This is a genomic window from Stutzerimonas azotifigens, from assembly GCF_013522725.1.
GTDB classification, from domain to species: Bacteria; Pseudomonadota; Gammaproteobacteria; order Pseudomonadales; family Pseudomonadaceae; genus Stutzerimonas; species Stutzerimonas azotifigens_A.
On sequence record NZ_JAAMRF010000012.1, the window covers coordinates 112,128 to 169,343 of the forward strand.

The 57,216-nt window shown below is 59.2% G+C and carries 53 protein-coding genes and 2 pseudogenes (1 of these 55 cut by a window edge); 35 read left to right on the plus strand and 20 right to left on the minus strand.

Annotated elements, in window-relative coordinates; translation table 11 throughout:
• Window positions 1-294 precede the first annotated feature (294 nt).
• A complete protein-coding gene (locus tag G7026_RS20590; RefSeq protein ID WP_181072951.1) occupies window positions 295-1,296 on the plus strand; it encodes an LLM class flavin-dependent oxidoreductase in 1,002 nt (333 codons plus the stop codon).
• On the opposite strand, the gene G7026_RS20595 is transcribed toward G7026_RS20590, so the two are convergent.
• The 3 genes from G7026_RS20595 to G7026_RS20605 form a co-directional block, all read right to left on the minus strand.
• A complete protein-coding gene (locus tag G7026_RS20595) occupies window positions 1,297-2,676 on the minus strand; it encodes a cation:proton antiporter (RefSeq protein WP_181072952.1) in 1,380 nt (459 codons plus the stop codon). It abuts the gene before it with no gap.
• 115 nt (window positions 2,677-2,791) lie between these two features.
• Complete coding sequence (locus G7026_RS20600; RefSeq protein WP_181072953.1) at window positions 2,792-3,199, minus strand: PA0061/PA0062 family lipoprotein; 408 nt, start codon at window positions 3,197-3,199, stop codon at window positions 2,792-2,794.
• 23 nt (window positions 3,200-3,222) lie between these two features.
• The gene (locus G7026_RS20605) at window positions 3,223-3,648 is read right to left on the minus strand and encodes a PA0061/PA0062 family lipoprotein (RefSeq protein WP_181072954.1); all 426 of its coding nucleotides are present in this window, start codon (window positions 3,646-3,648) and stop codon (window positions 3,223-3,225) included.
• A gap of 65 nt (window positions 3,649-3,713) precedes the next feature.
• On the opposite strand from G7026_RS20605, the gene G7026_RS20610 reads away from it, so the two are divergent.
• From G7026_RS20610 to G7026_RS20620, 3 genes are all read left to right on the plus strand, one after another.
• A complete protein-coding gene (locus tag G7026_RS20610) occupies window positions 3,714-4,772 on the plus strand; it encodes an aminopeptidase (RefSeq protein ID WP_181072955.1) in 1,059 nt (352 codons plus the stop codon).
• A gap of 231 nt (window positions 4,773-5,003) precedes the next feature.
• Window positions 5,004-6,173, plus strand: a complete 1,170-nt coding sequence (locus tag G7026_RS20615; protein WP_181072956.1) for a hypothetical protein — start codon at window positions 5,004-5,006, stop codon at window positions 6,171-6,173.
• An 11-nt stretch (window positions 6,174-6,184) separates the two neighbouring features.
• Window positions 6,185-6,907 (plus strand): DUF892 family protein, encoded by a 723-nt coding sequence (locus G7026_RS20620; protein WP_181072957.1) that lies wholly within the window; start codon window positions 6,185-6,187, stop codon window positions 6,905-6,907.
• 133 nt (window positions 6,908-7,040) lie between these two features.
• On the opposite strand, the gene G7026_RS20625 is transcribed toward G7026_RS20620, so the two are convergent.
• Window positions 7,041-7,685: an HAD family hydrolase gene (locus tag G7026_RS20625; RefSeq protein ID WP_181072958.1), complete on the minus strand. Its 645-nt coding sequence runs from the start codon at window positions 7,683-7,685 to the stop codon at window positions 7,041-7,043.
• A gap of 69 nt (window positions 7,686-7,754) precedes the next feature.
• A complete protein-coding gene (locus tag G7026_RS20630; RefSeq protein ID WP_181072959.1) occupies window positions 7,755-8,693 on the minus strand; it encodes a LysR family transcriptional regulator in 939 nt (312 codons plus the stop codon).
• 119 nt (window positions 8,694-8,812) lie between these two features.
• Here G7026_RS20630 and G7026_RS20635 point away from each other — a divergent pair, with 119 nt between their 5' ends.
• On the plus strand, window positions 8,813-9,571 hold the full coding sequence (locus G7026_RS20635; protein WP_181072960.1) for an SDR family NAD(P)-dependent oxidoreductase: 759 nt from the start codon (window positions 8,813-8,815) through the stop codon (window positions 9,569-9,571).
• Between the two features lie 93 nt (window positions 9,572-9,664).
• Here the strand turns inward: G7026_RS20635 and G7026_RS20640 are convergent, their stop codons facing one another.
• Together G7026_RS20640 and G7026_RS20645 are read right to left on the minus strand one after the other, a co-directional pair.
• Window positions 9,665-10,207 carry a gamma carbonic anhydrase family protein gene (locus G7026_RS20640; protein ID WP_181072961.1) on the minus strand — a complete coding sequence of 181 codons (543 nt, stop codon included), beginning with the start codon at window positions 10,205-10,207 and terminating at the stop codon, window positions 9,665-9,667.
• Window positions 10,208-10,264: 57 nt separating this feature from the next.
• Window positions 10,265-11,086, minus strand: coding sequence for an AraC family transcriptional regulator (locus G7026_RS20645; protein WP_181072962.1), 822 nt, complete (start codon window positions 11,084-11,086; stop codon window positions 10,265-10,267).
• Window positions 11,087-11,168: 82 nt separating this feature from the next.
• Between G7026_RS20645 and G7026_RS20650 the strand changes: the two genes are divergently transcribed.
• The 4 genes from G7026_RS20650 to G7026_RS20665 all read left to right on the plus strand — a co-directional run bounded on the left by G7026_RS20650 (window position 11,169) and on the right by G7026_RS20665 (window position 15,342).
• Window positions 11,169-12,161, plus strand: coding sequence for a bile acid:sodium symporter family protein (locus G7026_RS20650; protein ID WP_181072963.1), 993 nt, complete (start codon window positions 11,169-11,171; stop codon window positions 12,159-12,161).
• 78 nt (window positions 12,162-12,239) lie between these two features.
• Window positions 12,240-14,288, plus strand: a complete 2,049-nt coding sequence (prlC, locus tag G7026_RS20655; RefSeq protein WP_181072964.1) for an oligopeptidase A — start codon at window positions 12,240-12,242, stop codon at window positions 14,286-14,288.
• Entirely contained in the window at window positions 14,285-14,554 is a 270-nt protein-coding gene (locus G7026_RS20660) for a YheV family putative zinc ribbon protein (protein WP_181072965.1), read from the plus strand. The genes prlC and G7026_RS20660 overlap by 4 nt, the downstream gene beginning before the upstream one ends.
• Window positions 14,551-15,342, plus strand: coding sequence for a DUF1835 domain-containing protein (locus tag G7026_RS20665; RefSeq protein WP_181072966.1), 792 nt, complete (start codon window positions 14,551-14,553; stop codon window positions 15,340-15,342). The genes G7026_RS20660 and G7026_RS20665 overlap by 4 nt, the downstream gene beginning before the upstream one ends.
• Here the strand turns inward: G7026_RS20665 and G7026_RS20670 are convergent.
• Entirely contained in the window at window positions 15,339-15,872 is a 534-nt protein-coding gene (locus G7026_RS20670; protein ID WP_181072967.1) for a DUF4946 domain-containing protein, read from the minus strand. The two genes, G7026_RS20665 and G7026_RS20670, sit on opposite strands and share 4 nt — an antisense overlap.
• A gap of 155 nt (window positions 15,873-16,027) precedes the next feature.
• Between G7026_RS20670 and G7026_RS20675 the strand changes: the two are divergent.
• The 9 genes and pseudogenes from G7026_RS20675 to G7026_RS20715 all read left to right on the plus strand — a co-directional run.
• Window positions 16,028-16,255 (plus strand): annotated as a pseudogene (locus tag G7026_RS20675) (PA0069 family radical SAM protein); the annotation flags it as partial.
• Between the two features lie 85 nt (window positions 16,256-16,340).
• Window positions 16,341-18,695, plus strand: a complete 2,355-nt coding sequence (locus tag G7026_RS20680) for a site-specific integrase (RefSeq protein ID WP_181072969.1) — start codon at window positions 16,341-16,343, stop codon at window positions 18,693-18,695.
• The gene (locus tag G7026_RS20685) at window positions 18,692-20,794 is read left to right on the plus strand and encodes a tyrosine-type recombinase/integrase (protein WP_181072970.1); all 2,103 of its coding nucleotides are present in this window, start codon (window positions 18,692-18,694) and stop codon (window positions 20,792-20,794) included. Before G7026_RS20680 ends, G7026_RS20685 begins: the two co-directional genes overlap by 4 nt.
• Window positions 20,787-21,731, plus strand: a complete 945-nt coding sequence (locus G7026_RS20690) for a hypothetical protein (RefSeq protein WP_181072971.1) — start codon at window positions 20,787-20,789, stop codon at window positions 21,729-21,731. Before G7026_RS20685 ends, G7026_RS20690 begins: the two co-directional genes overlap by 8 nt.
• Before the next feature lie 53 nt (window positions 21,732-21,784).
• Complete coding sequence (locus G7026_RS20695) at window positions 21,785-22,114, plus strand: hypothetical protein (RefSeq protein WP_123789211.1); 330 nt, start codon at window positions 21,785-21,787, stop codon at window positions 22,112-22,114.
• Between the two features lie 29 nt (window positions 22,115-22,143).
• The gene (locus tag G7026_RS20700; protein WP_169311241.1) at window positions 22,144-23,424 is read left to right on the plus strand and encodes a tyrosine-type recombinase/integrase; all 1,281 of its coding nucleotides are present in this window, start codon (window positions 22,144-22,146) and stop codon (window positions 23,422-23,424) included.
• 227 nt (window positions 23,425-23,651) lie between these two features.
• Entirely contained in the window at window positions 23,652-25,628 is a 1,977-nt protein-coding gene (locus G7026_RS20705) for a type I restriction-modification system subunit M (protein ID WP_181072972.1), read from the plus strand.
• Window positions 25,625-26,935 carry a restriction endonuclease subunit S gene (locus tag G7026_RS20710; protein ID WP_181072973.1) on the plus strand — a complete coding sequence of 437 codons (1,311 nt, stop codon included), beginning with the start codon at window positions 25,625-25,627 and terminating at the stop codon, window positions 26,933-26,935. Before G7026_RS20705 ends, G7026_RS20710 begins: the two co-directional genes overlap by 4 nt.
• Window positions 26,935-30,123: a type I restriction endonuclease subunit R gene (locus G7026_RS20715; protein ID WP_181072974.1), complete on the plus strand. Its 3,189-nt coding sequence runs from the start codon at window positions 26,935-26,937 to the stop codon at window positions 30,121-30,123. Before G7026_RS20710 ends, G7026_RS20715 begins: the two co-directional genes overlap by 1 nt.
• An 18-nt stretch (window positions 30,124-30,141) precedes the next feature.
• Here the strand turns inward: G7026_RS20715 and G7026_RS20720 are convergent, their stop codons facing one another.
• Entirely contained in the window at window positions 30,142-30,363 is a 222-nt protein-coding gene (locus G7026_RS20720; RefSeq protein ID WP_003105872.1) for a helix-turn-helix domain-containing protein, read from the minus strand.
• A 102-nt stretch (window positions 30,364-30,465) separates the two neighbouring features.
• Here G7026_RS20720 and G7026_RS20725 point away from each other — a divergent pair, with 102 nt between their 5' ends.
• The 6 genes from G7026_RS20725 (at window position 30,466) to G7026_RS20745 (ending at window position 34,860) form a co-directional block, all read left to right on the plus strand.
• On the plus strand, window positions 30,466-31,056 hold the full coding sequence (locus tag G7026_RS20725) for a hypothetical protein (RefSeq protein ID WP_181072975.1): 591 nt from the start codon (window positions 30,466-30,468) through the stop codon (window positions 31,054-31,056).
• On the plus strand, window positions 31,053-32,453 hold the full coding sequence (locus G7026_RS20730; RefSeq protein ID WP_181072976.1) for a DEAD/DEAH box helicase: 1,401 nt from the start codon (window positions 31,053-31,055) through the stop codon (window positions 32,451-32,453). The genes G7026_RS20725 and G7026_RS20730 overlap by 4 nt, the downstream gene beginning before the upstream one ends.
• Before the next feature lie 90 nt (window positions 32,454-32,543).
• The gene (locus G7026_RS20735; RefSeq protein WP_181072977.1) at window positions 32,544-32,846 is read left to right on the plus strand and encodes a hypothetical protein; all 303 of its coding nucleotides are present in this window, start codon (window positions 32,544-32,546) and stop codon (window positions 32,844-32,846) included.
• A 120-nt stretch (window positions 32,847-32,966) separates the two neighbouring features.
• The gene (locus G7026_RS22755; RefSeq protein ID WP_143498806.1) at window positions 32,967-33,230 is read left to right on the plus strand and encodes a BPSL0761 family protein; all 264 of its coding nucleotides are present in this window, start codon (window positions 32,967-32,969) and stop codon (window positions 33,228-33,230) included.
• A 2-nt stretch (window positions 33,231-33,232) separates the two neighbouring features.
• Entirely contained in the window at window positions 33,233-33,847 is a 615-nt protein-coding gene (locus G7026_RS20740; RefSeq protein WP_308811821.1) for a DUF6088 family protein, read from the plus strand.
• Between the two features lie 515 nt (window positions 33,848-34,362).
• Complete coding sequence (locus G7026_RS20745; protein WP_021441674.1) at window positions 34,363-34,860, plus strand: hypothetical protein; 498 nt, start codon at window positions 34,363-34,365, stop codon at window positions 34,858-34,860.
• Here G7026_RS20745 and G7026_RS20750 read toward each other — a convergent pair.
• A complete protein-coding gene (locus tag G7026_RS20750; protein ID WP_021441675.1) occupies window positions 34,857-35,282 on the minus strand; it encodes a hypothetical protein in 426 nt (141 codons plus the stop codon). The genes G7026_RS20745 and G7026_RS20750 overlap by 4 nt on opposite strands.
• Before the next feature lie 81 nt (window positions 35,283-35,363).
• Between G7026_RS20750 and G7026_RS20755 the strand changes: the two genes are divergently transcribed.
• The 4 genes from G7026_RS20755 (at window position 35,364) to G7026_RS20770 (ending at window position 38,216) form a co-directional block, all read left to right on the plus strand.
• A complete protein-coding gene (locus G7026_RS20755; RefSeq protein ID WP_181072978.1) occupies window positions 35,364-35,795 on the plus strand; it encodes a LexA family protein in 432 nt (143 codons plus the stop codon).
• Window positions 35,795-37,054 carry a translesion error-prone DNA polymerase V subunit UmuC gene (umuC, locus tag G7026_RS20760; RefSeq protein WP_181072979.1) on the plus strand — a complete coding sequence of 420 codons (1,260 nt, stop codon included), beginning with the start codon at window positions 35,795-35,797 and terminating at the stop codon, window positions 37,052-37,054. The genes G7026_RS20755 and umuC overlap by 1 nt, the downstream gene beginning before the upstream one ends.
• A gap of 539 nt (window positions 37,055-37,593) precedes the next feature.
• Window positions 37,594-37,851 (plus strand): hypothetical protein, encoded by a 258-nt coding sequence (locus G7026_RS20765; protein ID WP_017678258.1) that lies wholly within the window; start codon window positions 37,594-37,596, stop codon window positions 37,849-37,851.
• A 74-nt stretch (window positions 37,852-37,925) separates the two neighbouring features.
• Window positions 37,926-38,216, plus strand: coding sequence for an AMP-binding enzyme (locus tag G7026_RS20770; protein ID WP_017678257.1), 291 nt, complete (start codon window positions 37,926-37,928; stop codon window positions 38,214-38,216).
• A gap of 109 nt (window positions 38,217-38,325) precedes the next feature.
• Here the strand turns inward: G7026_RS20770 and G7026_RS20775 are convergent, their stop codons facing one another.
• From G7026_RS20775 to G7026_RS20785, 3 genes are all read right to left on the minus strand, one after another.
• The gene (locus G7026_RS20775) at window positions 38,326-39,411 is read right to left on the minus strand and encodes a BMP family ABC transporter substrate-binding protein (RefSeq protein WP_079456520.1); all 1,086 of its coding nucleotides are present in this window, start codon (window positions 39,409-39,411) and stop codon (window positions 38,326-38,328) included.
• An 89-nt stretch (window positions 39,412-39,500) separates the two neighbouring features.
• Window positions 39,501-40,496, minus strand: coding sequence for an isopenicillin N synthase family dioxygenase (locus G7026_RS20780; RefSeq protein WP_017678255.1), 996 nt, complete (start codon window positions 40,494-40,496; stop codon window positions 39,501-39,503).
• Between the two features lie 97 nt (window positions 40,497-40,593).
• Entirely contained in the window at window positions 40,594-41,541 is a 948-nt protein-coding gene (locus tag G7026_RS20785; RefSeq protein ID WP_026088706.1) for a LysR family transcriptional regulator, read from the minus strand.
• A gap of 292 nt (window positions 41,542-41,833) precedes the next feature.
• On the opposite strand from G7026_RS20785, the gene G7026_RS20790 reads away from it, so the two are divergent.
• The 6 genes from G7026_RS20790 (at window position 41,834) to G7026_RS20815 (ending at window position 48,498) form a co-directional block, all read left to right on the plus strand.
• The gene (locus tag G7026_RS20790) at window positions 41,834-42,901 is read left to right on the plus strand and encodes an aromatic ring-hydroxylating oxygenase subunit alpha (protein WP_048328550.1); all 1,068 of its coding nucleotides are present in this window, start codon (window positions 41,834-41,836) and stop codon (window positions 42,899-42,901) included.
• A gap of 57 nt (window positions 42,902-42,958) precedes the next feature.
• Window positions 42,959-44,041 carry a TIM barrel protein gene (locus tag G7026_RS20795; protein WP_017678252.1) on the plus strand — a complete coding sequence of 361 codons (1,083 nt, stop codon included), beginning with the start codon at window positions 42,959-42,961 and terminating at the stop codon, window positions 44,039-44,041.
• A gap of 58 nt (window positions 44,042-44,099) precedes the next feature.
• Entirely contained in the window at window positions 44,100-44,945 is an 846-nt protein-coding gene (locus tag G7026_RS20800; RefSeq protein ID WP_049310852.1) for an aromatic ring-hydroxylating oxygenase subunit alpha, read from the plus strand.
• Window positions 44,946-44,968: 23 nt separating this feature from the next.
• Complete coding sequence (locus tag G7026_RS20805) at window positions 44,969-46,726, plus strand: Rieske 2Fe-2S domain-containing protein (RefSeq protein ID WP_048328549.1); 1,758 nt, start codon at window positions 44,969-44,971, stop codon at window positions 46,724-46,726.
• A 10-nt stretch (window positions 46,727-46,736) separates the two neighbouring features.
• Entirely contained in the window at window positions 46,737-47,375 is a 639-nt protein-coding gene (locus tag G7026_RS20810; RefSeq protein WP_017678249.1) for a glutathione S-transferase family protein, read from the plus strand.
• A 133-nt stretch (window positions 47,376-47,508) separates the two neighbouring features.
• Window positions 47,509-48,498 (plus strand): isopenicillin N synthase family dioxygenase, encoded by a 990-nt coding sequence (locus tag G7026_RS20815; RefSeq protein ID WP_048328548.1) that lies wholly within the window; start codon window positions 47,509-47,511, stop codon window positions 48,496-48,498.
• A gap of 94 nt (window positions 48,499-48,592) precedes the next feature.
• On the opposite strand, the gene G7026_RS20820 is transcribed toward G7026_RS20815, so the two are convergent.
• Together G7026_RS20820 and G7026_RS20825 are read right to left on the minus strand one after the other, a co-directional pair.
• Entirely contained in the window at window positions 48,593-49,390 is a 798-nt protein-coding gene (locus tag G7026_RS20820) for an outer membrane protein OmpK (protein WP_048330399.1), read from the minus strand.
• Between the two features lie 318 nt (window positions 49,391-49,708).
• Entirely contained in the window at window positions 49,709-51,055 is a 1,347-nt protein-coding gene (locus tag G7026_RS20825) for a nucleobase:cation symporter-2 family protein (protein WP_049310856.1), read from the minus strand.
• A gap of 387 nt (window positions 51,056-51,442) precedes the next feature.
• On the opposite strand from G7026_RS20825, the gene G7026_RS20830 reads away from it, so the two are divergent.
• Complete coding sequence (locus G7026_RS20830) at window positions 51,443-52,105, plus strand: GntR family transcriptional regulator (RefSeq protein WP_121380339.1); 663 nt, start codon at window positions 51,443-51,445, stop codon at window positions 52,103-52,105.
• Between the two features lie 44 nt (window positions 52,106-52,149).
• Here the strand turns inward: G7026_RS20830 and G7026_RS20835 are convergent.
• The 5 genes and pseudogenes from G7026_RS20835 to ptxD all read right to left on the minus strand — a co-directional run.
• Window positions 52,150-53,910, minus strand: a pseudogene (locus G7026_RS20835) (methyl-accepting chemotaxis protein); the annotation flags it as partial.
• A 188-nt stretch (window positions 53,911-54,098) separates the two neighbouring features.
• Window positions 54,099-55,529, minus strand: coding sequence for an IS1182 family transposase (locus G7026_RS20840; RefSeq protein ID WP_077566290.1), 1,431 nt, complete (start codon window positions 55,527-55,529; stop codon window positions 54,099-54,101).
• A gap of 112 nt (window positions 55,530-55,641) precedes the next feature.
• A complete protein-coding gene (locus tag G7026_RS20845; RefSeq protein ID WP_003118388.1) occupies window positions 55,642-56,262 on the minus strand; it encodes a tyrosine-type recombinase/integrase in 621 nt (206 codons plus the stop codon).
• Between the two features lie 53 nt (window positions 56,263-56,315).
• A complete protein-coding gene (locus G7026_RS20850) occupies window positions 56,316-57,170 on the minus strand; it encodes a LysR family transcriptional regulator (RefSeq protein ID WP_003118389.1) in 855 nt (284 codons plus the stop codon).
• A protein-coding gene (gene ptxD / locus G7026_RS20855; RefSeq protein WP_003152798.1) for a phosphonate dehydrogenase PtxD crosses the window boundary here: on the minus strand, window positions 57,164-57,216 show its 3' end. 958 nt of this gene lie beyond the right edge of the window; the window shows 53 of its 1,011 coding nt (coding positions 959-1,011); its start codon lies beyond the right edge, outside the window — the gene reads right to left on this strand; its stop codon occupies window positions 57,164-57,166. Before ptxD ends, G7026_RS20850 begins: the two co-directional genes overlap by 7 nt.

The following is a 57,216-nucleotide window of genomic DNA, read 5'->3' on the forward strand; positions in this document are numbered from 1 at the left end:
GTCTTGTCTGATGGGTGGTGCGGGTGGTCGTCAGGTCCTGTGGCGGTGAGTCGTGGATTTTCTCGCTCAAGACGCTTCCTGCGAACCGCGCTGCCCTGCATCGGCTGACCTGCACGCCCGGCCGCTGGCAACCATGCGTCGCGCCTCATCGTGGCTGCAGTGAGCCCATCGACGCCGTGCCAAGGTTGGCCGCAAATTCGTTAATAGTGGGTATCAGCCCTCGTAACTGGTCAGCGTCCTGGCGCTGGCCTACAGTGCCCGGCCTTTATTTCCTTCTGCTCTATGGGTGACGTCATGCCCCAGCTTTCCGACCTGCCGCTTTCCGTTCTCGACCTGTGCCCCATCACCGAGGGCGGAACCATCGCCCAGGCGCTGCGCAACACCATCGAGCTGGCGCAGCACGCCGAAGCCCTCGGCTACAATCGCTACTGGCTGGCCGAGCACCACAACATCCCCAGCGTGGCGAGTTCGGCCACCGCCGTGGTGATCGGACAGGTAGCCGCGGCTACCCAGCGCATGCGCATCGGCTCGGGCGGCGTCATGTTGCCCAACCACGCGCCACTGGTGATCGCCGAGCAGTTCGGCACGCTGGAAAGCCTGTTTCCCGGGCGTATCGATCTGGGCCTGGGCCGCGCGCCGGGCAGCGACCAGCTCACCGCCCGCGCCCTGCGCCGACACCTGGGCGACGAAGACACCGCCTTCCCGCAGCAGCTCGAAGAGCTACGCCATTACCTGAGCGAGCCGGTACCGGGGCAGAAGCTGATCGCCATCCCCGGTGCGGGGCTGCATATTCCGATCTGGTTGCTCGGCTCGGCGGGTTTCAGCGCCCAGCTCGCCGGACAGCTGGGTTTGCCGTTCGCCTTTGCCGCGCAGTTCGCGCCGGACAACGCGCTGCATGCGCTGGCGATCTACCGCCGAAGCTTCGTCCCCTCGGGCGTGCTGGACAAACCCTACGCGATGGTCGGGATCAACGTGGTCGCCGCCGACAGTGACGAAGAGGCGCAGTACCTGGCCACCTCGCACCAGCAGGCCTTCCTGCACCTGATTCGCGGCAAGCCCACCGCGCTGCCGGCACCGACCCACGACATCGATTCGCTCTGGCTGCCCCACGAGCGGGCCACGGTGAACGGCCAGCTGCGCGCGACCTTCGTCGGCACCCGCGAGAGCCTGCCGGCGCAGATCGACGGCTTTCTGCAACAGACCCAGGCCGATGAATTCATCGTCAACAGTGCCATCCACGATCCCGCCGCGCGCCGCCACTCCTACACCTTGCTCAAGCGCCTGCTGCACGGCTGATCAGCCGGCGCGTTTGGGATCGTCCGGCATGGCTGTGGAATCACGGGCTCTCTCGTAGCGGCTAAGCAGAGGTTGCGTGCTGAGCCCATGGATGAGGATGCTCAGCGCCACCACCGACAGGACCAGCGGGACCAGGTCGTCGGTCTCCGACGGCAGCAGTCCGTGAGTGATGGCGTAGCTCAGGTAGTACAGGCTGCCGATGCCGCGAATACCGAACCAGCCGGCCAGCAACTGCTGGGGGCGGTCCAGGTAGCGCCGGGGCATCAGCAACAGCACGCTCAGCGGCCTGATCACCACGAACAGCGCCAGGGCCAGGGGGATGGCACGCCAGTCCCAATGAACCGAGACCAGTACGCCGAGCAGGGTTACCAGCAGCACCTCCAGCGAGCGTTCGATCTGCCCGCCAAAGGCCAGGATATCGCCCAGCAGGACGCCGGCTGCCACCCTGGGCTTGGCGATCTCGCCGTCATCGAGCGACAGGTCGCGCGGTGCCATACCCCCTTCGGCAGCATGCGGCACCACCCCGACGATCAGCTCCTCGGAAGGCGTTTCGGATTGGTGGGCCACGAGCATTTCGGCATGACGAAGGCCAAGGCCTGCGGCGAACACGGCAAGAAAGCCCCATGCGCCGATCAGCTCGGCACCCACATAGGCCAGCGCTATCAGCGCCAAGGCCAGCGAGTCGTTGGGCGACATTGCCGTGTCGGCGTGACGGGCACGCAGGTAGATGGCCAGCCGTCCAACGAGCTTGCCGAGCATGTAGCCGAGTATCAATCCAGCCGGCACAGCCCAGAGCAGCCGGTGCAGCGCCCATTCGCCAACCCATCCGGGTGCCAGTGTCTCCTGTTCTATCAGCAACAGGCCAAAGACCACGAAGGGGAACGCGGTGCCGTCATTGAAGCCGGCTTCCCCGGAGAGGCCATAGCGCAGCCGGTCGTCGTCGCGTGCGTTGTTGACCTGCACCAGGCTCGCCAGCACCGGATCGGTCGGTGCGAGGATCGCCCCGACCAGTACCGAGACGCCCCAGCTCAACCCGAAGACGTAATGGCAGAGCAGCGCGACCCCGGCGATGCAGGCAAGCATCACCGGGCCGGTCAGCACGTAGGCGCTCTTCCACGAAGGGTGGCGCAGCGGCATGCGCAGCTTCAGTCCACTGATGAACAGCGAGACCAGCACCGCGACCTCGGTGAGATGCACCATCCAGTTGGCGATGAGCAGGAACTCCATTTCCCACAGCCCGATGCCGAGATGGCCGATCAGCACGCCGAAGCCGAGGTAGATCAGCGAGGTAGTGACCGGCAGCCAGCGCAGATAGGCGGAGGCCAGCGCCAGGATCAGCAACAGGACGCCGAGAACGGCCATCCATTCGATAAAGGTCATGGGCTATCCGGACAGAGGCGAGACGGTCAGCGGCGCGTGGCGGCCGTATTTTTTCGAGCCGCGGTATAGGGGCGAGTTCCAGCGCGGCGGACGATCGGTGGCGCCGCGCCGGGGATCAAGGGCCGCAGAAGGACACGTCGGCGCGGGTGATCAGGTTGTCCTGCTCGTCATAGAGCCAGCCTTGGGGCTGAAAGCCCATTGCGCGGGACTCGAACCGGTAGCGGCGGCCGGCCTCGAAGTCGTGGTTGACCGTCAGCAGGCAGCGCAGCCGCCGTGGCTCGTTGAGCATGCCACCGCCGCCAATCTCGAATTCGAACGAGGCTTCCAGTGCGTGGGGGCCAGGCGGTACCTGGAAGAAGCGGCCGTCCTCGACGCGTTGGCGGTCGATGCGCTGGGCCATGAAGGTGTCGATCGGCATCATCGTATGCAGGTCGACCCAGGCCCGGTCGTCACGCGGCTCGGGCAGTGGGCCGGCGCAGCCGGACAGGATCAGCAGCAGGGAAAGGACAAGCGACCGGCGCATGGCGGAACTCCAGGGGATACGCATCATAAGCCTGAGACATCGCCGCAGCCCCTTTCTTCTGCCCGGGCGAGCAGGAAGTTTTTCTCGTCGTAGAGCTTGGCCCAGGGCCTGAAGCCATGGCGGCCCGCGACCAGGCGATAACGTTCGCCTGCGGAGAAGCGGTCATAGGCCAGGCTCAGGCGGCAATCGCGTGGCAGCGGCGCACTGCCGGCGCCCACGTCGTGGCCGGCCACGTCGAAGCGGTAGCGCATGTCCAGCTGACGGCTGCCGGGCTCGAATTGGAAGTAGCGATCGTCCTCGAGCCGCGTGCTGTCGACCGCCAGCGCCTCGAGCTGGGTGTCCTGTGTCGGTGCGAGATCGACCCAGGCCTGGCTGGGATCGGGCTCGGGAATCGGATGGGCACAACCGGCCGACAGCAGCAGAAAAGCGGTGATCAGGGCAGCGCGCATGCGAGTCTCCGAGGGGGCGAGCGGGACGCTGGAGTGCCCCCGGGCAAATGGGGTAGGGTCGGCGCATGCCGCGCCGTGAAACCGCCTTTCTCGACCACTTGACCCCCCGTTGGGTTCCCCTGCTGCTGATGCTTTGTCTTGGCGGCTGCGGCACCTATTACGGGCAACTGGCCCGTGGGCAGCTGGAACTGCTGCGCCAGCGCGAGCCGGTCGAGCGGATTCTCGCCGACCCTACGCGTGATGCGCAGCTGCGCGAGCGCCTTGCCCTGGCCCTGCAGGCGCGGGCCTTCGCCAGTGCCCGGCTCGGCCTGCCTGACAATGGCAGCTACCGCGTCTACGCCGACATCGGCCGCCCCTACGTGGTGTGGAACGTCTTCGCCACGCCGGAATTCTCGATCAATCCGCTGACCCACTGCTTCCCCATCGCCGGCTGCGTGGCCTACCGCGGCTACTACCGCCAGGGCGCGGCGCGCGGTGCGGCGGCGCTGCTCGGCCAGCAGGGCTACGACACCTATGTCGCCGGCGTGGAGGCCTACTCGACCCTGGGCTGGTTCGACGATCCGCTGTTGAGCTCGATGATGAGCTGGGACGAGGACCGGCTGGCCGCGCTGATCTTCCACGAGCTGGCCCACCAGCAGCTCTACGTGCCGGACGACACCGCCTTCAACGAATCCTTCGCCAGCTTCGTCGAGCGCGAAGGGTTGCGTCAATGGCGTGCCAGCCGAGGGCTGCCTCCACGTGACGAGCAGGCCCGCGAGCAGTACGCCGTGCTCGCCGAGCTGGTGCTGGAAACCCGCGAGCGGCTCGACCGGCTCTATGCCTCGGGTCTGCCCGAGGCGCAGATGCGCCAGGCCAAGGCAGAGGAGTTCGAACGTCTGCGACGCCTCTACCGGGAGCGGCGCGATCGGCAGTGGGGCGGGGTGGGGCGCTTCGATCGCTGGATCGAGCAGCCATTGAACAATGCCCGGTTGCTGCCCTTTGGTCTCTACGACCGCTGGGTGCCTGCCTTCGCCGGCCTGTTCGAGCAGGTCGACCGCGACTGGCCACGCTTCTACGTGCGGGTCGCCGAACTCGGCCAGTTGCCGGCCGACGAGCGGGAGGCGGCCCTCGAGGCGCTTCGTTGATACCGTTTCGCTAAACCCTCTCCGCGCTGGCTGCGGCTTCTCTTGCGCCTCAGGCCGGGCGCCGCACGGCGTCCACCCGCGCGGCGCCGTTCATCCAGAAGACCCGCAACCCGACGATCTGTAAGGAATTGTCCCGCGGCGTCTCCGTCCATTTTTCAAGGGCCGCAGCTTGCGGCCGCCCGCTCTGTCGTACCCCCGTACGCCGCGTATGACCCGTCCAACGGAGGCTCCATGGATAAACTGTCCGGAATACTCGACAACAAGGGCACGCCCTTGGAAAAGCAGAAATTCACCTGGAAGGAGATGGCCGGCAAGCCGATCAGCAAGCTCGATGACGACGCCTTCACCCGGGTGCGCATCATCCTCATGAACGGTATCGAGACCGACGCGTTGCGCCTCAAGCACGGCATCGCCCGTATCACCGGCCAGCTGCGCCAGCCACTCGCTGAGATCCGCCGCGTCGAGCAGCATCAGGCGACCATGGTGAACTGGCTGATTTCTGCCGACCATTCGCCGCTGGAAACCACCGTGGCCTACGAGCAGGTGGCGATCGAGGTCACCGCCGCGGTGGCTCAGACCGAGCCCGACCCCTATCAGGCGCAGACCTATCGCTTCGGCCTGCTCGAAGATTTCGACCACCTCTATCGCTACTCGGCGATGCTCGATCGCCTAGAGGGCAAGGATGCCAACAACATCCTGCAGGGCTACACCGACATCGTGCCGGGTCGCCCGACCTCGCAGCACCATCGCCATCCCGATGACGACCTGCGCGACAGCTACGCCAAGGATGAAGCCGCGCTGATCACCAAGATCCATGCCGCGATGATCACCGCGGCCGAATACCAGACCCACGATTACTACATGAACGTCGGGCCGCTGTTCGCCGACCCGCTGGCACGTCAGCTGTACGCCGAGATCGCTTCGGTCGAAGAGCAGCACGTCACCCAGTACGGCTCACTGGCCGATCCGCTGGAGAGCTTCATGGAGAAATGGCTGGTCCACGAAGCGATGGAAGTCTATGCCTACGCCAGCTGTGCCGAGCAGGAGACCAACCCGCGGATCAAGGCCATCTGGGAGCGCTTCCTCGACTACGAGCTCGGTCACCTGAACATCGCCTGCGAGTATTTCAAGAAGCTCGAGCGGCGCGATCCGGCGGAAATCCTCGGCGGCCCGCTGCCGAAGATGATCGAGTTCAAGAGCCAGCGCGACTTCGTGCGCAAGGTGCTTGCCGCCGAGCTCAACCTGCGCGCCAGCGGTACCCAGTACGTGGATATCACCCAGGAGCCGAAGAGCTCTCTCGACTACCGTGCACAGCTCAATTCGGAAGGCATCGCCGCCGACATCGTCTCCGCTGGCTACCAGTGGGCACCGGGCACCGAACTGATCCGTAAAGCTTCCTGAGGAGAATGACCATGGCCCACGCTGCCAAAGTCGGCACCAACGTCACCGGTGTGCAAATGTCCCCCAAGGACACCAAGAGCATGCTCGAGGCCGTCAATGCGGTCAGCCCCGACGTGCACGGCGACGAGAGCGCCATCGCGCATGAACGCGCCGTGCGCACTGATGAGGCCGAGCGAATCGGCTCGGTGCCCATCCCCGGGTCCGCCAAAGGCATGCTCAAGACATCCTTCGACATGCTCAAGGGCAAGAGCCCGGAAATCCTGATCGACAAGCTCGGCGAACGCCTGGCCTACGAGCGCAACGGCGTGCGTCTGTATGACGCGATGATTGCCAAGACCAAGGCGCTCGAGCCGGACAACGCGGAACTGGTCGAAACGCTCAAGCACATCCGCGAGGAAGAGGCCGAGCACATGATGTTGCTCGTCCGTGCGATCGAGCAGATGGGCGCCGACCCTACCGCGCAGACCCCCAGTGCCGATGTGGTTGGGGTCATCGCCATGGGCGTCGTGCAGGTGCTGACCGACCCGCGGACCAACGTCGAGCATGGCCTGAACGCCCTGCTGACCGTCGAGCTGGCTGACAACGCGGCCTGGGAGCTGTTGATCGAGCTGGCGCGCGCTGCCGGCCACGACACCATTGCTGACAGCTTCATGAAGGCGCTGGATCAGGAAAACGACCACCTGGTAAAGATCAAGACCGTGATGCGTCGCGACCTGATCACCCAGATTCAGTAACCGGGCACGTCCCTGGAGCACCGGTGCCCGGCAGGCGAAGCGCCTGTCGGGCACCGCTGGCCGATGGTTTCCACGCTACAGCGGAAACGATCAAAGCGGCCCCGCACGATCATCTCCCAGCGCAACGACTGAGTCAGGCGAAGGCTGCGCGAAGCTCTGGCAGCGTGGCGTAGTAATAGGCCGGCGACTCGGCCATCAGTTCGGCATGGCTGCCGAACCCGTATCCCACCGCTGCCGCCTGCAGGCCATTGGCGCGCGCGCCGATCAGGTCGTGTTTGCGGTCGCCGATCATCAGTGCGTCGGTCGCATCGAGGCGTTCTTCGGCGAGCAGATGGGCGATCAGCTCGACCTTGTCGGTGCGGGTGCCGTCGAGCTCGCTGCCGTAGATCAGCTTGAAATGCCGGTCGAAGGCGAAGTGCCGGGCGATCTCACGGGCGAACACCGAGGGTTTGGAGGTGGCCACGTAGAGCGTGCGGCCCTGGCCGCGCAGGTGCTCCAGCATCTCCAGCACACCGTCGAACAGCAGGTTTTCGTAGAGCCCGGTGACCCTGAAACGCTCGCGGTAATGCTCCACCGCCTGCCACGCCCGCGCTTCGTCGAAGCCGTAGAACTGCATGAAGGCCTGCAGCAGGGGTGGCCCGATGAAGGGCTCGAGCTTGCTCAGGTCCGGCTCGTCGATGCCGAGCTTGGCCAGCGCGTACTGGATCGAGCGGGTGATGCCTTCGCGCGGGTCGGTGAGGGTCCCGTCGAGGTCGAAAAGAATCATCGAGTGGTGCATGAAGGTGCGGCCGGCAGCGTGAGGGCCGTCGATTGTCCCGTACCCGGCCGGCACGGGCAACGCACCAGCTCAGCGCGCCGAGACCCGCAGGCGCTGCGCGAGGGCGTTCGCGGCGGCGATGTCCCGCTCGATCAGGCCGCCCAGCCAGTCCATGAATGCCCTCACCCGGCGCGGCAGGTTGCGCCGGTGGGCATAGAGCAGCGAAGCGCTCATCGGTGCCGGCACATGGTCGGGCAGCACCAGCTGCAGTTCGCCCCGCTCGAGTGACTCGCACACGCCCGCCAGCGGAACCTGGATCAGGCCGAAGCCGCCGATGCAGGCCTCTTTGTAGCTGTCGCTGTTGTTCACCGTGACCCGGCCCTGCATCGGCAGGCACATGGCCTTGCCGTTCTCCTCGTACTCGAAGCCCGCCGAGCGCGCACCCAGCACCGGCACGTAGTGGATCAGGTGATGGTCGGCGAGGTCGTCCAGCGTCCTGGGCGTGCCGTGGGCCTTCAGATAGCCGGGGCTGGCGCAGTTGACCAGCGGGTAACTGCCGAGCCGCCGCGCCACCAGGCCCGTGTCGCTGACCTCGCCGATACGCAGCACGCAATCGAACCCCTCGCGCACCAGATCCACCCGCCGATCGGTCGCGCTGACCTCGACCTCCAGAGCCGGGTGGCGGTCGAGGAATTCGCCCAGGCGCGGCACCACCAGATTGCGCGCGAGGGCGACCGGCAGGTCGATGCGCAAACGCCCGCCAAGGGAGCTGCCCTCGCGAAACAGCCCTTCGACTTCTTCCACCTGATCAAGCATGTCGCGGCAGCGCTCATACAGCAGCTGGCCGTCCTGGGTCGGCTGCACCCGGCGCGTGGTGCGTTGCAGCAGCCGCGCGCCGAGCCGTTGTTCCAGCGCGCGGATTTGTTCCGAGACCGTCGAGCGGGGCAGGCCGAGGCTGTCGGCGGCACCGGTGAAGCTGGCCAGTTCAAAGACCCGGACGAAGGTGCGTAGCAGTTCGAGCAGATTCATGGCGGTTGTCCGATTGGTCGCAATGAGCGAACAGTCTATCCATCAATGCTGGATTTATCCGGAACCGCTTGAACAATAAAGTCAATCCCGTACACAAACCAACCGTTCGGGAGACTGACATGAAAGGCAAACTCGCATTGATCACCGGTACCAGTCGCGGGCTCGGCCGCAACGCCGCCCTGCACCTGGCCGCCCAGGGCGTCGATATCATCGGCACCTACCTCAGCAAGGCCAGCGAAGCCCAGGCGGTGGCCGAAGAGATCGAGGGTCTCGGTGCCCGGGCGCTGATGCTGCCGCTGGATGTGGGCGACAGCTCAGGCTTCGCCGCCTTCGCCGAACGGCTGCGCGCGGCGCTGCCCGAGCGCTTCGGCCGCCATGACATCGACTTTCTGGTGAACAACGCCGGCACTGGCCAGACCACCAGCTTTGCCGAAACCAGCGAGGCGCAGTTCGACCTGATGATGAGTACCCATCTGAAGGGGCCGTTCTTCCTGACCCAGATGCTGCTGCCGCTGATCGTCGACGGCGGGCGCATCCTCAACGTCTCCAGCGGCCTGGCGCGCTTCACGCTGCCGGGGTATTCGGCCTATGCGGCGATGAAGGGCGGCATCGAGGTGCTGACCCGCTATCAGGCCCGTGAGCTCGGTGCGCGAGGTATCAGCGTCAACGTGCTCGCCCCCGGCGCGATCGAGACCGACTTCGGTGGCGGTGCGGTGCGCGACAACGCCGACCTCAACGCCTTCGTCGCGGCGAACACCGCCAAGGGACGCGTCGGCCAGGCGGACGACATCGGCCTGGCCGTCGTCGCGCTGCTCGGCGAAGGCGGGCGCTGGATCACCGGCCAGCGCATCGAGGCCTCCGGCGGGATGTTCCTCTGACCCTTGTGGGTCAATGGGCGCTCTACGCGCCCGCATGGCCTGCGATCGGGGCCGCCTGAAAAGCTCACGGTCAAGACCGCTAAGGACTTCACATCAATCGCCGTAGCCTTCGGCCAGGTGCTGGTCCTTGAGCTTCACGTAGTTGCCAGCGGTGTAGCTGAAGAAGGTGCGCTCCTTGTCGCTGAGCGGGCGCGCCTGTTTCACCGGGCTGCCGACGTAGAGATAGCCGCTTTCCAGGGTCTTGCCCGGCGGCACCAGACTGCCGGCGCCGATGATCACCTCGTCCGCGACCACTGCGCCGTCCATCACGATCGAACCCATGCCTACCAGGATTCGGTTGCCCAGGGTGCAGCCATGAAGGGTGACCTTGTGGCCCACGGTGACCTCGTCGCCGATGGTCAGCGGGAAGCCGTCGGGGTTGAACGGCCCGGCGTGGGTGATGTGCAGCACGCTGCCGTCCTGGATGCTGGTGCGGTTGCCGATGCGGATGCGGTGCATGTCGCCGCGGATCACCGTCAGCGGCCAGACTGAGCTGTCCGCGCCGATGTGGATGTCGCCGATGAGCACGGCCGACGGGTCTACGAAAACGCGCTCGCCGAGCTGCGGTGTGTGGTCCTGGAAGGTACGGATGGTCATGAATGGCTCCGATGTGATGGCGGCGCGCCCAGGCGAGCCGCGCGAAAGGCCTGAAGATTAACGGACAGCATCGCGCACCGGGCGATTGGCCGAGCGAAAGAACTCGCCGGGCGTGGCGCCGAACTGCTCGCGAAAGGCGGCGATGAAGGCCGACAGGGATTCGTAACCGCAGCTCAGCGCCACGTCGGTGACCCGCTCGCCGCGCTCCAGGGCGGGCAAGGCGCTGAGCAGGCGCAGACGCTGGCGCCAGGCGCGAAAGGTCAATCCGGTTTCGCGTAGAAACAACCGGCTGAGGGTGCGCTCCGAGACGCCCAGCGTCTGGCTCCATTCGGCCAGCCCCTCGGGGGCTTCGGGCCGCGCCTGCAGGCTTTTGCACAGGCGGTGCAGCCGCGGGTCGGCCGGCAGCGGTAGCATCAGCTCGACTTCCGGCGCGCAGCCCAACTGGTCGAGCAACACCTGCACCAACCGTCCGTCGGGGCCCTGTTCGTCATAGGCTTCGGCCAGGGTGCTGAAGTGGGCGATCAGCTCCCGCAGCAACGGGCTCACCTGCAGTACCCGGCAGTGCTCGGGTACGTCACCGGCTACGCTGCGATCGATGTACAGGCTGCGGATGCAGGTGTCCGGCGCGCAGAACACCTGATGGGTCACGCCGGCCGGCACCCACACCGCACGCAGCGGCGGTGCGATGAAGCGTCCGCCGTCGGTGCGCACTTCGAGCACGCCTTCCACGGCATGGGATATCTGCACCCAGGGATGGCTGTGGCGATAGCCAAGCTTGAGGTTGGGCGGCGAATCGAGCTTGCCGTAGACCGGGCGTGGCAATGTCTGGGGCATGCTGCTCTGGGTGGCCGCGAGGGCCTGTTGTCCGATTGGCGACATTTATTGCCCGCTTGGCGTTAGCCGGAAGGAGAGCACCACGTTAAGGTCGCTCCCCTTCATCTGCAAGACCAGGAGCCGGTAGATGGCCAAGCTTCGCATGCTGTTCGACAATTTCACGCTCGCCCTGCTGGCGGTGGTCGTCATCGCCACCGTCCTGCCCTGCGAGGGCCGCGGCGCCGTGTTCTTCGAATGGCTCACTACCCTGGCCATCGGGCTGCTGTTCTTCATGCACGGCGCCAAGCTTTCGCGCGAAGCGATCCTGGCCGGCGCCGGTCACTGGCGGCTGCACCTGCTGGTGTTCTTCTGCACCTTCGTCATGTTTCCGCTGCTGGGGCTGGCGCTCAAGCCGGTACTGACGCCGCTGGTCGGCACCGAGCTGTACCTGGGCATGCTTTACCTGTGCGCGCTGCCGGCCACGGTGCAGTCGGCGATTGCCTTCACCTCGCTGGCACGCGGCAACGTGCCGGCGGCGATCTGCAGCGCGGCGGCTTCCAGCCTGATCGGCATCTTCCTCACGCCGGTGCTGGTGTTGCTGCTGATGGGCGTCGAAGGCGATACCGGCTCGACGCTCGATTCGATCGGCAAGATCGTCCTGCAGCTGCTGGTGCCCTTCGTCGCCGGGCAGGTCGCGCGGCGCTGGATCGGCGCCTGGGTGACGCGCAACAAGAATTGGCTCAAGACCGTCGATCAGAGCTCGATCCTGCTGGTGGTCTACACCGCGTTCAGTGGCGCGGTGGTCGAAGGGCTCTGGCAGACCGTCCCGCTCGTCAACCTGCTGGGTCTGACCCTGGCGTGCTGCCTGCTGCTGGCGCTGGTGCTGTGGCTGACGAGCCTGCTCGGCAGGCTGCTGGGCTTCAGCCTGGAGGACCGCATCACCATTCTGTTCGCCGGTTCGAAGAAGAGCCTGGCGACCGGTGTGCCCATGGCGCAGGTGCTGTTCGCCACCAGCGCGGTGGGGATGATCATCCTGCCGCTGATGCTCTTCCACCAGCTCCAGTTGATGGTCTGCACTGTGCTCGCACAACGTTTTTCACGGCGGGAGGACCCCCCCGCGGCGGCTGCTTCTCTGCGCTGAACGGGAGGCAATGGTGGCTGCGTGGCCGCGCATTTGTCTTTAACATGCAGGGGTGAGTATTCCTAGAAGGGCAATGCCGTGACCGATACCAACCCCCTGCTTCGGGACTTCGACCTGCCTCCCTATTCCGAGATTCGTCCGGAACACGTCGAGCCGGCCATCGACACCATTCTGGGCGACAACCGCGTCGCCCTCCAGGAGCTGCTCAGCCGACCCGCCGAGAGCCTGGACTGGCAGACCCTGGTAGTCGGCCTGGACGAGATGAACGAGCGGCTCGGCCGCGCCTGGGGTCCGGTGAGCCACCTCAATTCGGTGAAGAACAGCCCCGAGCTACGCGCCGCCTACGAGGCCTGCCTGCCCAAACTGTCGGCCTATTCCACCGAGCTGGGGCAGAATCCCGATCTGTTCCGCGCCTACCAGGCGCTGTCCAGCAGCCCTGAAGCCGAGGGCTTCGAGGTGGCGCAGAAGACCATCCTCGAGCATTCGCTGCGCGATTTCCGCCTTTCGGGTATCGATCTGCCGCCGGTCGAGCAGCAGCGTTTCGGCGCCATCCGCATGAAGCTCTCGGAGCTGGCCAGCCGCTTCTCCAACCAATTGCTCGACGCCACCCAGGCCTGGACCAAGCACATCACCGACGAGTCCGCGCTCGCCGGGCTGACCGAGTCGGCCAAGGCGCAGATGGCCCAGGCGGCCAAAGCCAAGCACCTCGATGGCTGGCTGATCACCCTGGAGTTTCCCAGCTACTACGCGGTAATGACCTACGCCGATGACCGCGCTCTGCGCGAAGAGGTCTACACCGCCTATTCGAGCCGCGCCTCCGACCAGGGGCCGAACGCCGGCCAGTTCGACAACGGCCCGGTGATGGCCGAGATCCTCGACCTGCGTCAGGAGCTGGCCAGGCTGCTCGGATTCGCCAACTACGCCGAGCTGTCGCTGGCGACCAAAATGGCCGAGTCGACCGATCAGGTGCTGGGCTTCCTGCGTGACCTGGCCCAGCGCAGCAAGCCGTTCGCCGAGCGTGACCTGGCCGAGCTGCGCGCCTTCGCCGCCGAGCAGGGGCTGGACGATTTGCAGAACTGGGACCTGGGCTACTACAGCGAGAAGCTGCGCCAGCAGCGCTACAGCCTCAATCAGGAAGAAGTGCGCGCCTACTTCCCGGTGGACAAGGTGCTCTCGGGCCTGTTCGCCATCGTCCAGCGCCTCTACGGCATCGAGATCCACGAGCTGGAAGACTTCGACAGCTGGCACCCGGACGTGCGCCTGTTCGAGATCCGCGAGAACGGCGAGCACGTCGGGCGCTTCTTCTTCGACCTCTACGCGCGCTCGAACAAGCGCGGTGGTGCCTGGATGGACGGCGCCCGCGACAAGCGCCGCACCGCGATCGGCGAACTGCAGACGCCGGTGGCCAACCTGGTCTGCAACTTCACCCCGCCGGTGGGCGAGCGCCCGGCGCTGTTGACCCACGACGAAGTCACTACCCTGTTCCACGAGTTCGGTCACGGTCTGCACCACCTGCTGACCCAGGTCGAGCATGCCGGCGCGTCCGGCATCAACGGCGTGGCCTGGGATGCGGTCGAACTGCCGAGCCAGTTCATGGAAAACTGGTGCTGGGAGCCCGAGGGGCTGGCGCTGATCGCCGGCCACTACCAGACCGGCGAAGCGCTGCCGCGCGAGATGCTCGACAAGATGCTCGCGGCGAAGAACTTCCAGTCCGGCATGGTGATGGTGCGCCAGCTGGAGTTCTCGCTGTTCGACTTCGAGCTGCACGCCACCCACGGCGACGGGCGCAGCGTGCTGGAGGTGCTCGAGAGCATCCGCGACGAGGTCGCGGTGATCCGTCCGCCGGCCAACAATCGCTTCCCCAACAGCTTCGCGCACATCTTCGCGGGCGGTTACGCGGCTGGCTACTACAGCTACAAGTGGGCTGAAGTGCTGTCTTCGGACGCCTACTCGCGCTTCGAGGAGGAGGGCGTGTTCAACGCCGAGACGGGCCGCGCGTTCCGCGACGCGATCCTCGCCCGCGGCGGTTCCCAGGAGCCGATGGTGCTGTTCGTCGATTTCCGCGGCCGCGAGCCGTCGATCGATGCGCTGTTGCGCCACCTCGGGCTGACGGCGGAGGCGGCATGAGCCAGCCACCGGTCAAACGCTTCATCGCCGGCGCGGTCTGCCCGGCGTGCAGCGCCCAGGACAGCATCAAGATGTGGGACGTCGACGGCGTGCCGCATCGCGAATGCGTCGCCTGCGGCTACGCCGACACCCTCAATGCTCAGGGCCAGTCGGTGCCCAGCGAGCTCGGCACGCGGGTCAACCAGCCCAAGCCGAAGGTCGCTGACGCCAAGGTCCAGTCGGTGCAGTTCTTCCCCAACCCCAAGCTGAAAAAGCCCGAGCCATGATCCCTGCCGGCTGGCACCTGACCTGTGGCGATCTGGCGGCCGAAAGCGTCGCCATCGTCACGGCTGGCCAGCCGGACATGAAGGTTCGGGTCATGCGCGACGACCTGGCCGTCGGCCCGCTGCGAGACGTGGACGCCGAGCGCTGCCCGGCACGCGCCTGGTTCTGGGAGGCGGTCTGGCCGGGCGGTGCCGAGCCGCGGCCCGACTTCGCCAATGACTTGGCAGGCGATGCCCGATGGCTCGCCGAGCTGCCGGGGCAGGGGCTCGGCGTGACCGTCTGGCATGGCGACAGCGCGTCCGAGCAGCTGTTGCTGGCGCGGGTCTGCGCGGCGTTGGAAGGCAGCCCGCTGCCTCTGTTCGAAGTTGCCTGCGGCACCGGTGACAGCCGTGTCGGCACACGCATGGCGGTCTCGATGCATCGGCCAGCGGCGCTGGCCGAGCGCATCCGCCCGCAGCGGATCGACGCTGCCCGCCAACGCCAGCTGGCTGCGCAATGGCGTGGCGCGGTGGCGGCCGATGCCGATATTCGCCGCTGGCGTGAAGGGCAGTTCTTCGGGGAGCGTTTCGATGCCATCGATGCCCAGCTCGTCGCGGCGACAGAACCGGACTGGAGGCCGCTGGCACGTGCCATGGCCGAGGTGATGAGGCACTGCGACGGCTTCTTCCCAACCGATTATTTTCTCTACTGGCGTGCCCGCGAGCTGGCGCGGGGCGGCAGGCTCGAGCTGGACGGCGTGCCGGGCGCGCAGTACAGCGCCTTGCAGGTGCGGCGGGCTGCTAGTGCCTAGTGCAGCCTGAGGCTCTTGCGCAGCGCCTGTAGCGTTTCCTCCAGCGCGGCGGCATTGGCCACCGGCATGGCATAGCTGAGCGAATAGACAGCCTTGTCGTTGCGCGCCATCAGCAGGTTCTGCTGCAACACGGGCGTGCCTTGCTGGCTGATGTCACAGCGCACCTCGCGCGCGGGCAGGTCGCCCATTTCGGTATCGGCCGGCGGCTTGCAGGCGGTCAGCAGCAGGTTCTGTGCGAACCCCAGCTGGATGCCCTGGCGCATCTGCCGGAGCACCTTGTCCAGATCGATCTCCACGCTCGGCGAGAGAGGCAGGCGGGTGATCTCGACGACCACCTCCTGCTCGCCGTTGGGTTTGAGTTTCATCGCGCGCTGGCGCTCGCCGCTGACCTCCGGCTCGAACGGCGACTGCGGCGCCGGCATCTGCTCCACCTCCCAGCCGGCGGGCCAGTCCACCTCGAAGGACTCGGCCAGGGCAGCGGTGCTGCAGAAGAAAAGGGCAAGGACGGCAAGTGGGGCGCAAGACGGCATCGTGGGAACTCTGGCGGACGACGTATCAGCCTGCCTGATGCGGCGCAGGCTCACAACCGCAGGCTGAGTCGCGGGCAGACCAACGGTGCACTGCCGGCCGTGCGCGCCGCGCGTGTCTTTGATACTGTATTTATATACAGTTATTGGAGCTGCCCATGTTCCCTCCCAAGGCCACCCCACGTGGTCGCGGCACCGCAATCAACCCGCACAACCGCTTCGCCCCGACCCTGACCGAAGCCTACGACGACGGCTGGGAGCAGGAGGTGCCGCCGACCCGCGCCACCGAAGTGCGCCGCGAACTGGCCAAGACGGTGCTGACCCGCAACCAGTCGCCGGACGTCGGCTTCGACCGTTCGGTGAATCCCTATCGTGGCTGCGAGCACGTTATCGTTGACAAAGAAATGTATGGCCAGAGTGTCTAGCTATCCTTGATACTGCTGGCTAGAGACCCATCCAAATGGACGTCAGATGCCTCGAAAGCCTTTCTCCAAGTCTGCACTTGAGTCGCGAGAACGACCGACCCTCCAGCGAAAGCTCCCAGAAAACACCCCCCAAGCGATTCAAGAAAGAAGCACTGCTAGGGGACAAGTCGATGTTTCAGCTCAAGGGTTGCTTGTCCGAAACAAGACTACTGGCACAAGGGAATACGTCCGTGACTTCACAGATCTTGTCACTGAGTATCCGCACCATAAATTAATTGTCCAGCAGTTACTTATAGGTGCGCAGCTCCATTCCGCAAAGAGATTGATCACATATCAATCCCATCAAGACATCTATTACTCAATTCAAGAGTTTGTGCTGTTTCTTAACAGCGCTGAGCCGATCAATAAATCAGTCAAAGGTGTTGCTGATGTCGATGGGCAGGTATGCGTGAATTTTAGGTCATTTCTAATTCGTTCGTATCCAGGTCGCACCGTAAATAGAAAAAGATACGGCGCATTAAAAAATATCTTTCTTTCGTTGAAAAATAAATATAAAGGGCAGGGCTGGGTCGGCAAAGGGTTTGAATGGCCGACTGGACCGGGGATGAACGAGCAAATAACAGAAGGATACAGCAGGGAGATTCATAATAAGCTTGTGGAGGGATGCCTGATCGATATTAAGTTTATTATGAAGTGGATGGAGAGTTACAACAGTGTAGTGGAAGGCGAGAAGCCAATTCTGGCATACGATCTTTCATTAGAAAACTTGATGTTTGATCTGGTTGTAAAAGAGCAAACTAAAAGATCCAACGGGTCAATCAAGGCGACACACATTAAAGGGTTTGAGTGGGTTATACGCTCCACTGGAGATGTTAAAGAATACATACGGGCAAATGGAATAAGTATAGAGAGGTTTCTGGGCATTTACCGAGCCCGCGCCCATGAACTGGCGGCTAAAGGTCGCCCTGTAGTTGGTACTGAGGTCAGTGAACGGGGGATGGTGTATGGCTGTGATCGAGAAGAATCTGGGCGAATTGCAACTGCAAATGTAGGAAGACTTTATCCTGATTGGCCTATGCAAGTGAGCTTCGAGGAAGCTGGACATCTCTTTTCCGCTGAGTGGAGTAAAAACACCGCTCACGGAACAAACAAAAAATATTCTACGCTGGAAAAAAGATTACGGTCGGCCTTGATATATATGAAGGTTGGGCCAGAGCACCTACCCTATGAAGTAGGTCAAATGGCATACTTCAGCAGAGTAGCCTTCACAATGGGAACTATATTCCCATTCTTTCTCTTCGTGATGTTGCAGACGGGCTGGAACTTTGAGGTCGTGGTATCGATAAGCGATAACCTAGACGACCACATTGAGGAGGACCTTCTGGATGATGACTATGTGATTATTTATGGGTACAAGGGACGGTCCAACAAAAGCCAAATGCATAGATCAAACAAGCGAGATAAGTTTGGCACGTATCAGATCTTGCGCTTTGTTGCCGCTGAAGTAACCAAGCATTTCTCGTCGCCTCATTATTTAAAGGGTAAATTATTTCAGTGTGTCATTTCGAAGAATCTGTGGAATAAGTTTGGCCGCTTATGCACGCCGGTGACCACTACGAATTTTGGGCACGCATCAACGGAGTTTCTACATCGCCACCGCATAAAATTGGATACGGATACCAAATCCCCCAGAATTGAAACGAAACGTCTTCGAACTACTTACGAAACTCGACGGAGAGAACAGGGTTTAGATATAGACGAAGTTTCGACAATGATGGGGCATTCGGATATCGATACCACAGTGAATCATTATGATAGTGACTGGGGGTCGGCAGAAATATTAAATGGGCGTCTAAGAAAGATTCAGAGAAAGCATGAAGAAGATTTTAGGCGTTACTCAGCAAATCTTCTTACAGATGTGTCTTTGGTTGAGCTGCGTGAAGCCACTCTACGCTGCGGTAGCAAAGAAGAACTACGGTCAGTTGTTGCACCATTAGTCGGCAGGCTGAATTCTTCTGAAGATTCGGTAATACAGTTGCTTTCTCCGGAAGGTCAGACATTCATTGCAAGTTGTCTAAATTCAAGACGACCAGATTGGCCAGGCGCTGAAAGTTTTCTTAGGACGGATACGCCTTGCAACTACTTCAATCGTTGCCCGTTATGCTCACAGTGTGTGATCTTCAAAGAAGCATTACCTTTTATTGCAAGAAGAATTTCCGACCTTGACGGTCTGAGGGAGCGGTTAAATCCCTTAGAATGGGAGAAAAGCTATCGCGCTGAGTATTTAGCGTGGAAGGGGGTTCTAGAGGGCTGGGGGGATCCGATTGAGGTTGCTGAGGCAATAGATCGATCAGTACATAACGGTTTTGCACTGCCATTGACAATGATAGGACTCTCATGACAACTCCAACACGTGACCAAATAAAAGCCGTTTTAGAAGAAATAAGGAATGGACTGGGTTGTCACGAGGAAGAGTCAGAGCCTATCGCTACTGAAGAAGATGATGAGATTCTGAGTGGCGACTCTTCACTTGGGATCATTTGCGATAGTATAAATTTACTCAATCTTTCCAGAATTGATAAGAACGAGTGGAGTTATATTAGGGTAAGTCCTAGAAGCTCTTTCGGCGATCCGGTTTGGGATTTTGGGGATTACCCCTCCCCTAATGGATTTCCCATACGCATCAATTTTGATTATGTGAATATGTATGGCGTGAATGTTTGTGGAGTAGGTCACGAACATTGGGTGAATATTGCTAGGGCGCTACTATTTTACCGTGTACCGCACTTCGGAATTCATGGTCGTATTAATGCTTATACATCTCTTGAGTCAGATAAAACAAAAGTAATAAGACTTATCGGGTTGTTTCATGCCGAAGGTCTATATTTAGGTTCGGAAAATTCACCAGATTTTAGGACGGTGAATGATTTGGCCAAGTCGAGTGTGGAGCACTATATAGAGTCGCTGCCCACATCTGGGATTAAGTGGGAATTCTGTTACTTAATGTCCTTCTGGCAGGGCGTGTCATCGATGGGTATGCTTCCGTCAGAGTACTCACTATACGATTCATACGTAACTAAAGAGCTTGTCGCCAAATATAGAAGAGAATACGACGAGTCCTCTCGACCTTTCGAACCCATTCCGCTCGATGACTATGCAGAAATATTTAGATACTGTGTGGGGTTTGTTGAAAACTATAGTGATGACGTCCTTTGGCTGTATAAAAATTTTGCGCCAACCATAGTAGGTGCTTTTGAGAACCCCGAAAAGCTTGCCGCGATGAATTTTGGTGTGTCAACGGCGTCCGTTGAGGGAGTTAAAAGATTTAGGGCTTATAAACCTAAGTTACTAGATAGCGGTATTCCCTGGTGGGGAATAGAAATCAAGGAAAGAACGCATGAGAATGATGAGGGGGAGTATATAAATCAAACTGCTGTGATTAGCGTTGTTGTCTCTCTGATCGATGCTTGTATCGTGCTTCTTCTATGTCTTACTGGGATGCGCCGATCAGAGGTCATTGGACTTAAGGTGGATTGTCTTTCGTTTAAGTCTGAGGGTTATTGGCTTACTTATACTGTTTTCAAAACCTCTATTTCGTCACAGGGCGACATTAAAACAATACCTATCCCAAAAATTGCTGCTGACGCAATTGAAGTAATAATTGAAATAGGGCGGGATGCTCGTGCTTACGGTAATCACGACTATCTGTTTGTCAAGATACCAAAGTTAAGTTTTGGAAACACTCCGCAGTCCACTGTGGTAGGGCGAGCTTGCAATCGAGTGGCAAACAACCTGGGTATTGATTATAGAGTACACCCACATCGTTTTCGGAAGTCACTTGCCCTTTATATAATTCATCAAGATTCGCGGAATCTTGAAATTATTAAACGCCTCTTTTCTCACCGCAGCTTAAAAATGACGTTAAGGTACATCCTTTCTTTACCAGGCATGAACGATGAAGTCAAAGCTACGTTGATTGAAGAAAATACGGAAATTCTCGTCGAGGTTTTGCAAGGTGTAATTTCTGGTCAAATTGGGGGCATTGGCGGCAAAAGATTGGCCAAGACTGCTAATTCGTCTCCAATACTCAGGGCTAAATTGCAAAACGCGGGAAAAGAGAGTTTAAGTCAGTATGTCGCCTCTTTGCTTGATGAAGGTGTGAAGCTTCTGCATAGAACGAATCTTGCAATCTGTATGCGAACGCCGGGTCTTACCAGCGAGTCACCTTGTGATGCTAAGAGTGATAGCCCTGGGTCGAGGCTTCATCCAAACTTGTTTGCGTGTGACCCATATAATTGTAGATATGCTGCATTTGTCGAGGCCAATGTTCCATCATTAAAAAATGAGATAATTTTCCACGATAATATGATTAAGCATAGGTACTGTGGAGCGACTCAGAAGGAATATTCGCAGAGGCGTATCGCTGAAGCCTTTAAGCGACTTCACGAGGTTGTAGGGGATGAAGCACATAATTTCCTAAAGCAGGTAGCGCATGGCTAAGCAGGATCTCCTCAATCGGGTGTATGCGACTATTTCAGCGCTCCAAAGCGACGGCCGAAAAAAGTTATCAGTGATGGAAGTTTCTAAATTATCTGGTGTCGGTCGTGCAACAATCAATCAAAAGCATGATCCTGACTGGGTGAAGGTCAGAGAAGTCATAAAAGGAACAACTCATTCTGGGGTTTATACAAAGGATTCAAGTGAGGATGTCAAAAAGCCACTCAAAAACACTCAAGAAATACATCATCGACTGAAAGAGTTGGAGGAGCAGTTAGCCCTACTAAGGGAGCGCGCTAGCACCACATATAATCAGTTGATCGACAGGGTACAATATTACTTTGCGTTGGCTAGTGAAAAGCCTGCTAAGCAAGTTGAGAAGGCTAAGCTCCTTCAAGAGCTAACTCATCAGAAGAATCAGAACGCAATCCTACGTGCAGATCTCAAGGCGGCTCTTGCTGAATCATTAACTCCTTCGGTATCAGGATTTATCACTTCAAAGATTATTTTGGAAGTGCCTAATGCAGGCTCAGATTCTGAGGCCATTCTGAGTTTTTTGGAGAAACTGGATTCGTTATCTAGTCAGAATCGATCTTCACTTGTTACCGCAGTCTACATAATGTGTGGTCTTCCAATGTGCGGCAAGTCATCTTGGATTGATAATCACAAGCCACCTACTCCAGGCGTATCCTTATATGTCAGTGGGGCAAGTGATACAGTTTCAACTCGGAATTTGTTAGTTTCTAGGGTTAGGAAAGAATTTAACGCGCCTGTGCACTGTGTTCGATTTAGCCTAGGCCTTGATGCCTGTATCGCTAGGGCCGAAAAACAGTTCAATGGTGCGGCTCTTGAATTGAATATTTCATCCATCAAAGTTGTGGCTGCGCGGTTCGAAGAAATACAATTCAGCGAAAATTTCGACTCAATCATCTTGGCTTGAAATCAGTGAATGGTCTAAAGCGTTTCCAATCGTTTGTTGAAGAGCGACGTCGCATGGGAGACTGGGCTGATTTCGTTTCAGCAGATATGACTAGGCTTTCAAGAGTAAAGCTGGTTGAAGCGTGTGGGATTCAGCGAAGCATAATTTATCAAAACTCACAGGTAGTAACTCTGCTTCGTGATCTTGAGTCCGAATTAAGAGCGCATGGTGTTCTTTATGGGCGCAGTGCGGATGCCAATTGTGCTCACCAAAATGGTTTAACTCATGATGAAGAATTAGAGCAGCGGTTAGGAGATTTGTCTGCTTCGCTTTGTAAGTTTAATGACTATTTAAATGAAGTTTCTAATTCGCTTGTGGTGTACCCCTTGTCGAGGCCAAAATAGTTATGTGTATCCTTCATTTTGGAAACGGTTTGGCCAGCCACTCTGGCTATATGCGAGAGCGCGTAGGGATTTATTTTGATGATAATCATAACGTCCTTGAAGCACCGACCATGTGGGCGATGGCTGTCTCGAAGATACGTTCAAGGAGTGATGAAACGACAAGAAACTATGCGAATATCCTGAGAAGGTTTTTGCAGTGGTTGGACGATAGCCCAATCGAAGGGGCTGAAGTTGTATTTGGCGCGCAGAACTGGCAGTTGGTGGATGAGGATGTATTTGATGCCTTCCTTGTTCACATAGCATCTCCAACGGATGCGCTTCCTGATGGTCCGTCTCACAAAACCATGTATCACATTGCGGCAAGGGTCTGGAGCTTCTATCAGTGGGCCGAAAAGCAGGGCTATAAACACTATTTGGATATCAGTAGGACTGATATCCGATACATGCTGAAAGACCAGAAACTCCTGGCCCATATCAACCCAGTGGTTAAAGTTACTACCTTGGGATTTAATCTGCCCAGTGGTAGACCAGCAATGCATCAACGAGAAATGCAGAAATTTGTAAGGCAAACTGATTATGAAATAGCTCTCAGCGTGTTGAATGATCCTGTTTATCAAATTATCGCAGCGATCATACGAATTACCGGGCTTAGACCGATTGATCTTTTTCAATTGCCTTACCGAGGGAGAAATGAAAATTATGGATTCATTCCTTATGATGAGGGTGAGTACCCAGAAGGGTTAGATAATGGCGCGATCTATTATTATTTTAGGTCCAAGGGAAAATGGCGCTCCATAGACTTTCCAGGGAAGCTGTGGAGAGTTATTTGCGAGTATTATTTACCCTTAAGGCGGCAACGAGCGAAGCTATATGAGGCTAAGCATGGCATTCCACCAAGGAATAGCGACTTGTTTCTTTCCGCTCGTGGTGATGTTGTTACTCATGGAATGCTTGGTTATAACTTTAGCAAGGTGGTTTCTGCAGCGAAGAACTCCGAGAGCGCTACTGATTTTAAAGCCATACGATTCAATGCACGAATGCTCAGGCACACCTGTGCGACATATTTTGTTTATGAGGCGTTGAAAGCCCAGAATAGACTTGGAAGGAGTTTTGTTTACGATGCAGCGCTCGACGAAGATCTCAGGAAAATGCTGGGCCACACTGATGTTAGAACTACACTTGAATACTATGTTCATCTAGTCAACCGATATGTGCACGACAATCTTCTGACTGATCTTCATCGTTCGCGCGTTGATGCTGGTTTGTCCGCTATTTTAGACCGACATAATTACTCTGAGATTGTGGTATAGAACAGGCACTAGACATGCTGCCTTCTTGGTGAGCAGCTCTGGACACGTCGATATGGGAGTGCATACGATCAGGACAAATCGGGAAGGTGCCGCCGGCTGACTTGCCTCTGTAGATAGGTCTGGACGCCTCAGCGCTTTAAACGCCAACGGCTTTGGGTTCGAAGTGATTTCGCCTGCCCCTCTTCAGTTACACTCGGCGCTTTGCACGCCTTTCAAGGAGCAGTTGCGTGAACACGGAAAACCATTCTCAGACGGCCGCCTTTCTCTGGTCGATTGCCGACCTCCTGCGCGGTGACTTCAAGCAGTCGCAGTACGGTCGCATCATCCTGCCGTTCACCCTGCTGCGGCGGATGGAATGTGTTCTGGATCCGACCAAGGAAGCGGTAATCCGTGAGTCTTACGCCCAGGAAGGCCGGCCTGATCTGGTGCGTGAGCGGCTGTTGCTGCGCGCGGCCGGGCAGCAGTTCTTCAATGCCTCAAAGCTGACCCTGGGCACGCTGTCCGACACCCAGACCGCCGCTGACCTGATGAGCTATGTGCAGTCCTTCAGCAAGGACGCCCGCGAGATCTTCGAGCACTTCCACTTTGAAGACTTCGTACAGCAGCTCTCGTCAGCCAACCTGCTGTATCAGGTGGTGCAGCGCTTTGCCGCCACCGACCTGAGCCCCGAGCGCATCAGCAACTTCGGCATGGGCATCATCTTCGAAGAGCTGATCCGCAAGTTCGCGGAAAGCTCCAACGAAACCGCCGGGGAGCACTTCACCCCGCGCGATATCGTGCACCTGACCACCTCGCTGGTGATCACCGGGCAGGACGACAAGCTCAAGCCCAACAGCATCGTCACCATCTATGACCCGACTGCCGGCACCGGCGGCTTCCTCTCCGAGGGCGACGAGTACATCCAGTCCATCAGCCAGCAGGTCACCGTGTCGCTGCATGGCCAGGAGCTGAACCCCGAGTCCTACGCCATCTGCAAGGCGGACATGCTGATCAAGGGCCAGGACGTCACCAGCATCAAGCTGGGCAACACCCTGTCCGACGACCAACTGGCCGACAGCCGCTTCGACTTCATGCTCAGCAACCCGCCGTTCGGCGTGGAGTGGAAGAAGGTGCAGAAGCAGATCACCGACGAGCACAGCGAAAAGGGCTTTAACGGCCGCTTCGGCCCCGGCCTGCCGCGTGTGTCCGATGGCTCGCTGCTGTTCCTCCTGCACCTGGTCAGCAAGATGCGTGACCCGCGTGAAGGCGGCTCGCGCATCGGCATCATCCTCAACGGCTCGCCGCTGTTTACCGGCGGCGCCGGTTCGGGCGAGTCGGAGATTCGCCGCTACCTGCTGCAGAACGATCTGGTCGAAGCCATCATCGCCCTGCCCACCGATATGTTCTACAACACCGGCATCGCCACCTATGTGTGGGTGCTGAGCAACCACAAGGCCGCCGTTCGCCAGGGCAAGGTGCAGTTGATCGACGGCAGCCAGCACTTTGCCAAGATGCGCAAATCGCTGGGCAGCAAGCGCCAGTACCTCACCGAGGAGCAGATCGACGAACTGGTGCGTCTGTATGGCCGCTTCGAGCAAACCCCGCAGAGCAAAATCTTCCCTGTCGAAGCCTTCGGCTACCGGCGCATTACCGTCGAGCGCCCGCTGCGCCTGAATTTCCAGGTAAGCCCGGAGCGCATCGAAAAAGTGCTGGCAGAAAAGGCCATCCAGAAACGCGATGCCAGCGCCCGCCAGCAGCTAATCGAAGCGCTGCAAACCCTGGACGCCAACCAACTGCACCGCAACCGCGAGCAGTTCAGCAAACTGCTGAATAAAACCCTTAACGCTCACAACGTCGCCGTGAGTGGTGCCGAGCTGAAAGCCATTCTCAACGCCCTGAGCGAGCGCGACCCCGAGGCCGATATCTGCATGGTCAAAGGCCAGCCGGAAGCCGATGCCGGCCTGCGCGATAACGAGAACGTGCCGCTGGGTGAGTCGGTGTACGACTACTTCGAGCGTGAAGTGAAACCCCATGTGCCGGATGCCTGGATCGACGAGAGCAAGCGTGATGAGCAGGACGGCGAAGTCGGCGTGGTTGGCTTCGAGATTCCCTTCAACCGCCACTTCTATGTATTCCAGCCGCCGCGCCCGCTGGCAGAGATCGACCGCGACCTGAAAGCCTGCACCGACCGCATCAAGCAGATGATCGAGGGGCTGTCGGCATGAGCTTTCCGACGTATCCGACGTACAAGGATTCCGGGGTTGAATGGCTGGGGGAAGTCCCCGAGCATTGGGTCATGGGCTCCCTGAAAAATATGGCGCAGATACGCAATGGGAGAGACTACAAGGAGGTTGAAAGCTCAGATGGAGAGTACCCAGTAATTGGTTCTGGAGGGCAGTTCTCGAATGCCACTCAGTACCTTTATGAGGGTGAGTCGGTTTTGCTTGGTCGCAAGGGGACCATTGACAAACCGCTCTATATCAATGGCAGGTTCTGGACGGTGGACACCATGTTTTACACCGAGATTTCCAAAGGAGCCTGCGCGAAGTTTTTTTATTACAACTCGCTCACTATCCCATTTGGTTATTACTCGACCAGCACAGCCCTACCGAGCATGACCCAGGCCGATTTGCTGAACCATCCAGCAGCAATCCCGACCAAGCTCGAACAAACCCAAATCGCCCGCTTCCTCGACCACGAAACCGCCCGCATCGACGCGCTGATCGAAGAGCAGCAGCGCCTGATCGAACTGCTCAAGGAAAAGCGTCAGGCCGTGATCTCCCACGCCGTCACCAAAGGCCTCGACCCGACGGTGTCGATGAAAGAATCCGGCGTTGAGTGGCTGGGTGAGGTGCCGGCGCACTGGAATGTTGGCACTCTTCGTTGGTACGCGACCATCCAGGGAGGTGTGGCAAAGGGTAAGGATTATGAGGGGCGCGAAACCGTGGTTATGCCCTACCTGCGCGTGGCAAATGTGCAGAATGGCTACGTGGATTTAGCTGAGGTAAAAGAAATAGCCGTACTTGAATCTGAGGTCGAGCGTTACAGGCTTCGAGCTGGTGACGTGCTTATGAACGAAGGCGGCGACAACGATAAGTTAGGGCGCGGCACGGTTTGGCAGGCTCAAATAGATCCATGCCTCCACCAAAATCATGTGTTCGCAATCCGGCCTAATGGTTTGCTGAGAGCAGAATGGTTGGCAGCCTTTACGCAGGCAGAGCAGGCGCGGACTTATTTTTATTTGAACTCTAAGCAGAGCACCAATCTTGCGTCCATATCCGCAAGTAATGTCATGAGTCTGGCGTTACCGATTCCTTCCGAGAAGGAGCAACTGGAAATCCTGACTTATCTCGAAGCAGACCGCAGTAGGCATGAGGAGCTAACTGCTGTGGCTGTATCGACTGTCGAGCTACTCCAAGAGCGCCGCTCCGCCCTAATCTCCGCCGCCGTAACCGGCAAGATTGATGTGCGCGGCTGGCAGCCCCCGGTCAGCACTCAAGCCCCCGAATTAGCCGTAGCAGAGGTCGTGTAATGGCAGGCAGCAAGGAAGCCCAACTCCAACAGGACATAATCGCCGCCATGGTCGCCCAGGGCTGGCTCACCGGCCCGGCCAGCGGCTATGACCGGGGTACGGCGCTGTATACCGAGGACTTTCTCGGTTACTTCAAGGAGGCCTGGCCGGAGCGCTGGGACAAGTTCGCCAAGGCCAACCCGAACAACCCGGAAGGCGTGCTGGTGCAGAAGCTGGTGCGTGAGCTGGAGCAGGACGGCACCCTGGATGTGCTGCGCCACGGCTTCAAGCTGCCGGGGGTGAAGATTGAGGTGTGCAGCTTCAAGCCCGACCACGGCATGAACCCGGACACCCTCAAGCGCTACCAGTGCAACCGCCTGCGCGTGGTGCAGGAGGTGTCTTATTCACCCCACCACCGTGAGGGCGAATACAACCCGCGTCTGGATCTGGTGCTGTTCGTCAACGGCATCCCCGTCGCCACGCTGGAGCTGAAAAGCGAGTTCAAGCAGAGCGTGGAAAACGCCAAGCGCCAGTACCGCTATGACCGCCCGGTGAAAGACCCGCTGACGCGCAAGCCCGAGCCGCTGCTGACCTTTAAGCGCGGTGCGCTGGTGCACTTTGCCGTGAGCCAGGATGAAGTGGCGATGACCACCAAGCTGGCCGGCAAGGACACCTTCTTTCTGCCGTTCAACCTGGGCAGCCTCGACGGCGGTGCCGGCAACCCGCCCGCGCCAGACGATAGCCAGTACGCCACCGGCTACCTGTGGCAGCGCCTGTTCCAGCCGGATGCCTGGCTCAAGGTGCTGGGCCGCTTCCTTCACCTGCAGAAGAGCGTGAAGGAGGATGCCGACGGCAATCGCGTCACCAAGGAAACCCTGATCTTCCCGCGCTACCACCAGTGGGAAGTGGTCAACAGGCTGATCGAGACCACCCGCACTGAAGGGCCGGGCAAGCGTTACCTGATCCAGCACAGCGCCGGTTCCGGCAAGTCCAACTCGATTGCCTGGACGGCGCATCAGCTGGCCTCGCTCTACGATGCCGAGGGCCAGCGCCTGTTCAACTCGGTGATCGTGATTACCGACCGCACAGTGCTGGACAAGCAGCTGCAGGACACCATTTACCAGTTCGAGCACGCCCAGGGCGTGGTCAAGTGCATCACCCGTGATATCGGCAGCCAGAGCAAATCCGAACAACTGGCCGAGGCGCTGGCCGAGCAGACGCGCATCATCATCGTCACCATCCAGACTTTCCCGGCGCTGTTCGACGCGCTGGACAAGTACCCCAAGCTGGCCAGCGGCCGCTATGCGGTTATCGCTGACGAGGCACATTCCTCGCAGACCGGCTCATCGGCCAGCAAGCTCAAGCAGATTCTCGGCAGTGATGCCCCGGATGCGGAAGAGATCAGCGCCGAAGAGCTGCTGGACGCCGCCGTGGCCGCCCGCGCACCCAACGAACGCATCAGCTACTACGCCTTTACCGCCACGCCCAAGGCCAAGACCCTGGAGCTGTTTGGTCGCCCAGCCAACCCGGCGTTGCCGGCGAGTGCCGACAACAAGCCCGAGGCGTTCCACCTGTACTCCATGCGCCAGGCCATCGAGGAAGGTTTCATCCTCGATGTGCTGCAGAACTACACCACCTACAGCACCGCCTGGAAGATCGCCCACCCGGACGGCGACGACGAGGAAGTGGACTCGAAGAAGGCGCGCATGAAGCTGGCGCGCTGGGTGCGCCTGCATCCGTACAACATCAGCCAGAAGGTGGAGGTGATCGTCGAGCACTTCCGCGCCAATATCCGCCACCTGCTGGGCGGCCAGGCCAAGGCCATGGTGGTCACCAGCAGCCGGCAGGAGGCCGTGCGCTACCAGTTGGCGGTGCAGGCCTATGTGCAGCAGATGGGCTACGGCGATGTGCATCCGCTGGTGGCCTTCTCCGGCAGCGTGTTGCCGGACGGGGTGATCCCCGAAGAGGTGACGGAAAGCAGCAGCCTGCTCAACCCCGGCCTGAACGGGCGCGATCTGGCGGAAGCCTTCGACACCCAGGACTTCAACGTGATGATCGCGGCCAACAAGTACCAGACCGGCTTCGATCAGCCGAAGCTGTGCGCCATGTACGTGGACAAGAAGCTGCAGGGCGTAGACTGCGTGCAAACCCTGTCGCGCCTGAACCGTACCTTTGGCGACAGCAAGCCGACCTTCATCCTCGACTTCTTCAACGACGCCCAGGACATTCTCGACGCCTTCCTGCCGTACTACACCAAGGCCGAGCTGACCGACGTGACCGACCCGCAGCTCATCTACGACCTGCAGAAGAAGCTGGATGCCGAGGGCATCTACCACTGGGAAGAAGTGGCGGCGTTCGCGCTGGCCTTCTTCGATCCCAAGGCGGCCGCCAGCAAGCTCAGCTACTACTGCGCACCGGCGAAGGAGCGCTTTGCCAAGCGCTACAAACTGGCCCAGGAGTCACGCCAGCATGCGCTGGATTTCAAGCGTACCGCCGAGCAGAACGGCGACAGCGCAGGCCTGAAGAAGGCCGAGGCGGCAATCAAGGAAGCCGGCGAGCAGGTGGATCAGCTCGACCTGTTCAAGAAGAACCTGCAGAGCTTCGTGCGCCTGTACGAGTTCCTCTCGCAGATCATTCCCTATGAGGATCGCGAGCTGGAGCAGCTGTGTGTGTATGCCAAACACCTGCACCCGCTGCTGCGTGTGGATCGCCTCGATCAGGAAGACGTGGACGTGGGCGAACTGCAACTGACCCACTACCGCCTGACCAAGCGCGCCGAGCACCAGCTGCGCTTGAGCGAGGAACAAGGCGACTACGGCCTCGATCCGGCCACGGGGCTGGGCAGTGGCAAGCCCCATGACCCGGAGAAGAAGCGGCTGTCGGAAATCATCGAGGCGCTGAACGATATCTTCGGCGCCGAGGTGAGTGATGAGGATCAGCTGCAGTTCCTCACCGGCATCGCCAATCGCATCAGTCGTCAGGAGGATGTGATGGCCCAGGTCAACAACCACTCGGTCGAACAGGTGATGCATGGCCTGTTCCCCAAGCGCGTGCTCGACACCGTGCTGGACGCCATGACTGACAACGAAAAGATGTCGTTGGAAGTGCTGGATAACGAGACCAAGAGCCGGGCGTTTGCGTTGGTGATTTTGAAGATGCTGACGCAGCAGGCGGGGCTGGAGCAAGGTAATAGCAGCGCGGCTGTCTAACCGTATTACGTGCTCGGGTTAGATTTCAGACGGCTGTGGCAGAAGGCTTGAAGGATCGCAGGCGAGCTCGCCTGCGATGCGGTAGAGCTTCTCGACGGTGATGTTGACCTCACCACGCTCGATCCGGCCTACATAGCTGCGGTCGAGACTGCACGCCAGCGCCAGTGCATCCTGGGAAATCCGGCAGGCCTTCCTCTGCATTCGGATGCGTTCCCCTAACGCCTTCGCCAACTTATCCATGACCGTCTCAATTCAACTTGAGGCGGCACTATCGTGCGTTTGCGGACGTATAGGCCACGGATTATAATCCGCATTTTCGCGCTATTTCTTCTGGTGCCCTCAATGAAATCGGCCTCGTTTATCTTCGACAGGCGTCTGTATGAGCTGCTTCAGGAGCCAGGGCGTGCAACCTTTACGACCCGTGAACTGCGCGATGCTTATGCCGCTCGCCTAAACGGCACACATTTCCGTATCGCCGATGTGCGCCGCTATGTGTATGAGCAGATTCGCCGGTTGCTGCGCGCGGGCTGGGTTGTGCTGGATGAGGATCGTCGTGTTCGAGGGCAGGTCTACCATCTGCAGCCGATTCCGGCACATCTGCAACTGGAATTGATCGACAACGGCTTTGAGAGCAGCCTCAAGATTGCCGGGGAACCCCAGCAGGCACCGGCTGCGTTCGAAGTGGAGGCGCTACCGCTTCAATCTCCAGCAAATACGAATCAGCAGCTCGAAGCGCTCCACAAGGAAATCCGCTTGGACTTCCTGTCCTCTATGGGCGAGGCGGAACGATTCAAGCTGCTTCTGGATGAGATGCCACATTTGCGGGGCAAGGTTGAAGGCGAGTACCTGGAGGCCAGGGATCGTAGTTCTCGTCTTTTGGGGCATCTGCGCGCCATCGAGAAGACCCTCAAAACGCTCGCCGCACCACGATGAGTAGATCGCTACGGAGCTGGCAGAACAGCTGCATCACCAAGGCGCTGGAGCACTTCACCGTCACGCCGCACTTCTTCTGCCAGGCAACCCCGGGAGCCGGAAAGACGCGCATGGCGGCAGAACTGGTCAGCCAACTGCTTGAGCAGGACAGAATCGATTTGGTGCTGTGCTTTGCGCCGTCCTGCCAGGTCGTGGAGGGTTTTCGTTCGACCTTTGCGGAAGTCCTAGGCAGACGCCTAGATGGTCAGATAGGTGCCGTGGGCGCTGCCTATACCTATCAGGCCATGGAATACCGTGATGAGGGATTCTGGCAGCTGCTTGATGACTACCGGGTGTTCGTGGTCTTCGATGAGATCCACCATTGCGCCGGCCACGATCCGCTGCTCAGCAATGCCTGGGGGCAGCAGATACTGCATCGGATACAGGATCGGGCTGCCTTCACGTTGGCCCTTTCTGGCACGCCCTGGCGTTCGGATGACAAGGCCATCGCATTGGCTCGCTACTCTTCGCCCGAGGGGCATTTGATCTGTGATTACTGTTATGGCTTGAAAGATGCCATTGCCGACGGCGTGTGTCGATCACCTCGCATCGTGTTGCTCGACAATCAGAAGGTGAAACTTACGGAAGAGCTTGGCGCGGATAGCTCCGTGAGGCTGTTTCCCAGCATCGCCAAGCTTTTAGGGGAGTCACCTGTCACCTATGAGGAACTTCTGCGTCATGACGAGGTGATCAATCCAATCCTCGATCTTGGCTGCAGCAAGTTGAACGAGCTACGCCAGATCAAACCTGATGCCGCTGGTTTGGTGGTGGCCACAGACATCGAACACGCCCAGCAAGTTGCACTGGCTCTAGAAGCAATGGGTGAAGAGTGCCGCATCGTGACCAACAAAACCCCGGATGCGCAGCAGGTGATCAATGCATTCCGGAGCAGCGCCTGCCGCTGGATTGTGGCCGTCGGAATGATCAGCGAAGGCACCGACATTCCCCGCCTGCAAGTGTGCTGCTATCTCAGCCGTATCCGCACCGAACTGCATTACCGGCAAGTGCTGGGGCGAGTGCTGCGGCGCACAGGTGAGTCCGACGACCAGGCATGGCTATTCATGTTGGCGGAGCCAACGCTTCAGGGCTTTGCGGAGCGAATTGCGGATGACTTACCGGATGATCTGGCTGTTTTGAGCGATGCTCATATGCCAAGTTTAACCCCAGGCTCCCGGCCAGACCTGGTGGGGACTTTGGGGCATGCCGAAGGCATCGGCGATGTAGGGTTTGGTGGTGCAGAGCCTAATGTTGGGTCGCAGGCTACGAACATCATTTCGCTGGGTGGCTTTGCAATTGAGCCCGCTTACCAGGTCAGTTTTTCTCAGCATTACCGGCAGCAGCTTCTGGCTTGTTTTTGATGCTCGGCCAGTCGAAGCTCATCACACGATATCGGTGTGCATGAATCCACAACCGGCCGGTGCTGCCTGGAACGTAATCGAGAGGTGCGTATGGAAATTAAGTCGCAGGCATTGGTCGATGTCGTTGAGGATGTGATCTGCGACGTGTGCCGTTCTGGAACGCGAGTTCCCGGCTATGGCCTCCAACACGGCACGCTTGAAGCCCAATGGGGATATGGCTCGCAGCATGACGGCGAGCACTACCGGGTGCATCTCTGCGAGTCCTGCTTCTTCAGGGTACTGAGTGGATTGCGTCGTGAGCGTATGGTCAATGGAATGTTCGATGATGATCAGCCATTTGCTTCCGAACATTTTGGTCTGGTCAGCAAAGACAACTACTGGGGAAAGAACTGATTGTAGGGTTGAAAATCCATCAGCCGCACCACGTCGAATCGCGGACAAATTAGGGGTAAGCGCGCGGCTTGCCCGTTCTGGTCTCGTAGATTGGAATAACTGAATAAGGAGGTAGCCGCTTTGACCCTTCCGCATGAAAGAACCCGGAGTGTCGTCAAGACCGAAGCTTTTCTCCGCGACCTCTCTCGTAACACCGAACTACCTGATGACATTCGCAGCTATGCGAAAAGCCTGCTCAGACACTACCCGTCCGCCGTTCAAGTTTTCTCGCTGGGGCGCCTCGAAGAGTGCCTGGTAAACGACGCTCAAGATGATGAATATCGGCGAAGGGTGATTGCGTTCCATCAGCCGCTTTTCAGTTCGTCGTTAGACTTCACGCTATAGGCGTGAACGCCACGATGCTCAGCACTGATCAAGCCCAGTCGGTATCCGCCCGGATTGCGCAACGAGTCAAGCGCCTACCTAAAGGGCAGCCGTTCAGCATTAGCCGTTTCACAGGGTTTGGAACGAAAAACGCCGTATCCAAAGCAATAGCTCGACTGGTCAACCGAGGCGAGCTCGAACGGGTGTATCGCGGGATCTATATGCGCCCGAAACCCGGACGCTACGTTGCCAGGGCTCGCCCCAATCCCTGGAAATTGATTAGCCTGATTACCAAGCAGAAACGCTTGTCTCTGCAGATCCACGGCGCCAATGCCGTCAGAAGGTTTGGGCTCAGCACCCAGATGCCACTCATTCCAATCTATTACACCAACGGAGCCAGCCGTTCAGTATTCATTGGGAACGCTGAAATCAGGCTGATACATGCGGCCCCTATGGTCATGCAGCATGCAGGGACTGAGATGGGTGCCGCTATCAGTGCATTGTTTTATCTCGGTAAAGGCGGCTCAACTCCTGAATGTATTGCGGCGATCAAGAAAGGGCTCCGACCTGAAGACTTAGTCAAATTGCTGGCCTGCAAACTGCCGAAATGGATGCGAACGGCATTGGAAGCGCAATAGCGAAATCGCTGCATTGCGAACTGCAGGGTAGGGGCTGTAAGAACCAATGATCATAAGCGGCTGGCGACAGATATTTTGAGCACCGAGCACCGAGCACCGAGCACCGAGCACTGATCATTTGATGATCAACATCGGCGTTTCCTAACGAATTCTGAGCACTCCAGCCCGGCCAAGCTTCAGGGATTTCGCCTAGTAACGCGCACGTTGAATTTCAGCTGAAGTTTTTACACAGCCTGGGCCGCTTGTTGCCTGTCACGTTTGGCTGGTTTGGGGCGACTGTCGCCGCTCGTAGCTTTCTCAAACCAGCACTCTGTTCTGACTGAACTCACTACACAAAAGTGTATCTGGACGTTTATTACCGGTTCCTGCTGCCCGTTCCGTGGCGGGCCCTGACGGCCATGATCACGATATGAATTACCTGCGTGAAATCATGCTGAGCCTAGCCTAAAGTCAGATGTCGCATTCAAGATATATAACCGGCTAGGACAGCAGCCCCCCTCGAAAGGAATTCGACTATGCCTACGATCCTCCGCTACCTTTCCGTCTCCCTTGCTTCCGCCCTGGTGGCCGCTTATACGGCCCTGTGGTTGGCCTACCCCGCGCCCCTGGAACAGCCCCATGCGGTTGTTCGCCCGCCGCTGATCATTCAGCAGCAGGGGGACGATCTGTTGTTGTGGGGTGGCTGGAATACGGTGGCCGGTTACGAGCCGCCCGGGGTGAATGCAGTGGAGATTCGCTGCAACCGCGGCCGCGGCACCTGCCAGGAGGCTTTTGCCTCGATCCACCATCACGACGAGGGCGAAGACCTGGAAGCCCAGGTGTTCGACTACGAAGTGGTGGAGTGGACGGAGCAGATGCTGCATGCCACGGCGACCATGCCCGAGGCCGAGTGCGTGACACGCAGCCTGGTGGTCGCACTGCCGGCCGGCTCCGCCTCGCTGGAGCTGGTGCCGCAGGGCGATGACTGCGAGTTCGAGGTCAGCGCTGCGATGCTGGAGGGTGACCCGCTCTAGGCCGTTACCAGGCTCGGCCAGCGGTCGTGCACCGTTGGCCCACCCTGCGGCGGTGTGGTGGTGACCACGTAGACCCGCCGTTCTTCCCCGTGCTCAATGAGCAGCGCCTCAATGGTTTGGCCTGGCTCCAGGTCAAACCAGTGCGAGGCACCGGCTGCATTCTTCTCCATAAAGCGTTCGGCCAGCACCTGCACTGGCTGCGGGTGGTAGCGCGCCCATTTGCCGGCGGTGATGGAGTCGGTTCGGGCCCAACCGGTGGCGGGCAGGTGGCCGGGTTGCTCTTTGCGGCGGCCCCAGGGGACCCAGGCCACGGCGCCATCGGCCTGACGCACGGGCAGGGCGGCGCGTGGGTTAGGGAAGTAGATTCGCAGTTGCTGGCCGGTTTGGGTGTAGCGCCCAGCCACTTCGACGCCGCCGCACATGAGGTGCCTCCCGTCTATTGTCGTTGCCAAGGTTGGGGTTTGATAATACTGTATTCATATACAGTATTAGTGAGGTTATCCATGGCCCTGACAGTGATCGGCCGCCCGTTGCGGCCAGGTCTGCGGCTACCGTTGTTCCTGAGCCGCGTTGCCGCCGGCTTTCCTTCCCCCGCTGAGGACCATATCGAGGCCAGCCTCTCGCTGGACGAGCTGTGCGTACTGCACCCGGCGGCCACCTTCTTTCTGCGGGTGGTGGGGGACAGTATGACCGGCCTGGGGATTTTCGACGGCGACATCCTGGTGGTAGACCGCTCGATCACGCCGCGCGCGGGCATGGTGGTGGTGGCGGTGGTGAACGGGGAGTTCACCTGCAAGCAGTTGGCCTATGAGCACGGCGCGCCGGTGCTGCGCGCGGCGAACAAGGCCTACCCGGACATTCGCCTGCGCGACGGCGAGGACCTGGAGGTGTTCGGCGTGGCGACGCGCTGCATTCACAAGCTGCCGGGGTGCTGATGCCGACCTATGCCCTGGTGGACTGCAACAACTTCTACGTGAGTTGCGAGCGGCTGTTCCGCCCCGACCTGCGCACGGTGCCGATGGTGGTACTGAGCAACAACGACGGCTGTGTGGTGAGCCGCAGCAACGAGGCCAAGGCGCTGGGCATTGGCATGGGCGAGCCGTTCTTCAAGATCCGCGACCTGGTGCAGGCGCATGGCGTGCTGGCGTTCAGCAGCAATTATGCGCTGTACGGCGACGTTTCCGCACGGGTGGTACGGGTGCTGCGCGGGCTGGCACCGCGTCTGGAGGTTTATTCGATCGACGAGAGCTTTCTCGACCTGGCGGGCCTCGGCCGGCCGCTGGCCGGTTACGGCCGGCACATTCGCGCGGAGGTGCAACTGCTGACGGGCATGCCGGTGGGGGTGGGCATCAGCACCACGAAGACCTTGGCCAAGTTGGCCAACTGGGCCGCCAAGCGGCGTAGCCAGAGCGGGGTGGTGGTGGCCACCCGGCCCGAGCAGCAGGCGGCGTTGCTCAAGGACGCGCCGCTGGGCGAGGTGTGGGGCGTGGGGCGCAAGCTGCAGGCGCACCTGGGCGCGCTGGGTGTTAAAACCGCCTGGGATCTGGCGCAGCAGGACGCCTGGACGATGCGCAAGCAGTTCTCGGTGGTGCTGGAGAAGACCATTCGTGAGCTGCGTGGCGAGCCGTGCTTCGCCCTGGACGAGGGGTCGGAGCCGAAGCAGATGATCACCTGCAGCCGCAGCTTCTCGCGCCGGGTGACGGAGCTGGCGCCGCTGCGCGAGGCGGTGGCCAGCTACGCCTGCCGCGCAGCTGAGAAGCTGCGCGCGCAAGGCGATGTGTGCCAGCTGCTGCAGGTGTATATCCGCACCGGGGTGTTCAACCCGGACGAGCCGCGCTACGCGCGCACCGCCAGCGTGCCGCTGCACACGCCGAGCAACGACTCGCGCGACCTGGTGCAGGCGGCGCTGGCCGGGCTGGAGGGTATCTACCGGCCCGGCTACCGGTACCAGAAAGCCGGGGTGATGCTGATGAACCTGGCCAGCCCCGGGCAGGTACAGGCCGACCTGTTCGCCCCGGCGCCGCGGCCGCGCAGCGCGGCGCTGATGGCAACCGTGGACAGGATCAACACCAGCATGGGCCGCGGCACCGTGCGCCTGGCGCGCGTGCCGGCCCTGGGCGGCTGGTCGATGAAGCAGGAGCTGCGTTCTCCGGGGTACACCTGCCGCTGGGACGAGCTGCCAAGGGTACGTTAGATCATGAACAGGTGAGGGAGCCGCCGTTGCTGACAGCGACCTACCAAGCGTTCCAAAGATAAAGGAGGGTGTGAAAGACCCACTACCATTAAGTCAGCTGCTGCCGGTCGCGACAGACTGAAGTCGAACCACGGCTATCGGTCGTGGTAGGCAACAACCGGCCAATAGCGGACTGTTAGGGCCGATTCAGTCCTAGTGAATGACGGCCTATTTGATGACCTGCTCGGCTGGCTCTATGAGGGCTTTGTTACTGCCTCGCCAACGCACCGATTCGATGTTCTCTGCGTCGGCGCTCATACCGGCTCTGTCAGCCTTACCAGGAAGGTCGCAAACGCAAATCGCAAGTGGATCAGGCGACTACCAGATCAAGCAACCTGACTGCTTGCCGTCGTCGCGAGCGGAACCTTATTTTTTAGTAGCGAATCTTTGATGTAAGCATGCTACGACCGCCCACCAGCATGCGGAAACTATGTTGTTCGGTCATTGATGGCAAAGTAGTATCAATCTGCACACCAAACCGATCTAAATGGACTTGATGCATGGAAAACACCACCGATAGGGACGCGCGCGCCCGCCATCGTCATGCGAACATTTCGCCCTTCCTGGCAAGTGCCAGCACACTTCGTACAGGCGAAGACCAACTACCTGGGTATTACTGCGAGCAGCAGCAGATGTGGGTAGTCGACACCGAGCAAGGCGTTCTACCCATCATCAATGAGCAGGCGCTCTCGCAGCTGAAAACGAAGACTCGTGCAGATGGCGAAGAGGATGACGAGCACACCGGTGGAAAACACTGACGTGGTACAGAACCGGCGACATTGGCCGTCTGGACGAACAGGGCTTCCTCTACGTGGTGGATCGCTTAAAGGACATGATCATCAGCGGTGGCGAAAACATCTATCCCGCAGAACTGGAGGCGGTGATCGCGTCGCTGCCCGGCGTGGCCGAGGTTGCCGTGGTGGGCAAGGCCGACGAGCGCTGGGGCGAGGTGCCGATCGCATTTGTGGTCGCGACCCAACCAGGCGCTACCGACGAGGCCTCGATTGTCGAGGCATGCCGCCAGCGATTGGCGGGCTTCAAATGCGTGAAGTCTGTGCACATGCTTGAGGCCCTGCCCCGCAGCTCTGTGGGCAAGGTGTTGAAAAGACAGTTGCTTGCCTGAGCTTCTTAGGTGTTGTTGCACAGGAGCGGCACAGGCGGATCGAGGATGTCGATCCGTTTCAGGTATTCAGCCACCCCGCTCGCCCGGTTAGCGAGCGGGACCCGCAACGTTACTGCTTCGGAAACTCCGCAGCGATGCCCTGGACGTAGTAGTCCATACCTGCCAGATCCGCATTGCTGGCCGTGGCTCCTGGCGCAATTCTGACCTTGCCGGATTGGTCGGCAACCGGGCCATCGAAGGGGTGGAACGTGCCGCTCTTGATCGAGGCAATGATCTGCTGCGCCTCGGCCTTAAATTCAGCGGGAACGATATCGCTGATCGGCATGGTCAGGGCGTCATCGGCCAGCCCACCCCAGTAGTCAGCCGATTTCCAAGTGCCGTTCAGTACAGACTCAGTAGTGCGGATGTAGAACGGCGCCCAGTTGTATTCGATGGAGGTAATTACCGACTTGGGGCCGAAGCTGGCCATGTTGGAGGCATAGCCCACCGAGTACACCCCGCGGCGCTCGGCTGCCTGAATCGGTGCTGGGCTGGCGGTGTGCTGGAAGATCACATCGGCGCCCTGGTCGATAAGCGTGTTGGTGGCGTCGGATTCCTTGCCGGGATCGAACCAGGTGTTCAGCCACACCACTTTAACCACCGCCCCTGGGTTGTACTTGTTCAACGCGACCTGAATAGCATTGATGTCGCGGATAACCTCAGGAATCGGAAAGGACGCGACATAACCGACGGTCTTGCTCTTGGTCATTTTCGCGGCCAGGTAGCCGGCCACGTAGCGCCCTTCGTACGAGGTCGACAGGTAGGTGCCGAGGTTCGTGCTGCGCTTGTAGCCAGTGGCGTGTTCGAACGCGGTCTTGGGGAATTGCTTGGCCACGTTGGCCATCGGGTTCATGTAGCCAAACGAGGTGCCGAAGATCAGGTCGTAGCCGCTTTTTGCCATGTTGCGGATCACCCGTTCGGAGTCCGCGCCATCGGCAACGTTTTCGACGTAGGTGGTCTGGACTTTCTCGCCCAGCGCCTGCTCCAACGCCTTACGGCCCTGCTCGTGTTGATATGTCCAACCGTGGTCGCCAATCGGACCGGTGTAGACGAAGCCGACCTTGAGCGGCTCGTCGGCGTATGCGGTGATGGCTGCTGCCAGACCGATACCACTCAATAACCCTGCCAGTACTTTCCTGAATCCAGGCATGTTCATGCGCGTATTGCTCCCCATACGTTATTGGTTAGGCGGTTAGCCCGGGATAAAGGCAGGCATTGAAACAGGCTCCGTCTGCGCGGCTGTGATCACATCGAATAGGTTTTGCGGAACATGTTTTTGTAGTGGTCTTCGACGCTGATGACCGGGTACTTGGGTGACTCGCCGGGTGCCAGGCAGGCCTGGATGCAGGCGATTTCGTGGGCGATGTTGCCGGAGTAGAAATAAGGCACCGAATAGCGCTCGTTACCCGAGACATTGACCACGCGGTGCAGGGTCGATTTGTACAAATCGTTGGTCCAGCGCGCGATCAGATCGCCGAGGTTGACCACGTAGGCCTCGGGAACCGGTGTGGCCCAGATCCAGCCATTGCGCTCCTGATCCCACACCTGCAACCCGGCGTTTTCATCCTGCAACAGCAGAGTCAGGCCACCCCAGTCGGTATGCGCACCACAGCCCTTCTCGCCCGGTGCCGCAGTGGTCGGCTGCGGTGGGTAATGCAGCAGGCGCAGCGTGGTCATGGCGTCCTCGCAGAACGCGGCAAAGTGCTGCTCCGGCAGGCCCAGCGACAGAGCCACGCCCTGCATCAGCAGGCGAGCCACTGACTCCAGTTCCCGCTGGTAGGCCTCCATGGTTTGGCGAAACTCGGGGAGGTCTGCCGGCCACAGGTTCGGCCCCTGATTGAATTTGCCAGCCAGCACATCGGGATGATCCAGCGGCTTGTCCTGGCCGATGTAAAAGCCTTCTTTGACGTCCGGTGGCGCGCCGGCTTCGAGCACCTGATTACGCAACGGTTCGTAGCCCCGATTGGCCATGGAGAGTGACTTGTCGACCTTGCGCTTTTCTTCGGGCGGCAGAGCAAACAGCGTGGCCGCCTGGTCGATCACCTGCTGCTGCAAAGCTGCCGGTACACCATGACCGATGACGTAGAAAAAACCTTTGTCACGACAGGCCTGGCCGATTTGCTGACTGACCCGGGTGCGTTCGATCAGTGATGCCGAGCGCAGGCCCGAGATGTCGATAACTGGAAGCGTGGTGGCCTGCGAGGCCTCCAGAGGTGACGGTGCGAGTTGGGCGTGTGCCATGTGAGCGACTCCTACTTGAATGGGCCGGAGTGTTATCTGCTCAGGCAGAGCGCGGAAAGCATCGAATATCGCCAGGCCTGATGCCTTTTTGGCAGCGCTAGCCAAGAGCCCCGAACTGACTGGCCTCGTGCCGCTCGCGACGCAAAATCTCGTCGGTGAGAATTCTGGCGAAGGCATCCACGGCAGCCGGAATGTAGCGGCCGCTGCTCATGTACAAGCCCAGGTCGCAGAAAATACCGCCGCTGTCGGTGAGCGGAAGCATCTTCAGTTCACCGGCGGCCACCTGCGCCTCGATGCCGAACGCGGTTTGAAACGCCACGCCCCTGCCGCGCACTACCATCTGCTTGGCCAGTTCAAGCGATGCGGTTTCCAGGCGGGTCCTGCCGGAAAAATGGGCGGATTTGAGCAGTGGCGCGAGTCGTTGCCGCGTCGAGATTTCCGGCTTGCTGAGGATCAGGTCGTAGTCGGCGCAGGCGCCAAAACTGACCTGGCTTTTATCGGCCAACGGGTGATTGGGCGGCACGATCGCCGCCAGCCGGAAATGCCCCAGGGCCAATTGCTGGAGCTGCTCGTGTTTAGGCAACGCGAAAGCCAGACCCAGGTCCGCCGCCCCGGAGATGATCGCCTGCGGAATGCCTTGCGAGCCGGAAACGGTGACACCGACAGACACCCGTGGATAACGCGCGTGCATGTGTTCGAGCACGGTGGGTAACAGGTCCACAGCCAGGGTCTCGGCAACGATCAATTCGACATGCCCTGCCCGGATTCCTTCCATGGCTTCGAGTTCCGAGCGCAGCCGTTCTACGTCGTGGAGCACCACACCGATATGGCGTGCGAACAACTCGCCGGCGGGGGTGAGTTTCAGTCCGGAGCTCAGCCGGTCGAATAGCGGCGCACCGATGTCGTCCTCCAGTTTGAGGATCTGCCGATTGACCGCCGACGAAGCCACGTTCAGGCGCCGGGCCGCTTCGCGGATCGAGCCGCAGTGCTGAACCATGTCGAAGTAGCTGACCGACACCGAATGAAACCGTAACCGCCGAACCATGGTTTTACCTGACTTCCTAACTTCGAAATGTTGCCCAACGCGGATTCTTTTCGCGCCAGGAAAGTGCATCGAGCTGCCGCTGCGCACCATGCCAGAGCGAAAAACACGCCCGCCAACTGCTGAAAAAATTCGTCTAAAAACTGTCCAGGCAGTCAACTACGAGGCATTGCGAGCATTTTTCTGATCGCCTCTTCGCGTTGGCACAAGACGTGCTTTAGCGATGCCGAGACTGGTATACCAGATTGTATTTCTGAAAAGCCAGCAATGTGATCAACCGTAATGAGGATCGGCGATGTCCGCTCAATGGAAGCCCCTGATAGAACACAAAGGTTACCTCCGCCATTTCTGGCACCCGGTGTGTACCTTGAGCGAGTTCGAGAAAGCCAACGCATCCGGGCATGGCCCGATGTCGGTGAAGCTGCTGGGAGAGAACCTGGTGTTGGCCCGTCTGGACGGGCAGATGATGGCCGCCGATGACCGCTGCGTGCACCGCTCGGCGCGCCTGTCGCTGGGGAGCGTGTGCAAGCACCAGGGCAAAGACACCCTGCAGTGCCCCTACCACGGCTGGCGCTATAACGACGCCGGCGAATGCACGCTGGTGCCGGCCTGCCCCGACCGCCCTATTCCGCCGCGCGCAAAAATCGCCAAATACGACTGCGCCATTCGCTACGGCATCGTCTGGGTGCGCCTGGACAATTCGTTCGACTGCACCGAAATCCCTTACCTGGGCGATTGGGACAGCGAAGGCATGAAAGTCGTGGTGGCGGAGTCGTATGTGTGGGAAACCTCGGCCGAGCGCCGCTGGGAAAACTTCACCGACTTCTCCCATTTCGCCTTCGTTCACCCCGGCACTCTGTACGACCCCTTCTTCGCCAGTCACCCCACGGTAAACGTCGATCGCAGCCACGGTGAACTGCGCTTTCAGCTGGCGCCGCCCAAAGAGATGTACGAAACGCTGCCGGAAGAAGCGCCCATGGGCGACTTCACCTACCGCTGCTCGATGCCGTACTCGGTGAACCTGGAAATCAAACTGTGGAAGGACGATTCCAAATTCATCCTCTGGACCACCGCCAGCCCGGTGGACGACAGAACTTGCCGCAACTTCATGGTCATCGTGCGTACCGAAGACCAGCAGCCCGACCACGTGCACCTGGCTTTCCAGAAACGCGTGCTGGAAGAAGACCGCCCGGTGATCCAGTCCCAATGGCCTATCGAGCTCGATAGCGCCGAACTGTCGGTAGTCACCGACAAGATCTCCATCCAGTACCGCAAATGGCACCGCGAACTGTCGCAAGCGGCGCTGGTCGGCAAGGACGAATTCAAAGCGGCCCTCCTCAGCGAAGTGCTCGAGGAGCGTTAAGGCCTACACCCATGGGCCAAGCGCCCTTTCGAAGCTACGTTTTTGCAGGAGCAGTACATGAAAAAGATGTTCAAGTTGGGCTGTGCCGGGTTGGGTATCCAGGCGTCGTCGCGTGAGAACCCGGTGTCACTGACCGAGTTGCCGATTCTCGAGCAATTCAAACTGGTCAAGGAAGCCGAGGTCTGGGACTTCATCGATCGCATTCCCAACAACCGCCAGGAGCTGGACGAGTACATCAAGGGCAGCCAACTTTACGACCTGCCGGTGCTGTCGGGGAGCGGCCTGTACACCCTGGGCCTGGATGATCACCTGATCAAAGAGAACATCGACCTGACCGTCGAGGTCGGCGGCAAGTACCACAATTTCATGATCTGGGCTAAGCACAAGGACCGCCACTACGTGACCAACGAAGAGGTCGCCGAGTGTTACCTGGAGTCGTACGAGTACGCGGAAAAAGCCGGGGTGATCATCACCTTCGAAAACCATGTGGACATGTGGTCCGAAGACTATCGCCGGGTCTCGCAAGTAGCCGATCTGGTGGAAGCCCGCGGCGCGAAGTTCAACGTGGCCATTGACTACAGCCACTGCATTTTCAAGATTGAAAACGAAGTGGAGCACGCCGTCTCGCAGATGCGTGGCGACAACGATGCCATCGCCAAACTTGACCCGTTCAACGACGACAGTTACGCGGACGAATGGCTGAACCGCAACCTGGTGCACTGGGCCCAGATGCGCCCGGCCGCGCCTAACGGCCCGCTGAACTGGTGGGGCTTTGAAACCGGCCCTTGGGATGCCAAAGGTATCGACCGTCCAGGGCGCTCCATTCAGTACCCGTTCCGGCGTCCTGCCGAAGGCGAATGGCATACCGACATGTGGCATGCGCACAAGCTGGCGTGCACCAAGGAAGTCACCCGCAAAGTCATCGATGCCTACCTGCAAAACCCCGCTACCAACCTGTCGCTGATGACCATCGACAACATCAACCTAAACGCCTACGGCCTGGGCTGGATGTACAACATGTTTGCCGACAGCTGTGCCTACGCGCAGTTCGTCCGCGAGTTGTACGCCGAGCGCGCGGCTGTGCACGAGGCGCGCAGCGCCAAGTCGGCGGCTGAATTCGTTGCTCAGTACCGGGCGTAATACCTCCTCTGCGCTTGGCGTCGTCACGGCGCCGCCAAGCCTTGTACGGGCCACCGTTATGTTAAAAGAAAACAGCTTTGTCTACGACGACTGGCATCCGGTTGGTGCGCTGGCCGAGGCCGTCGTTGGCAAGCCATGCCATACCCGGATTCTGGGTCAGGCCATCTGCTACACCCGCACCCCCGACGGGCTGATCGCGCACCTTGCCGACAGTTCTCAGCCGCTGAAAACCTTGATCGTCTACGGCTTGCTCTGGGTGTCGTTGTCCGCGCAACCACGCCGAATTCTGGCCATTCCCGAGTTCGAAGAAACGGACCGCCGCGTCGTCAGCGCCGGCTCGATCCGCGTTGCCACCTCTGGGCTGCGGGTGGTGGAAAACTTCCTCGACATGGCTCACTTCCCGTTCGTGCACACCGATATTCTCGGCGCCGAACCGCTCACCGAAGTGGCCGCCTATGACGTCGAGATCGACGAACAGGCTGATGAGGTGCTGGCAGTCAATTGCCGCTTTCCGCAGCCCAAGGGTTCGGCGGCGGCCAGCGAACCGGTGGAGATGCAGTACGTGTACCGCATCGCCCGCCCCTTTATCGCCATCCTCTACAAGACTTGCGTCATCGACGCCAATCGCCTGGATGTGCTCGGCCTGTACGTGCAGCCCGTGGATGAGGAGAGCTGCATCGCCCACACGATCATGTGCTACCTCGACGACATCAACACCGACAAGCAGCTGCGCGACTTCCAGCAACGCATCTTTGGCCAGGACATCATGATTTTGCTCAATCAGGTGCCCAAGGGCCTGCCGCTGGATCCCCGGCACGAAACGCCCGTGCGCGCGGATGCACTGTCCAGTGCCTACCGCCGCTGGATCAAAGCACGCAACGTCACGTTCGGCACCGCTCGCTGAGCCGTATTAGCAGGTAATCAGATATGGGTTCGTTACATCAGGAATGGCATGTGATCGCCAGCTCCGAAGACCTTCCGTTTCGCCACGTGTACCAAACGCGCTTGCTCGGTCAGGAGCTGGCGGTCTGGCGTGACGACAACGGTGTTGTAAATGTGTGGGAAAACCGCTGCCCGCACCGCGGTGTACGCCTGAGCCTTGGGGTGAACATCGGCAACCAGCTGAAGTGCCAATACCATGGCTGGAAATATGAAAGCGGCTCGGGCCATTGTGCCTTTGTGCCCGCTCACCGCACGGCAAAACCCAGCGCCGCCTGTGTGCGCACCTTCCCCTGCGCCGAGGTGGACGGCCTGGTGTTCGCCCAGCTCGAAGCCCCGGTTGGCAACGCCAAACCCGGGAGACAGCGTCCGCTCGGTGCCGCGCTGTCCACCAATTTGCGCAGCCATCCAGTGGCAATGAACGCCAAGGCCGTCGTCGAGGCCATCCAGCAGGCCGCCCCCTCGTTCGCGCCGCTGCTGGGAGAACAGGCCGACCGCGTGCAAACGCTGGTAAGCGGCCTGAGCATTGACCTGAGCTGCGCCGGGCTGCTCGACAGCGTGCGGATTTTTGTCCAGCCGGAATCGGACTCCAAGGCCGTGGTGCATGCCCGCCTTTACGCCGCTGCTGCCCTGCCCCTGCAACGCAAAATCGTCTTTACCCAACTGCTCGACGAGCTGTTTGCCCGCGTACTGCAAAGCCCCACGCCAGCGCCGACCGCGCGGCTTATCGCCTCGGACGCGGTGCCTCTGAAGACTCCCAACCCACCCGCCGCCGATAAGCCGGGCGAGCCGTTCTCGTGCACCGTCATCGCGCGCCAAAACGAAACCCCGGACATCGCTTCGTTCTGGCTGAAACCGGATGACGGGCGGCTGTTGGCGCTGGAACCGGGTATGCACGTGAGCCTGACCACGCCCTCTGGCCACCTACGCCAGTACTCGATCGTCAACACGCCTGACGAGCAGGATGTACTGGTGATCGGCGTCAAACACGAGCCGCAATCACGCGGTGGCTCGCGCAGCATGCACGTGGATGTTCAGGTAGGCACCCAGGTGCAGCTGACGCTGCCACGCAATCAGTTCCAGCTGCAGCCGCCGGGCCGTCACGCCCTGCTGATCGCCGGTGGCATCGGGGTCACCCCGATTCTGGCCATGGGCCTGCATCTGCAACGCGCCAAGCGCCCGTACAGTTTTCATTACCTGGCGCGCAGTGAGGAACATGTGGCCTTTACCCAGCGGCTTGCCGCGCTCGGTAAACAAGCGACGATCTACCTGGGCCTCGATATCGAAGGCACGCAGCAGACATTGCGTGAATTGCTCCAGGACCGGGAACCGGCACGGCATGACGTCTATGTCTGCGGGCCGCAGCCGATGATTGATCTGGTCGTCGAGCTGGCACGCGAAGCTGGCTTTGCCAGCGAGCAGATTCACTTCGAGTACTTTGCGCTGGCCCCCAGCAGCAAGCCGCCGGCTGCCGAGTCGGGCAGTTACCAAGTGACCATCAAGTCCAGCGGCAAAGCCTTCACCGTCAGCCCCGGGCAGACCCTGCTGCAAGCCTGCCTCGATCACGGGGTAGCCATCGATTACTCCTGCGAGCAAGGGGTATGCGGCGCCTGCATGACCAAGGTGGTCAGCGGCGAACTGCAGCACGGCGATGTTTATCTTTCGGCCAAAGAAAAAGACAGCGGCACGTTGATCATGCCGTGTGTATCGGGTTGCCGCTCTGAAACGCTGATTCTGGATATCTAATGGGTGTCTGATGTTGAAACTTTACGATTACGAGTTATCCGGAAACTGCTTCAAGGTGCGTTTGCTGCTATCGATTCTGGGCGTGCAATACGAAACCGAAGTGGTCGAGTTCCACCCGGGGCGTGAACATAAGCGCCCTGCATTTCTGCGCATCAATCCTATGGGTCAATTACCAGTTTTGCAGAATGGCGAAAAGATCATTCGCGACTCCCAGGCCATTCTGGTTTATCTGGCATCAATATTTGATCCGAGTCGCAAATGGTATCCGCTGGATCAACCGGAGGTGTTGGGTGATATCCAGGTGTGGCTGGCATTTGCCGATAGTCTGACCGGATCACTTTCTGCCGCACGTTTACATGAGTTGTTCATGTATGACTTCGACGCCGACGCCTGTCGCGCGCGTGCTCAAACATTATTGGAGGTGATGGATAAACATCTGTGGATCAATCGCCAACAGGATTTCAAGTTTCTCTGTCCACTGGCGCACGCGACTATTGCCGATATTGCCTGCTTTCCCTATGTGGCCATGGCCGATGAAGCCGGGCTTTCGTTGCAGGATTATCCCTCGGTGCGTCTCTGGCTGGATGAAGTCAGACGTATTCCAGGCTTTACCGTAATGGCCGGCATATTCCCGGCCGGCAAACCCTGATTACTCTTATCGTCAGAACATCAAAAGACGTGGCTACTTGCCCCGCACTATAACCATAACAGCGGTTCTGACAGCACGTTGCCCTACCACTCTGCCTTGTTACACCACTTAGTAATCAACAGGAGTTTTGCAGATGGTCATATATACCCCGCCTTCAGTGGCCAAAAACATTCCGGTTATCGATCTGGCGGACAGCTTTTCCCACGATATCGAGAAGCGCAAGGCAGTAGCCTGGGAAATTCATAAGGCGGCACGGCAGACCGGTTTCTTTTATATTAAAAACCATGGCGTACCGGTAGAACTGCAGAAAGCGCAGTTTGATGTAGCCAAGGAATATTTCAAAACGCCGCTGCACGAAAAAATGTTGGTCAACTCGAAAAACTCCAGTTGCCTGCGAGGGTATGAACCGATTGCGGCGCAAATTCTCGATGAAGGTTCGCCGCCCGATCTGAAAGAAGGGTTTCTGCTGGGTCGCGAGTTGGACGACGCACATCCGCACGTTATTCGCAAAACACCCTATCACGGCCCGAACCAATGGCCAGCGGGCAACCCCCGTTTCCGCCAGCAGACCGAAGACTATATGCGCTACATGGAACTGCTCGGTCGCAAGATCGTCCGCTTGCTTGCCCTGTCGCTGCAGTTGCCCGAAGACTTTTTCGACCAGGGCCTCAAAGAGCCGATGATCATTACCCGCATGCTGCACTACCCCAGCCAGCCGGCCGATGCCCGTGAAAACCAGATTGGCGCCGGTGCCCATACCGACTGGGGCCTGATTACCTTGCTGCTGCAGGATGAAGTCGGCGGTCTCGAGGTGCGCAATGCCGACGGTGAGTGGCTGAAAGCGCCGTTTATCGAGAACACCTTTGTGGTGAACCTCGGCGATATGGTGCCGGTGCTCACCAATGGCCTCTATCACTCGACCATGCACCGCGTGTTCAACTCCAAAAAAGACACCCCGCGCTACTCGGTGCCAACTTTTTTCGACCTGGATTACTACTACGAAGCCTCGGTGGTGCCCACGCTGCGCAAGGCCGATGAGGTCTATCCGGCGCCCATCACTGTCGGCGGTCATATCGCGGCTATGTTCGACAAGACCTTCGGGGTCAAGAAAGCCACGGCATAACGCGCCGACAGCGGAAAAGGCCACTAGCGAGTGGCCTTTTTCATGCCTCGCTTTTGGCAAGGCTGAACCGGGCGGATAACCGCCCGGTGTTGTTTTAGAAATACACCTTCACAATCAGACTGGTCACATTCTGATCGGTGTCGAATGCGCGGGTGTCTTTGATCGCGTATTTGTTTGTCCAGTTGTTGTACTCGACCCCGGCGTAGAAGCGCTTGGGCTCATAACCAAAGTGCTTGCCCAGGTCATATTTGATCTGCGGGTTGAACAGCAGATTACTGTGATACGTGCCTTTATTATTGACCACCCAGTCCATATAACCATCGATCACCACGTCGGAGCGGCCGATCGGAATGGTATACGACCAGACCGGCGTGATTTGCCATTGCCCACTAGGTGCTACACCGCCGTCTGGTTTGCGGTAGTAGAAGTTAAGCTGGAAATAATCGAAACCCGGTAGATCGAGATCAAAGCCCGGGCCGAGCAAATAGTTAACCTGATCGTGCGTTCCATGCTTTTCGTTTTTATCCCATTCAAAACTCGACGCAATCAATACGTCCTTGACGGGACCGAACGACAGTTTGCTATCAAACACTTTGCCCAACGAAAGTCGCGGCGCCAATTCACTGTAAATGGAATGGTGTCCATCATTGTAAGTACCACCGCCTGGGTACCAATTGTTGTCCATAAATAAATACACATCGCCCCACGACCAGTCGCTGGCATGTTCGAAGGTAATGGTTTGTACGGTGCGTGCATCCACCTTGAACTCTTTGCCGTATTGATAAGTGAGACTTTCGCTGTGCCAATTCATATCGGCATGCGATACCGATGGCAAACACGAAAACCCCAAAAAGCTTGCTGCAAAAACAGTGGACTTATTGTTAACTTTCATCTTATCCCCCATATATAAAGCTGATCGAATAGTCAGCATTTACATATAGCAAGTAATGGGCCAATAAATGCACGAATTGCGCAGACTTTGCAGGAGTTTACAAGCTCTTGAAATGCATTTTTGCTGCTATTGGGGGCGGTTTTTGGTGTGGTGAAGTAATTTAGTGCGTGTTTTTTTGTATTATTAAATGCACTTACCAAGGTAACTATCAGCGCAAAAAAAAGCGACCTATAAGGTCGCTCTAGTGTATTACCTGCCCCCTGGTAGCTATCAAGACAGGTAGCGTTTCACTTAATTATCACCAAACAATCAGAGATATCAGTTGGAGTGTTGACCAATACCCTCGCCAGTCGCGGCGTCGTTCTGCGGTTTTCTCAAACCGATACCGTTGAAAAAGATATTCAAGGTGATCGCGACAATTGCCGTGAGCAGAATCGGGCTTTCCAGGATCGGCCCCAACGAGGAAGGCAACTTGCTGAAAAAGTGCGGCGAGACCACGGGCAACATGCCCACCGCCAGGCTTATGGCGACGATATAAAGATTGCCGACATTCTTGAAATCCACCCGGCCGAGCACCTTCATGCCACTGGCCGTAACCATGCCGAACATTACGATGCCGGCACCGCCCAGCACATAGGGCGGAATCGACGCCACGAAGTAGGCCACCTTGGGAAACAGACCCAGCACAATCAGAATCGCCCCGGCCAACGCGCACACCCAGGGGCTGCGCACGCCCGTGATGCTGACCAGACCGATATTTTGCGCATACGAGGTGTACGGGAAGGTATTGAAGATGCCACCCACCGCCGTGCCGAGGGCATCGGCACGAAAGCCACGAACCAGGGTGCGTTCATCCATGGGCTTGTCGACGATCTCGCCCAAGGCAATGAACATGCCTGTCGACTCGATAAAGGTCACCAGCATCACGATGCACATGGCCGCCATGGGCCACAAATGGAACGTCGGCATACCGAAATGGAACGGCAGGATCACACCGAACACCGTGGCGTCCTCGATGCCGTCCAGGCTGACCAAACCTGCGCCAGCCGACAGGGCAAAACCGAATATCAGGCCCAGCAACACCGAGATGTTGTTGAGGAAACCCTTGGTGAAACGAACGATCAGCAAGATGCACAGCAGTACCGCACAGGCGATTGCCAGGTACAGCGGGCGGCCGAATTCGGCGTTGCCAAAACCACCGGCGGACCATGCCGCGGCAACTGACATCAGCGACAGCCCCACCGCGACAATCTCGGTACCTGTGACCACCGGCGGAAAGAATCGCAGCAGCTTGCCCACTAGAGGTGCCATGGCCAGGCCGAACAAGCCGGCAGCGATGGTGGCCCCAAAAATAGCCGACAAACCAGCGCTGGGATCGGAGCCGATGGCGATCATTGGGCCGATGGCCGTGAAGGTCACGCCCATCATCACCGGCATGCGGATACCGACCGGCCCGATACCGATGGCCTGGATGATGGTCACGATCCCGCAGGCGAAAAGGTCGGCATTGATCAGAAAGGCGATGTCGGTCTTGGACAGACCCAGCGCCGCGCCAAGCACCAGGGGAATGGCCACTGCCCCGGCATACATCACCATCACATGCTGGCACGCCAGCAGAAGCATGCGCAGGTATTGCGCCTTGTTTGGAGCCGAGATTGTCTTCATAAAACCCTGCACTGGTGGCTGGGACGGAGCAGTCCGCGCTTCCTGCGAACGTCGGCGGGGTGCCCCCGCCTCGCGGCCTGATCCGTCATCACAAAGGTCGTTGGTCGAATCCTGAAATATGACCAGTTTTCATTACTGGAGTACCAATATTGAGCAACTGGTATACCAGAGCGATGACAAAAAGCATTCTCCATGCCAGATCGACAATTTGTCTTATTGGTCAGGTTACTCGCGGTGAATTTTCTGAAAAGGCGTGACCCACCACGGGGAATATGCCCCACATACGATCGCCAGACCGCTACCCATCCCCAAGATGGTGCTCAGTGAAGGCGGATAAAGGCCTGTGGTAGACTTCGCGGCTGCGAACGTCTATTGATAGCTGGTGCCATGCTCACCCAGAAAATTGTCTCTGCCATATCGGATGCGATCTACCACCGGCGCTTGCCGCCAGGCACAAAGCTAAATGAGCGGGATATTGCGGAGTTGTTCGATGTAAGCCGGACGGTGGTCCGGCAGGCGCTGATCCGGCTTTCGCAGGATCGCCTGGTGGAGGTGTCACCCAAACGCTCGTCATCCGTGGCCTGCCCGACCTTCGACGATGCGTACCAGCTCTACCAGATGCTCCTGGTACTGGAGAGCGGTGTGATTGACCAATTGACCAAGTCGATCACCCAGAACGAGCTGGAGATATTGCGTGCCCACACCCTCAAGGAGCAGGCCGCGCACCAAGCCCACGACCATGATCTGGGCGACAAACTGGGCCGTGAGTTTCACTCGCTGCTGATCTCGTTCCTGAAGAACGACATTCTCAACAACATCCACAACCAGCTGCGCCGGCAGGAAGCGCTGATCAACGCGCTATACCGCTCGGGCTTCGATTACTGCCAGCTGCGTGACGAGCACACCCGCCTGGTGGATTGCTTCGAGCGCCGCGACGCGGCGTCTGCCAAGAACCTGCTGGCCTCGCACTACAACCTGGTGATCAAGGGTTACAAGTTCAACACGACGGTGCCGCCGGATATCGACCTTAAAGCGGTGCTGGGTCTGTAACCCGACGCGGGAGAAGCCTTAACTGCCTCTCCCGCCCGCGCTGCCTACAGCTTGAACCCGCCCATCTGCCGCGCCAGGTCGTCGGCCAGGCCGCTCAAGGTGCGGCACTCCTGACGACAATCATTCACCTCCCCCGCGGTAGCACGCGCCAGATCGGAAATGCCTTGTACGTTGCGGTTGATCTCCTCGGTCACCGCCGACTGTTCCTCGGTAGCGGCCGCCACCTGATGGTTCATGTCGCTGATGCGGTTCACCTGCTCGGTGATCGCCTCAAGTGAACGTCCCGTGCGCTGGCTGGAGGCAACCCCTGTCCCGGTAGCCGCCTGCCCCTTGTGCATCGAAGCCACAGCGTTTTCCGCGCCCTGCTTAAGGCCGGCGATCATGCTCTGAATCTCGTCGGTGGACAGCTGCGTACGACGCGCCAATGTGCGTACTTCATCCGCCACCACTGCAAAGCCGCGGCCCATTTCGCCGGCCCGCGCCGCTTCAATCGCTGCGTTCAGGGCGAGCAGATTAGTCTGTTCGGAGACGCCACGGATCACTGCCAGCACTTGGTCGATGGAGGCCACTTGCCGGGCCAGCTCGCCCACCGCGCCCGAAGCCGTGCCGATATCGTCAGACATGCTTTCAATATGGGAAATGGAGCCGCGCACCACCTCTCGGGCCTGCAACGCCTCCTCCCGAGCGCCATGCGACGCAGAAGCCGCACTGCCGGCGTTGCGCGCAATCTCCTGCACCGTCAGCCCCATTTCATGAACTGCAGTGGCCACCATCTCAGTCATTTCCTGTTGGCGGTCGGCACGCGTGGCGGTGTTGTCCACCACCTTCGCCACTTGGCCAACCGTGGAGCGCAGCCGCTCGCTGGTATTCAGCACGTCCGCGATCATCTCGCGCTGGCTGAGCAAAAAGCGGTTGAAGCCACGGGCCAGATCCCCCAACTCATCAGCACGGCTGTCATCCAGGCGATGGGTAAGGTCACCGCCGCCGCTGCCAATTGCCACCAAGGCACGGGTAACCTGCTGGATAGGCTTGACCAGGCTCTGCGCCAACCAAACCACCAATGCCAGACACACCAGCGCCACACCCGCACCGATCAGGCTGGTCAACCACAGCGCCTGGTGCGCTTGCGCATAGATTTGTGCTTCCGGCACCTCAGCGACTAACGTCCAATTCAAATCGCGCAATGGCAAGCTGATCGCCAGATAGGGCTCGCCCTCGCGCTCGAAAGCCGCCGATGACAGCGCAGACTTGCCCAGTACGGCCCGTGCTGCCGGTGCGCCAATCTGCTCGGCGAGTTGGCGATCACCGTTCAAATCGGTTTGCGGATGGATCTGAATCAGGCCGTCGTTGCGCACCAGGTACACCTTGCCGCGCTCGCCGAAACTGAAGTTTTTGATCAGAGTTGAGAGCTCGTCCATGCGCAAACCGAGGCCGGCAACGCCCAGCAACTGACCAGCTTTTTCCACGCGCAGATCGATAAACAGCGTGAGGGCGCCGGTATTGCCGTCGGTACCAATTTCGACGACACGGCGCTGCGCACTGTCGAGGAAACGGTAATACCAGGCGTCTTGGGCGTTAGCGCGGCTCAGCGTGCGCTCCAGCCCCTTTTCACTGTAATGGCGACTGGTTGCCGAAGAAATCACGAAAGCCGTGGCGGCCTTGTGCTGCTCCAACACTCCACTCAGGTAGCTGACAAAGCGTGGTAGATCGGCACCATTTTCGCTCTCCGCCAACCAGTCGCGCACCATTGTGTTGCTGGCAATATCGTCCGCTGCCGTCAGCGGTTGCATCAGAATTCGCTCGATTTTCGATAATTCCAAGCGTCCGCTTCTGGCCCAGAGTGTGTAAAAACACTTTCGCATCTTGGGTGCCTCAGCCCAGTGTTCCTGGGCGAGGCGGTTTCCCAAGCAAATAGCCGCGATCAGCGCCAATAGCGCGTCAGAGCGTTTATGAAGCGCTTTGGCACCTCTTGGAGCAGCAAAAGCTGGGGCTTTTACGCCGTCATCGCCTTCAACAGGCCTTCGGTGCCGATGATTTTCATCACCCGTTTCAAGTTGTAGGCGAGCACATTCAAGCTCATCTCCGCACTCACCCCGTTCAGCTTTCGGGTCAGGAAGTGCGTTGCGCCCATCCATTGCTTGAGCGTACCGAAGGGATGCTCAACAGTCCGTTTTCGAACCCGCATCATCTCTGGTGCTTGGTTCAACCGGCGCTGCATTTCCTCCAGCACTGCTTCATGCTCCCAGCGCCTTACTCGACGATTTGTGCTTGGTGTGCACTGGGTTTTCAGCGCACAACTCTGGCACTTAGAACTCCAGTAACAGTGCATATTCATGCCTTTCTCAACGCTGGAGAATCGCCAGATCAGTGCCTCTCCCGCCGGGCAGGTGTATTCGTTTTTCGTCGGGTCATACACGAAGGCATCTTTATTGAATCGGCCATCAGCCTTGGCGCTTGAAGTCATTGGCTTAGGCACGTAGGCCGTGATGTTTGCGTCGTGACAGGCAAGGATCTCTTCACCCTTGAAGTAGCCTCGGTCAGCCACCACGGACAGCGTTTCTGCGCCGATGGCTTCACGAGCCTGCTTCGCCATTGAACTGAGTTGGTCGCGGTCTGAACCGCTGTTGGTAACCTCGTGAGCAACGATCAGGTGGTGCTGCGTATCGACAGCCGTCTGCACGTTGTAGCCGACGATACCGCTGCCGCGCGTCATCATCGAACGGGCATCCGGGTCGGTCAGCGAAACCTGTTTATCAGGGGAATCGTTGAGCTGAGTTTCGATCCCTTGAAGCTCTTTCATATGCGCTTTTAGCTTGGCAATCTTATCTTCCAGGCTGGCAGTGTCTGGCGCGGAGGCGCTAGGAATCTGTCGATCAGCCGCATCGAGCACAGCCAAATAACGGCTGATGCTCGCCTCGATTTCTTCCATACGCCGCTTCAGTTTGGCGCTGGTGAAATTGCGGTCACGGTTGTTCACTGCCTTGAATTTGCTGCCGTCGATGGCAACCAAGTTTTCGCCAAACAACCCCAACTGCTGGCAGAGCAAAACGAACTGGCGGCAGACGCCGCGAATGGCCTTGCTGTTATCTTTTCGGAAGTTGGCGATGGTCTTGAAATCGGGCATCAATCGCCCGGTTAACCACATGAGTTCGACGTTGCGCTGAGCTTCTCGCTCAAGACGCCGGCTCGATTGAATGCGGTTTAGATAGCCGTAGATATAGATCTTCAGCAGGATCGAAGGGTGGTAAGCCGGTCTTCCGGTTTCGGCTGGAATGACGCCATCAAAACCTAGCGTGGCTAGGTCGAGTTCATCGACGAAAACGTCAACCACCCGAACCGGATTGGTATCGCTGACGTAGTCGTCGAGGCTTTCGGGAAGTAAGGTGCTTTGACCTCGGTGTTCACCCTGGATAAACCGTTTCATGGGCGTCCCATACGCTGAGATTCTCGGAAATCATAGCAAGGGTTTACCGGTGCGTTTTTACACACTCTGGGCCGGTTAGCGACGGCCTGACTTTGGCCGTCGCTAAACATGGTCACACTTCGGTCTGTTCCGCCATTTCCAAGGCGTCATCGACCTCAATTCCCAGATATCGAACGGTGCTCTCCAGCTTCGTATGGCCGAGCAGCAGTTGAACGGCCCGCAGGTTCTTCGTCCTGCGATAGATCAGTGATGCCTTCGTGCGTCTCATTGTGTGAGTGCCATACATGGCTGGGTCAAGGCCAATGGCTTTCACCCAGCCTTTGACGATACGGGCGTACTGACGAGTGGATAGATGGTCTGAGTTATGCAGTCGACTCGGGAACAGGTAGTCCTCGCCGCGGAGCTGTACTTGATGTATCCAAGCCGCGAGCGCCGCCCGAGTTTGCTCAGTGATCTCGAACTGCACTGGCCGCTGTGTTTTCTGCTGCATCACTATTGCTCGTGATGACACCTGCTCACCATGGGCAACGTCCCGCACACGGAGCTTGGTTAAGTCGCAGGCTCGAAGCTTGCTGTCGATGGCCAGGTCGAAGAGAGCCAGATCCCGAGTTCTTTCTGCAATTTGAAGCCTTACTCGGATGGCCCAGATATCTCTCAGTCGGAGTGGGGTTTTCTGTCCGACCAGTTTTCCTTTGTTCCAGGGCTGGCGGCTGCAGGTAGCGATGATGTTCATAGCAAGTCCTCCACGTGTGGGAGGACAAGAATGGCTAGCCTGAACGGTGGTCGCTAACCGGCCAATAAGTGCCGCACAAATCCCGGCGGGTGCAGATTTCCGGGCGGTTTGCGCCAGATCAGTTGGAGACGCTTTTCAAGCCCCGGGATGGGAAGAGCTACCAGCGCGCCACTGCGAACTTCGTCTTGTACTGCGGAAGCCATCACCAACGACACGCCGAGTCCCGCCCTGACTGCTTGTTTGACTGCCTCGGTGCTGCCTAGCTGCATACCGCTGCGAGGCACGCCCAGCTCGCCAAAGTATTCGGTCAGAAGCCGTCCGGTACCGCTACCCGGTTCACCTCCCAGCATCGGCAGGTCCACCAGACGATCGCGTTCTATGCACCCTGCTTCAGCCAGCGGATGGTCGGGGCTGACGATAAGTACCAGCGGCTCGACCCGCCAGAGGCGGTGTTCGAAGTCGGGGTGAGGTAGCCACCATTCCATGATCGCGGCGTCGAGCTGGCCCGCCAGTAGCTGGTCGGCCACATCCGGGTTGGCGGCGATGCGCAGATCCACCTCGCCCCTCTCATTTGCGGTCGTCAGATAGCTGCGCACGAATGGCTGGAGAAGGTAGGTGCCGATGTTGGAGCTGGCCCCGACGCGCTCACTATTTCCATGCAGGGCTTCTAGCGCCCGGGCGTGCATGTCGAGCAAGGCGGTCGCATGCGGCATGAAGGCCAGCGCACGTGTGGTAGGCTGGCAGCCGCTACGACTGCGCTGCACCAGCGTTACGCCGACCTGCTCTTCAAGCTTCTGCAAGTGCTGCGACACCGTCGGCTGGGCCAGCCCCAACGCCCTCGCCGCGCTCTGAAAACTGCCTGTTTGAACGATCGCTACCAGGCTCTTCAGCCAGACCGGATTCAACATGCGGCAGGCTCGGCCTGGGGCAGACGGTTCGCAGCGTTGATTGGGC

Coding starts and splice junctions, on each gene's coding strand:
- G7026_RS20765 (WP_017678258.1), top strand. CDS start 37,594: ATGGAAAACACCACCGATAGGGACGCGCGCGCCCGCCATCGTCATGCG.
- G7026_RS20735 (WP_181072977.1), top strand. CDS start 32,544: ATGGAAATTAAGTCGCAGGCATTGGTCGATGTCGTTGAGGATGTGATC.
- umuC (WP_181072979.1), top strand. CDS start 35,795: ATGCCGACCTATGCCCTGGTGGACTGCAACAACTTCTACGTGAGTTGC.
- G7026_RS20660 (WP_181072965.1), top strand. CDS start 14,285: ATGAGCCAGCCACCGGTCAAACGCTTCATCGCCGGCGCGGTCTGCCCG.
- G7026_RS20620 (WP_181072957.1), top strand. CDS start 6,185: ATGGCCCACGCTGCCAAAGTCGGCACCAACGTCACCGGTGTGCAAATG.
- G7026_RS20665 (WP_181072966.1), top strand. CDS start 14,551: ATGATCCCTGCCGGCTGGCACCTGACCTGTGGCGATCTGGCGGCCGAA.
- G7026_RS20815 (WP_048328548.1), top strand. CDS start 47,509: ATGGTCATATATACCCCGCCTTCAGTGGCCAAAAACATTCCGGTTATC.
- G7026_RS20680 (WP_181072969.1), top strand. CDS start 16,341: ATGCCTCGAAAGCCTTTCTCCAAGTCTGCACTTGAGTCGCGAGAACGA.
- G7026_RS20830 (WP_121380339.1), top strand. CDS start 51,443: ATGCTCACCCAGAAAATTGTCTCTGCCATATCGGATGCGATCTACCAC.
- G7026_RS20605 (WP_181072954.1), bottom strand. CDS start 3,648: ATGCGCGCTGCCCTGATCACCGCTTTTCTGCTGCTGTCGGCCGGTTGT.
- G7026_RS20710 (WP_181072973.1), top strand. CDS start 25,625: ATGAGCTTTCCGACGTATCCGACGTACAAGGATTCCGGGGTTGAATGG.
- G7026_RS20715 (WP_181072974.1), top strand. CDS start 26,935: ATGGCAGGCAGCAAGGAAGCCCAACTCCAACAGGACATAATCGCCGCC.
- G7026_RS20770 (WP_017678257.1), top strand. CDS start 37,926: ATGATCATCAGCGGTGGCGAAAACATCTATCCCGCAGAACTGGAGGCG.
- G7026_RS20600 (WP_181072953.1), bottom strand. CDS start 3,199: ATGCGCCGGTCGCTTGTCCTTTCCCTGCTGCTGATCCTGTCCGGCTGC.
- G7026_RS20745 (WP_021441674.1), top strand. CDS start 34,363: ATGCCTACGATCCTCCGCTACCTTTCCGTCTCCCTTGCTTCCGCCCTG.
- G7026_RS20630 (WP_181072959.1), bottom strand. CDS start 8,693: ATGAATCTGCTCGAACTGCTACGCACCTTCGTCCGGGTCTTTGAACTG.
- G7026_RS20725 (WP_181072975.1), top strand. CDS start 30,466: ATGAAATCGGCCTCGTTTATCTTCGACAGGCGTCTGTATGAGCTGCTT.
- G7026_RS20615 (WP_181072956.1), top strand. CDS start 5,004: ATGGATAAACTGTCCGGAATACTCGACAACAAGGGCACGCCCTTGGAA.
- G7026_RS20775 (WP_079456520.1), bottom strand. CDS start 39,411: ATGAACATGCCTGGATTCAGGAAAGTACTGGCAGGGTTATTGAGTGGT.
- G7026_RS20695 (WP_123789211.1), top strand. CDS start 21,785: ATGGGAGACTGGGCTGATTTCGTTTCAGCAGATATGACTAGGCTTTCA.
- G7026_RS20790 (WP_048328550.1), top strand. CDS start 41,834: ATGTCCGCTCAATGGAAGCCCCTGATAGAACACAAAGGTTACCTCCGC.
- G7026_RS20845 (WP_003118388.1), bottom strand. CDS start 56,262: ATGAACATCATCGCTACCTGCAGCCGCCAGCCCTGGAACAAAGGAAAA.
- G7026_RS20645 (WP_181072962.1), bottom strand. CDS start 11,086: ATGTCGCCAATCGGACAACAGGCCCTCGCGGCCACCCAGAGCAGCATG.
- G7026_RS20820 (WP_048330399.1), bottom strand. CDS start 49,390: ATGAAAGTTAACAATAAGTCCACTGTTTTTGCAGCAAGCTTTTTGGGG.
- G7026_RS20810 (WP_017678249.1), top strand. CDS start 46,737: ATGTTGAAACTTTACGATTACGAGTTATCCGGAAACTGCTTCAAGGTG.
- G7026_RS20590 (WP_181072951.1), top strand. CDS start 295: ATGCCCCAGCTTTCCGACCTGCCGCTTTCCGTTCTCGACCTGTGCCCC.
- G7026_RS20750 (WP_021441675.1), bottom strand. CDS start 35,282: ATGTGCGGCGGCGTCGAAGTGGCTGGGCGCTACACCCAAACCGGCCAG.
- G7026_RS20720 (WP_003105872.1), bottom strand. CDS start 30,363: ATGGATAAGTTGGCGAAGGCGTTAGGGGAACGCATCCGAATGCAGAGG.
- G7026_RS20825 (WP_049310856.1), bottom strand. CDS start 51,055: ATGAAGACAATCTCGGCTCCAAACAAGGCGCAATACCTGCGCATGCTT.
- G7026_RS20685 (WP_181072970.1), top strand. CDS start 18,692: ATGACAACTCCAACACGTGACCAAATAAAAGCCGTTTTAGAAGAAATA.
- G7026_RS20800 (WP_049310852.1), top strand. CDS start 44,100: ATGTTAAAAGAAAACAGCTTTGTCTACGACGACTGGCATCCGGTTGGT.
- G7026_RS20625 (WP_181072958.1), bottom strand. CDS start 7,685: ATGCACCACTCGATGATTCTTTTCGACCTCGACGGGACCCTCACCGAC.
- G7026_RS20595 (WP_181072952.1), bottom strand. CDS start 2,676: ATGACCTTTATCGAATGGATGGCCGTTCTCGGCGTCCTGTTGCTGATC.
- G7026_RS20640 (WP_181072961.1), bottom strand. CDS start 10,207: ATGACCATCCGTACCTTCCAGGACCACACACCGCAGCTCGGCGAGCGC.
- G7026_RS20690 (WP_181072971.1), top strand. CDS start 20,787: ATGGCTAAGCAGGATCTCCTCAATCGGGTGTATGCGACTATTTCAGCG.
- G7026_RS20730 (WP_181072976.1), top strand. CDS start 31,053: ATGAGTAGATCGCTACGGAGCTGGCAGAACAGCTGCATCACCAAGGCG.
- G7026_RS20850 (WP_003118389.1), bottom strand. CDS start 57,170: ATGTTGAATCCGGTCTGGCTGAAGAGCCTGGTAGCGATCGTTCAAACA.
- G7026_RS20650 (WP_181072963.1), top strand. CDS start 11,169: ATGGCCAAGCTTCGCATGCTGTTCGACAATTTCACGCTCGCCCTGCTG.
- G7026_RS20670 (WP_181072967.1), bottom strand. CDS start 15,872: ATGCCGTCTTGCGCCCCACTTGCCGTCCTTGCCCTTTTCTTCTGCAGC.
- G7026_RS20635 (WP_181072960.1), top strand. CDS start 8,813: ATGAAAGGCAAACTCGCATTGATCACCGGTACCAGTCGCGGGCTCGGC.
- G7026_RS20755 (WP_181072978.1), top strand. CDS start 35,364: ATGGCCCTGACAGTGATCGGCCGCCCGTTGCGGCCAGGTCTGCGGCTA.
- G7026_RS20795 (WP_017678252.1), top strand. CDS start 42,959: ATGAAAAAGATGTTCAAGTTGGGCTGTGCCGGGTTGGGTATCCAGGCG.
- G7026_RS20610 (WP_181072955.1), top strand. CDS start 3,714: ATGCCGCGCCGTGAAACCGCCTTTCTCGACCACTTGACCCCCCGTTGG.
- G7026_RS20785 (WP_026088706.1), bottom strand. CDS start 41,541: ATGGTTCGGCGGTTACGGTTTCATTCGGTGTCGGTCAGCTACTTCGAC.
- G7026_RS20840 (WP_077566290.1), bottom strand. CDS start 55,529: ATGAAACGGTTTATCCAGGGTGAACACCGAGGTCAAAGCACCTTACTT.
- G7026_RS20805 (WP_048328549.1), top strand. CDS start 44,969: ATGGGTTCGTTACATCAGGAATGGCATGTGATCGCCAGCTCCGAAGAC.
- G7026_RS20780 (WP_017678255.1), bottom strand. CDS start 40,496: ATGGCACACGCCCAACTCGCACCGTCACCTCTGGAGGCCTCGCAGGCC.